Below are 55,722 nucleotides of genomic sequence, written 5' to 3' on the forward strand. Positions count from 1 at the left end.
TCTCGCCCTCGTCCCGCTGGCCGCGTACGCTATCGTTCGGATCGTCCCGATGAGTAGGGGACATGCGGTCGGTATCTTGCTGATAGCCATGGCACCGGGCGCTCCCTTCGGGCCGAAAATCGCGGAGATCTCCGAGAGCGACATCGCGTTTGCAAGCGGGCTCATGGCCGTGTTAGGAATACTCTCCGTCGTCTCGGTTCCGATAACGGCGGCGCTGCTCATCCCCGGCGACGCCGCAGCCGACCCCGTCGGGATCGCTCAGTTAGTTATCGCCGTCCAACTCGTTCCGCTGGTCGTCGGACTCGCCATCGACATCCGGTACGAATCCGTTTCCGGCCGCCTGTATCCACCGACTCAGCGACTTTCTGATTATTCGTTCGCCTTCTTGCTCGTCCTGTTAGTGGTCGTCTACATCGACGACATGCTCAGTCTCGTCGGCACCGGGACGCTATTGGCCTCGAGTCTCATCGTCGTCGTCGCACTCCTGGCCGGGTACGTCCTCGGCGGACCGACTCGCGGTACGCGTGAAGTGCTGGCGACGACGACCGCCGCCCGAAACGCGGCACTCGCGTTGTTCATCGCGACGACGAGCTTTTCGGACCCGAACGTCCTCACGATGGTTCTCGCCTTCTCCTTTATCGGCGTCCTCGTTCCCGTCTTGGTCGCTGGCGCGTGGCGACGCCGTCCTCGATAGTCGCTTTCGTCCCGAGCGCCCCATCCGGTACAGAATTCGATAGGGAGACAGACGATCGACGCAGACGGTCGTCACTGAGCGTCGAGAGACACCTGATCGCACGACGAGTGTGCGAACAGTGTACAAAACGTGTCGGTTGGCGCGATATTACGCGATGAGTTGCTCTTCGCCCTTCTCGACGATGACGCGACACGGCGGCGAGATCTTGTTGTAGGCGCGTCGGAGCGCGTCCTTGGCGAACTCGGCGTCGTCGACGTCACACCAGATCGTGAAGATACGTTCGCCGGCGTCGATTCGCGCTGCGGTGCCAACGATCTTCCCGAAGGACTGGCGCATCCCGTCGGAAACACGGTCTGCACCCGCACCCGTCGCCTGCTTGTTTTCACGGATGACGTGGTGGGGGAACTTTCGGAGAATCATCTTGTAGTTGTGCTCTCCGGCGTTTTTCAGCATGTGGCGGTTAGCCGAAAGACGCGAGGCCTCGAGGCTGCCGTGGCGAATCTGGACTTCTTCCTCGGTGACGAGGCTGATCTGGACCGGATATTCTTCGGGGTCGGCACGGACGTCGCCCATCTTGTGCTGTGCGATCTTCGAACCAGGGATCCCAGTAATGTACTCCCGGCGGGTGTACGCCGGCTTACTGATTTCCCGATACATTGAGGCGGGTTTGTCGGACATGGTTGTGATTACTTACGAAAACGCAGGCCTACCGTGCGGATAAAGGCTTCGAACCACGCTCTGGGTGTGTCGGGCGGTCTCGTACCGACGTTCTCCCCTCGAGTACGTGTTCGCTCGACCAGCTTGCGGACACCACTCACAGCAAACGGCGTTCTGGCGGCGCGTTTAAGGCCTTTCCGGAGGTACCATGGGGCATGATGAAGAGCTTCCGGATCGGCTCTCTGTTCGGGATCCCGATCAGGTTGGATCTGACGTTCTTACTGGTGTTGCCGCTGTTCGCCTACCTCATCGGCGCTCAGATCGACCCAGTCGTGGAGCTTCTCAACTTGAGTATGGGTGCCGGTATCGACAGCGACGCCTTGACCGCCGAGTGGTGGCTGCCGTACGTCGTCGGTCTCGCTGCGGCGATCGGCCTGTTCGTCGGCGTCGTCTTACACGAACTCGGTCACTCGCTGACGGCCCAACGGTACGGTTTTCCGATCGACTCGATTACGCTCTGGCTGTTCGGTGGCATCGCCGCGCTCTCGGAGATGCCAGAAGACTGGCGAAAGGAGTTCACGATCGCCATCGCCGGACCGATCGTCTCCGTGCTCGTCGGCATCGGTTCCTACGCGCTCTTTATCCTCACGCCGGAAACGTTCGACAGCACGCGCTTCGTGCTCGGCTATCTGGCCGTGTTGAACGTCGCGTTAGCGATTTTCAACATGATCCCGGCGTTTCCGATGGACGGCGGTCGCATCCTCCGGGCGTTACTCGCCCGCAGCCAACCCTACGCGAAAGCGACCCAGCAGGCGGCGTCCATCGGGAAGATGTTCGCGATCTTCATGGGGCTGTTCGGACTGCTCCAGTTCAACATCATCCTCATCGGCGTCGCCTTCTTCGTCTACATCGCCGCCTCGAGTGAAGCCCAGCAGGTGACGATGAAGGCTGCGTTCCAGGACGTGACCGTCGGCGACATCATGACGCCGGTTCGCGACCTGCACACGGTCGAACCCCAGACGTCGGTAGCGACGTTGATCCAGCGAATGTTCACCGAACGCCACACGGGCTACCCGGTCATCGACACGAACGGGTTCGACTCCGGCCGCCTCGTGGGCCTCGTTACGCTGTCGGACGCCCGCGAGATCAAACCGGTCGAACGGGACGCCTACACGGTCGAGGAAGTGATGACGAGCGACCTCAAGACGATTTCTCCCGACTCCGACGCGATGACGGCGATCGACCAGATGCGCGAGGACAACATCGGCCGTCTACTCGTCGTCGAAAACGGCGACCTCGTCGGTCTCATCTCGAGGTCTGACGTGATGACGGCCTTCGATATCGTCCAGAAGAGCGGCTCGGTCAACCCGGCCGGGCAGCCGTGGACGGCAGACTGACTCGTCGCCCCTCGCTCTCCTCGGCCGCTGTTTCCGTTGAGTACCCACTCTCGTCGATCCCCGCCCCGTTTCTCGCCGGTTCACTCGAGTGGATCGGTGGACGAATGACGGTCAACGAGTGGACGAGAAGCCGAGCGAATCGGTAGGCGGGTCGGTGAATGCGAGCGGTTCCCAACGTTCGTCCCCGCATTCGGGCGGGAGTACCGCTTTCAACATTCTTAACCGCGGCCGGGGCTGATACTGCGCCGATGCCACCGGCAATCGAGACCGCCGATCTCGTGAAGGAATACGGCGATCTGCGGGCTCTACAGGAACTGTCGTTGACCGTCGAGGAGGGGGAATTCTTCGGGCTGCTCGGACCGAACGGTGCCGGGAAGACGACGTTCATCAACACGCTGGTCGGGTTGGTTCGAAAGACCGGCGGCGAGGCCCACGTCTTCGGCTACGACGTCGAAACCGAGTACCAACAGGCTCGAGACGCGATCGGCGTGGCTCCCCAGGAGTTCAACGTCGATCGATTCTTCCCCATTAAGGAGGTGCTCCAGCACAAGGCTGGCTACCACGGAATTCCCGAAGAGGAGGCCGCCGAGCGAGCCGACGAGGTGCTCAAACGCGTGGGGATCTACGACAAGCGAAACGAGCGCTTCGACTGGCTCTCGGGCGGAATGAAACGCCGTCTGCTGCTCGCTCGCGCGCTCGTCACCGATCCCGATCTCCTGATCCTGGACGAACCGACGGCCGGCGTCGACGTCCAGTTGCGCCACGACCTCTGGGACCTCGTCACCGAACTCAACGAGGAAGGGACGACCATCCTGTTGACGACTCACTACATCGAGGAAGCCGAACGCCTCTGTGACCGCGTCGCGATCATGAACGAGGGCCGGAAGGTAACCGTCGCGACGCCCGACGACCTGAAAACTCGCGGAACGGATACGATCTCGGTCCGTCTCGAGTCGCCAGTCACCTCGGCCGCGGCGGCCGATATAGAGTCCGAACTCGAGGCGTACGCCCACGGCGTCGAGCCCTCTCCGGCCGGTGACGGGCTCGACGTTCGCGTCGACGACGGCGGTTCGAGCGCGCCGCGGCTCTTGAACGATCTCGAGGCGCGAGGATACGAAATCGCTGATCTCGAGATCTCGCGAACGTCGCTCGAGGAGATTTTCGTCGACCTGACGCGAAGCGAGGATCGGACCGTCACGCGCTCGTCGGCGTCGGACGCCGAAGACGCCGTAGACGATGCGGACCACGAAAACGACGAAAGCGAAGCGATGGAAGCGGACACAGGAGATGAAACCGCAGAACCGAGCGAGCCGGAGCAAGGGGGTGTCGTCTGATGTTCTCGGTTGGCTTTCGCGCGCTCTTCAAGCGAGAGCTGTTGCGGTTCATCCGTCGCCCGAAGAACACGTTCATGCCGCCGGCGATCACGAACGTACTCTACTTCGCCGTCTTCGGGCTCATTCTGGGTGGGCGAATCGAGGAACCGGTCGATGGAATCGGCTACATCCTCTTTCTCGTCCCCGGCCTCGTCGTGTTAGGAACGATCTCGAACTCGTTTGAGAACGCCTCGTTCTCCATCTTCCACGGTCGCTGGAACGAGTACATCCACGAGACGCTCACGTCGCCGCTTTCCTACGCCGAGATGGTCGTCGCCTACGTCGGTGCGAGCGCCGTTCGCGGCCTGATCGTCGGTGTCATCGTCGCCGTCATCGGCCGGGTGTTCGTCCCCATCTCGATCGAACACGGACTCTTTCTCGTGGTCACGATGGTCGTCATCGCCGCCCTCTTCGCCGGCTTCGGAATCATCGGCGGCCTCGTGGCCCGCGACTTCGACGATCTAACGGTGATGAACCAGTTCATCTTGCGCCCGCTCGTGTTCTTCGGGGCCGTCTTCTACTCCCTCGAGATGTTCGAGCAGGCCTGGCAGGTGTACCTCTCGCTGTTGAATCCGATGGTGTACATGGTCGATAGCGTTCGATACGGACTGATCGGGCACTCGGACATGCACTCCGTCGCGCCGGCCGCCTACGCGGAGTTCGCACCGTACGCGTCGCTCGCCGTGTTGAGCACCCTCACCGCCGTCGTCATCGCGCTCGACGTCTACCTGTTCAAAATTGGATACGGGTTGACGGACTGACGAACCGACGGAATAACGGACCGGCGAGTTCGGGCCGCTGCCGGCGTCCGCGTTATCGCTCGTACTCGGCTACCTGCACCACTTGCTTCCCGATATTCTCACCCTCGAACAGGCCGAGGAATGCGTCCGGGGCGTTCTCGAAGCCCTCGACGACGTTCTCACGGTAGCGGACGTCGTCGTTCTGGATGAACGTCGAGAGTCGCTGCAGGGCCTCGCCCCAGCGGGGTTGATAGTCGCTGACGAGCAGTCCTTCGACCGTCGCGCGACTCTCGATGAGTTTGGCGAGTTTTCGCGGGCCGGTCGGCACCGACGTCTCGTTGTAGAGGGCGATCTGTCCGCAGACGGCGACGCGGGCGTCGACGTTCAGCCGGGGCCAGACGGCGTCCGTGATCGGGCCGCCGACGTTGTCGAAGTAGACGTCGACGCCGTCCGGACAGGCCGCGTCGACCGCACCGGAGAGGTCGTCGGTCTCCTTGTAGTTGATCGCCGCGTCGAAACCGAGGTCCTCCGTGAGCCAGTCTACTTTCGCCTCGCTGCCGGCCGTCCCGACGACGCGTGCGCCCGAGAGTTTGGCGAGTTGGCCGACGACGGAGCCGACGGCACCCGCCGCGGCGGAGACGACGACAGTGTCGCCGGGGATCGGATCGCAGACGTCGTTGAGCCCCCAGTAGGCCGTGACGCCGGGCATGCCGAGGACGCCGAGCGCCGTCGAGATCGGTCCGTGGTCCGGATTCACCGACTGGAGCTCGTCCGCGCTCGCGACGGCGTGTTCGGCCCACAGGAGATCTCCGGTGACGATATCGCCCTCGTCGTACTCGGCGGCGTTGGACTCGAGGACTTCGCCGACGACGCTCGCCTTCATGGGGTCGCCGACGTCCCACGGTTCGGCGTAGGACTCCGCATCCCGCATCCGGCCGCGCATGTAGGGGTCGACGGACTGGTACAGCGTCCGCACGAGCACTTCGTTCGCGTCTGGTTCGGGTCGGTCTACGGTGACGAGTTCGAAGTTTTCGTGCGTCGGCTCTCCGACGGGACGACTCGCGAGCTGCCACTGTCTGGTTTCTGCCATATGCCAGTGAAAGGATGGGCTAGTAAGTGACTATTTGGGTCCCGGAACCAGTTAGCGACGGTAATTTTCGACCGTCGACGTAGGCGACTCGAGCGATCCTGCTCCCTCCCAATCGTCTGGACGGTCCGACGTCCAGGCGCGCTTCGTGGGCTCGAACCGGTCGGACGGGTCGACGCTCCATCGCGTCTCGTGGATAGCGCAAATTCGGACCGAACAGAAACCGTTTTGCTGGGGATCCGTCACTAGCTGTGTATGGACGCGGATCACGACGTTCTCGAGGAGTTGCTCGCTGGAAATGAGCGCCACGTCACGGGACTTCCCGAGGAGTACTTCGGCACGGTACAAACCGGGCAAGAGCCGGACGTCGTCACGATTTGTTGTTCCGACTCGCGGGTTCCACAGGAACGGATGTGGGGGACGGACGGGCCGGGAACGGTCTTCACCCCGAGCAACATCGGCAATCAGGTCTGGGACGACGACGCCGGTGAGCGGATCGTCGACGGTGGCCTCCTGTACCCGATCCACCACACCGGCACCGACGCCGTCGCGGTCGTCGGTCACACTGGCTGCGGGGCGGTCACCGCAGCCTACAACGCTGCGACGGGTGGTGACCTTCCCGGCCCGGCGGGCGTCTCCAAGTGGGTCGAGCTACTCGTTCCGGTCGTCGAGGAGGCCCTCGAGAGCGGCTTGATCGACACTGATGCGGACGAGAGTCAGATCATCAATCAACTCGTCGAGTACAACGTCGAGTATCAGACGCAGTTCTTACGAGCCGCGGACGACGACGTCGTTCCCGCCGACCTCGACATCTACGGCTTCGTCTACGACTTTCAGGGCGTCTACGGCGACGAGCACGGTCGCGCGTATCTCGTCACCGTCAACGGCGAAACCGACCCCGACGTGATCGTCGACGACGTCCCCGACTCCTACGACGCGACGGTTCGGAGTTTGCTTCACTAACGACCATCACTCAGCGAGTCGGTGACACAGCGCTTCGATGCTGACGGTGCCCACGCGAGCGCAACCGGTCGAGGCGTTCGAGGTATGAACCCGGTAGGTTTTTGCGCTTCGCAGTAAACTGTTGACGTATGCGGAAGTTCCTCGAGTCCGATCCGGGATTTTACTACGCCATCGGATTCTTCATCATCGCGATCTTCGTCGTCGCGTTAGCCGTGCTCGTGGTGATCTCGCCGGGCTCTCTCGGTGCCGTCGAACTCGTCGGGTTCGTTGGTGGATTCGTCCTCTTCATGCTCGTGTACTTCGTCGCGATTTCGGTGCACCGACTCGAGGGCCGTAACGAGACGTAGCACTGGCGTAGCGAATTCTCGAGGCAGAGGGTGTCAACAGCGCCGTTGTGGGCGATACTGGTCGAGTCCGGAGGGTTTATCACTGTTGCCCGCTTTTGTTCAAAAGCAATGGCGAAAGGAACCGTTGATTTCTTCAACGACACTGGCGGCTACGGATTCATCGAAACTGAGGACGCGGACGACGACGTGTTCTTCCACATGGAAGACATCGGCGGCCCGGACCTTGAGGAAGGACAGGAGCTCGAGTTCGACATCGAGCAGGCCCCAAAAGGCCCACGCGCGACGAACGTCGAGCGCCTGTAAGGCGAATTCGCGGAGGTATCGGCACTTCAGAACTGTATTTTACACCCCTGAGCGACAGCGCCGTCGCTCGCGATACGATCGCCCGGTTCCCGGCTCGATGAACGTTTAGTACCATCAGCGCGTACGTCCCGGTATGACCGACGCAACTGCAGATTCCGAGGACCGAGCGGGTGCCGAGGCGTTGCTTCGACGCGGCGACGAAATCGACTACGCAGCCGTCGACGCAGCGGACGGCCTCGAGAAGGGCGTCTTGATCGCCGACGAACACGGTGCACCGAACTTCGCGATCCGCCGATTCGTCCTCGAGGCGGGCGCGGCGGTACCCGAGCACACGAACGAGGTCGAACACGAGCAGTACGTTCTCGAGGGCGAGTACACGGTGGGCGTCGGGGACGAGGAGCACACCGTCGAAGCGGGCGACTCGCTCTTGATTCCCGCCGGAACGGTCCACTGGTATCGCAACGAGGGCGACGAGCCGGGTGCGTTCCTCTGTGCCGTTCCCAACGGTGACGACGAGATCGAGTTGCTCGAGTAACGACCGAGCAGCGAGTTGGGACGCTGCCTGCAGGTAGGTCGTTTCGCGTGGGGCACCCCTTCGAGGAGGACAACGTTATTTCCCGGGCCAGTGACGAACGAGACGACGTGAACGTCCTCGTCATCTTGGGCCACCCTCGAAACGAGAGTTTTGGCGGTGCGCTGGCCGACGCGTACCGTGAGGGCTGCGTGCAGGCGGGCGTCGACGTTCGCTCGCTCGCCGTCGCCGACCTCGAGTTCGACCCCGACGTCCACGCCGGGTGTCCGAGCGACCAGCCACTCGAGGACGATCTGCTGGCGGCCCAGCGGGACATCGAGTGGGCGGATCATCTCGTCTTCGTCTATCCGAACTGGTGGGGGACGATGCCCGCGCGCCTCAAGGGCTTTTTCGACCGCGTCTTCGAACCCGGTTTCGCGTTCGCGGAGTACGACGAGGGCGAGGGCGCGGGCCACGTGGAACTACTGGACGACAAAACCGCCGAACTGATTGTCACGATGGACATGCCGCCGTGGGTCTATCGCTGGATCTACCGCCAGCCCGGGACGAACGCGCTCAAGCGCGCGACCCTCGGCTACGCGGGCATCGAGACGACGCGGGTGACCGAGATCGGTCCGATCGAGGACTCTTCGCTCGAGGAGCGCAACGAGTGGCTCGCGGACGTCGAGGAGCTGGGTCGTTCGCTGGCGACGGGTCCGAAATCGAGGGCCACTCGAGCGAAGCAGAAACTGACGGCGTGGATGGGTGCGCTCCGTCTGCAGTTCTATCCGATGGCGTGGCTCGCCTACACGATCGGGGCGCTGGCCGCAGCGGACTTGAGCGCGGTCTTCAGTTCGGCCGCCTACTGGCTCGGATTGGGATTCTTGTTCTTCCTCGAGGCGGCGACCGTGTTCACGAACGAGTATTTCGACTACGAGACGGATCGCGAGAATACGTTCGCCGGACCGTTTACGGGTGGTTCGCAGGTTCTGGTCGACGGCCAGCTATCGTTCGAGGAACTCCGGCGGGCAATTGGGGCGACACTCGTTCTCAGTGCGCTATTTGGGGTGGGAACGCTCTTCGCAGCAGCGGGGTCGCCGATCGCCCTCTCGAGTGCGATGGTCGTCCTCGCAGCGTTGGCACTTGGCTACACGGCACCGCCGCTGAAGCTGTCGTATCGAACCCTGGGGGAGGCGACGGTCGCCTGGACGCACAGTATCGGCGTGTTGGTGATCGGTTTTCTCGCCGTTGGCGGATCGTGGCACGTTCCGGAGCCGTGGCTGCTCGGTGTCCCCTTCTTGCTCTCCGTCCTGCCGTCAATCACGCTGGCCGGCGTTCCCGACTACGCGGCCGATCGAGCCGTCGGAAAGCAGACGATCGCCGTTCGCTTCGGACTCGCGGGCGCTGGGGCTTTCGCGATGGGAACGGCGCTGCTGGCTGCGCTGGTCGGACTCGTCTGGTACGGACGCAGTGTGGCTTCTCACGCGTACGGGCCAGTGATTTCACTGAGTCTCGGCCACGCTCTCGTGCTCTGTTGGCTGATCCACCGTCGATTGGACGCCACGGCTGGCTCCCAACGCATCGACGGTCTCATGCTCGCTTCCTTGAGCTATATCGGCTGGTTTGCCGTCGTCCCCGTGATTACTCTCGTGTAGCGACCCCTTCTATCCGCACTCTTCGTGCCTTTTCGCGCCATCGGACGCAGCATCGTCGTTCTCCTCACACTCATTTAGGTGGTCCTAAAACGATGTGCTTTTAAACTATTAGGCTAGCCTAATCCTATGCACACGACAGTGACACGGCGCGCCGTTCTCGCAACTGGTATCGCAACGACAGGGTTGCTCGCCGGCTGTGTAAGCGGGACGGAAGACGGTGACGACGGCACCGATGGAGAGCCAACATCGGTAACGATGGAACCGGTCGGTTCCGTCGAGTTCGATTCGGCTCCCGACACCTGGCTCGCCTACGAGAGCGACTACGCCGACATGGGCGTCGCACTCGGCGTCGGCGAGGGGTTGCAAGCGGTCGGCGAGGGATATCGATATCATCCACACTACTACGAGGAACTGGACATTCCACACGTCGACGAGCCGACGGAGCTGTGGGCCGACGGGGTCGACACGGAACTGTTCTACGAACTCGACGTCGACGTCCACCTCGTCGATCCCAACTGGCTCGAGCACAACGCCGCCTTCGGACTCGACGCCGAGGACGTCGACGAACTCGAGGAGAACGTCGCGCCCTTCGTCGGGAACACGATCTTCCGACAGACCGACGAGTGGCACGATTACGAGTACTACACGCTCTACGAAGCCTTCGAGAAGATCGCGCAAGTGTTCGGTCGCGAAGATCGATACGAGGCGTTCGCCGACGTTCGCGAGGACCTGCTCGGGGAAATCGAGTCGTCGCTCCCACCGGAGGAAGACCAACTCGACGGCGTGCTCGTCTGGGCCGAGAACGATCCCGACGAGTTCACGGCGATGCGAATCAGCGACGAGGGGGCGGCCAATCAGCATTTCCGCGATCTCGACATCGGCGACGCCTTCGAAGGGACGGACGTTGACGGCCGAAGCACGGGTGATTCGGCCACGATCAACTTCGAGACGATGCTCGAGATCGATCCGGAGGCGATTTTCATCTCCGAACGCGAACAGGAGAGTCGCGAAGAGTTCGAGGAGGGGTTCGTCTCCTCACTCCGCGATCATCCGATTGGGAGCGACCTGAGGGCCGTTCAGGAAGACCGCGTCTTCCGAGGTGGCCCGATCTACCAGGGGCCGATATACAACCTGTTCGTGACCGAGCGCACGGCGCTCGAGTGTTATCCGGATCACTTCGAGGGCGAACTGTTCGATCGCGATCGGGTCTCGGAAATCGTCCGGAACGGTGCGTAAGATGGGAGAGGACGGCTCGACGGTCGTCGACGATCGATCTGACTCCGGGGCGTCGGCCGGAATTAGCGGTATCGCCCCATCGATACGACGCGGCCACTTCGAGCGGATCGACTCGAGTCTGCTCGCGCTCGCGCTCGCGAGCACGGGCATCGTGCTCGCTTCGCTGTTCGTACAGGTCAGCTACGGAACGTACACGATGTCGATCACCGACGCTTGGTTCGCACTGTTAGACGCCGACATCTGGCACGACCCGCGGATGCTCCTCTCGTTCGTGCTCGGAGAGGAACTGATGCGAACCGTTCTGTTCGTCTCCGAAAGTTATCAGGTCCCGGAGCTAGCGACGAACACCAACATCGTCTGGAACATGCGGTTCCCGCGGGTTCTCGTCGCGATTTTCGTCGGAATGAACCTCGCTATCTCGGGTGCGATCTTTCAGGCGGTCACCCGGAACGAACTCGCGAGTCCGTACATCCTCGGCGTCTCCTCGGGTGCCGGACTGGCGATATTGTTGACCCTCGTCGTCTTCTCGAGTGCGAACACGCTGCTCCCGATCACGGCCGCGGCCGGCGGGACGGGTGCGTTCGTGATCGTCTACGCGATCGCCTGGAAAGGCGGGACGAGTCCGATTCGACTCGTTCTCGCGGGCGTCATCGTGGCCACCGTCTGTACCTCCTTGCAGACCGCACTCTACCTCTTCGCCGAGGATATTTCGACCGTCCAGTCGGCCGTCGCGTGGACGACGGGCTCGCTCACAGGTGCCGACTGGGGCGACGTCCGTCTCGTCTTCCCCTGGACCGTACTCGCGATCTGTCTCGCTCTCGCCGGCTCGAGACAGCTCAACGTCCTCTTACTCGGCGAGCAGACTGCCGGCGCGCTCGGAATGTCGGTCGAACGGGTTCGGTTCGCCCTCTCGGCAGTGGCGATTCTCGCCGCCGCAGCCTCCATCGCCGTCGCCGGAATCGTCGGGTTCGTCGGGCTCATCGTCCCCCACGTCGTCCGGACGATCGTCGGGAGCGACTACAAGCGGTTGATGATCGGCTGTCTCTTCGTCGGCCCGGCACTGCTCGTCTCGGCTGACGTCGGCGCTCGACTCGGTATGCAGGTCCTCTTCGACAGCCCGAATCAGCTTCCGGTCGGCATTCTGACCGGCCTGATCGGCGGCCCGTACTTCCTCTATCTCATGCGCAAACGCGAGCAACTCGGTGAACTATGAGCAACGACTCACCTACACCCACGACAAAATCGAGGCCAGACAGTGAATCAACTGAAACGTCGTCCTCGCCGCTCCCCAACCAGCACGAGAGTGACCCGACCGACTCGAGTCGCCTCGTCGGTGACGCACTCGCGATCGGCTATCCGACGACTGACGAACCGGTCGTCGAGGTCGACCGACTCGATCTCCCTGCGGGAGAGGTGACGGCGCTCGTCGGTCCGAACGGCAGCGGCAAGTCGACGCTGTTGAAGTCCCTCGCCCGCCAGCACGCACCCGACGCCGGCAGCATCTTTTTCGACGGCGAGGACATCGATACGTTTGGCTCGAAAGCGTTCGCCAGGCGCGTCGGCTTGCTCTCACAGGAACACGACTCGCCGGGCAGCATGTCCGTCGAGGAGTTGATCTACTACGGCCGGTACCCCCATCGCGGGTTTTTCGAGACCGTCGATGCCGACGACGAAGCGGCCGTCGAACGATCGATCGATCTCGCAGGTATCGAGCACCTCAGAAACGACGATGTCGGCAACCTGAGCGGCGGGCAGAAACAACTCGTCTGGATCGCGATGGTCCTCGCACAGGAGACGGATATCCTCCTCCTCGACGAGCCGACGACGTACCTCGACTTGCACCACCAACTTCGAGTGATGGACGTGGTCGAGACGCTCAACGACGAACGCGACGTGACGGTCGGTATCGTCCTTCACGACATCTCCCAGGCGGCACGCTACGCGGACAACCTCGTCGCGCTCAAAGACGGCTCCGTCTTCGATTGGGGGCCGCCGAGTGAAGTCGTCACCGACGAACTGCTCGAGGACGTCTTCGGCGTCGTCGCAACCGTCGGATACGACGAAGACGGCCCGACGATCAGACCCCACCATCCGGTCGAGGAGTAATCGTCTGCGGTGTCTGAACTGAGTCCGAATCGCTCAAGTACGCGACGCTACTACCTGCTGTCGTGTCGAAGCAGGTCCAGGATGTCGAGACGATCTTCTGTCACGAGGTCGGCAACGACTACCTGATCGTCGTCCAGCGTGACGGAAAGCGATTGTTCCGAGCGAAACTCGGACTCTCGGAAACCTCGGCCGGTCCCCGTCCGGCGAAGTTCCGGCTCAAAGACGGCTCGAGCGAAGAGCCTCGCCAACCCGACGAGTTCGTCGAACTCGCCCGCCGAGCGAAGCGAATCCGAATTTCAGAGCAGACGTCGTCCTCGGGCCGCCAGGACCTCACCGAGATGTTCGGCGGCTACCAACTCGAGGACAAAGTCAAGGCCGTCCGGACCTGCCGTTACTGTGCGTCTGCGGGGCGATACTCGCCGATCACGACGGAGACGGCGATCAAAGATGACAACGACTGGATCTGTACGGACTGCGCTCGCCAGGAACTCGAGCGCCAACTCAGCTACTCCGGCGGCGGCGAGGTCACCGGTGCCGCGAAAGACCGACTCGAGGACCTCATGCTCGAGGTTCAGGAGTTAGATCGGATCATCAACCTGCTGAAGGGGCAACTCGATCCAGATCTAACGAAGTTCGATACCATCTCGGCGACGACCGAGGAGGTCGACCCCGTCCGCGTCGACTCGCTCGATTTGCACCCGGGCTTACAGGGACTGCTCGAGGATCGATTCGAGACGCTATTACCGGTTCAGAGTCTCGCGGTTGAGAACGGACTGTTCGATGGTGACGACCAGATGGTCGTCTCGGCGACCGCAACCGGGAAGACCCTCGTCGGCGAGATGACCGGCCTCAACCGCGTTCTCAACGGAAAAGGGAAGATGCTCTTTCTCGTACCCCTCGTCGCGCTGGCCAATCAGAAACACGAGGATTTCGAGGACGAGTACGGCCACCTCGTCGACGTCTCCATCCGCGTTGGCGCGAGTCGAATTTCGGACAACGGGAACCAGTTCGATCCGAACGCCGACGTCATCGTCGGCACCTACGAGGGGATCGATCACGCCCTGCGAACGGGCAAGGACATGGGCGACATCGGCACCGTCGTCATCGACGAGGTTCACACCCTCAAAGAAGAAGAGCGCGGTCACCGACTCGACGGCCTCATCTCGCGGCTCAAATATACGTGTGAGCAACGAGTGAAGCGCCGAGACGATTACGGCGGCGCACAGTGGGTCTACCTCTCCGCAACTGTCGGCAACCCCGAACAGTTAGCGAGTGCCCTCGAGTCGACGCTCATCGAGTTCGAGGAACGACCCGTCCCCATCGAACGCCACGTCACGTTCGCCGACGGGCAGGAGAAGGTCCGCATCGAGAACAAACTCGTCAAACGCGAGTTCGATACGGAGTCCTCGAAGGGGTATCGCGGGCAGACGATCATCTTCACGAACTCCCGCAGACGGTGTCACGAAATCTCGCGGAAACTAGATTACTCCGCCGCGCCCTACCACGCCGGATTGGACTACAAGCGTCGAAAGACGGTCGAACGCCAGTTCGGCGACCAGGACCTCGCGGCCGTCGTGACGACCGCTGCACTTGCCGCGGGTGTCGACTTCCCGGCCTCGCAGGTCGTCTTCGACTCGCTCGCGATGGGTATCGAGTGGCTCTCCGTCCAGGAGTTCCACCAGATGCTCGGGCGCGCGGGCCGTCCCGACTACCACGACGAGGGGAAAGTGTACGTCCTCGTCGAACCCGACACCGCCTACCACAACTCGATGGAGATGTCGGAAGACGAAGTCGCGTTCAAACTGCTGAAAGGCGACATGGAGTCGGTGATGACCCACTACGACGAGGGCGCGGCCGTCGAGGAGACGCTCGCGAACATCACCGTCGGTGGGAAGGCCGCGAAGGGACTCAACGACCGCATGCTCGGCGACGTCCCGACGAAACACGCTATCGGTAAACTCCTCCAGTACGAGTTCATCGACGGCTTCGAGCCCACGCCACTCGGTCGGGTCATCACCGAACACTTCTTAGAGCCCGGCGAAGCGTTCTCGCTCGTCGACGGCATACGAAAGGACGCTCACCCCTACGAACTGATCGCGGAGATCGAACTTCGCGAGACGGAACTCTAAGCGAGGACTCGAGCGGCCCGCGAAAAATTGTGGAACGCGATACTTATGGGACGAACGCGACGCCCAGCAGTGCCAACAAGATGACGGCGCCCGCGCCGACGACGCCGCCGAGGGCGACGATGACGAGCACGAGCGGCGTCACCGCGATGGGGAGCCCGAACACCGCACTGGTCAGGAACAAGACGAGCAACCCGACCACCGCGTTGACGATGAAGGGGGCGATTGCACGGACGATCGTTGCCGCGCCGAGAACGCCTATGAGAACGAGGATCAACAAGATGATCTCGAGGCCAGTCATGGGACCTGTTAATTCCACCTCGATCGGTAAAACCGTTCGGTCCGGAACGAAACCCTTTATGCAATGCGGCGGAAAGGTGGAGGTACGGGATCGTGGGTTAGCTTGGTATACTTCGGGCCTTGGGTGCCCGTGACCCCGGTTCAAATCCGGGCGATCCCATACGGTATATAAGTAAAGCAGATTATTTCGCCGCTTTACTTCATTCGTTCTCACACCGACCAGCGACTGCTTTCTCGAGGCGGTCTGCGTGACGGTCGTCCCTGGCCGTCGACCGGCAGTGACTTGACGTGTCGCCATCGTGGATCGTCCGTCACGAACCAGTTCGGTCGCATCTTCGCACTTCGAAAACGCCACGTGCCACTCCTTCAATCGTATTTGAACACCGAGTCTGATCCACAGCAAAGTTTAATACAGCCAAGAAGGGGCTGGGATTATGGGGATTCACGAAAAAGCTACAAGACTATGGAACGACGAATCATGGCGATATCCCCTTATTGTAGGCGGTATTTCGGTTCCAATATTGATTTCACTCCAAACGATGACCGATGGAAGTTTCACTTCATTACTTCCTCTCCTGGCGGGGTTTCTCGTGGGTTTTTGGCCTTCAAAAAACAACGTATCCAGCAAACGTGTTGGATGGCGAGCGGGACTGGTAAGTGGATTTGCGCTCGTATATCAAGGTGCGATATTCTCCACATTGATCCCATATGACGCTCAGCCATTATTTGCTTCTATTTTCACCCTTGTGGCATTAGTATTCGTTGTCGCTCTCGCTGTCGTTGTTTATGGTGTCATCGGCGCGATCGGCGGAATGATCGGAGATTGGCTATTTGAAAATACGAAATTACGTCCCGGGAGTTTGTCCGCGTAGAGTTATCAAGCTGAGGCACTATATTGATTAGGGAATCACTGGAAGGTATCGACTATCTCGGACATTGACGTGCTGTCGTATCCCACAGTGGGCTCATGGATACCGTCCGAGGTTTGCCGTGGCCGTCCGAAAGCTAAACAAGAGCCCTCAGGGCAAGAACGAGAATCGATTCAACCAAGAGCGAACTGGAGCGGACTCGTCCGGTCATCCTCGAGGTGATCTAAACGGGTCAAGTCACTACCACACGCCCATAGTTGATTTCATCGTCCACTGGCGGCTCGGACTCTGGCTCAGGACTTGGAGATGATCGAACGAGTTTGCCATCGCCATCCTCGGTTCCACGACGGGCAATGAACACCTCTGCATTCGGGACAAAATATGTCAAGCTATCGAATGAAAACTTTGAAACTGGCCATCTTCATAAGCACCCTCCGTTACTCTGCAGTTATGACAGCATCTCACAGACGTGGAACAACGCTCCTCAAGCGGTGGCTGATCAACGGCATCGCGATCACGATTCCGCTCGTGATCACGATCCTGGTGTTAGTCGTCGTCCTCAACTTCGTCCTGAACATCTTGTCTCCGGTCGTCCAGGGAATCGTCTATGTCCTTCCGAACGACCCACCGACGGTCGTCGTCGAACTCGTGACACTGCTATCCCTGATTGGGTTCTTTTTACTGGTCGGGATCGTCGCCGAGTACACCCCCGGCAGATACATCTCACAGCGCTTAGACGCGACGATGGAAACGATTCCGGGCGTGAGTACGGTCTACGAGAGCGTCCGTCGAGCGAGTAACATGCTAATCGACGACGATACGGAGCAGTTCCAAGACGTGAAAGTTGTCGAGTTCCCGCACAAAGACGCCTACATGCTCGGTTTTCTCACCGCGGGTACTCCGCCTGCGATCGAAAATCGCGTCGACAATAGTACGTTAGTCACGATCATGGTTCCGCTCGGCCCGAATCCGACGACGAACGGCTTCGTCATGCACATGCCTGCTGAGCACGTCTACGACGTCGATATCACTGTCGAAGAAGCAATTCGATCGATCGCAACGCTCGGCGTCGACTCGAGCGACCTCGGGAACGAAATGCGACCCGAGTAGGTGGAGACCTGAATATAATCCGTACTGTCCGCCTCAGCCAATACGAATCGGGCATACATACATATGGGTGCTGTCCCGATTGGAACTGTGGCAATGGTGACTGGAGTGAAACAGGGGACAGGAACACGGCGTGTGTGCCCCAGCACTCTGCTGGTGGCGATCGGTGAACGAACGGTTCGGATATCCGATTCGTTCTCCGGTAGCATTCGACGATCAGTTTCGCTCTGCTTTACCACCATTTATACCCGGTGGCGCACCTAGGAGTGTCTAATGGCGCAAGCGGGAAATTCGGAACTCGTCGACGCATTCGAGCAGTTCTTCCGCAACTACTACGACAACCAGATCAAGCAACTTGCCCAGCGATATCCGAACGAACAGCGCTCGCTTCACGTCGACTGGCAGGACCTCTATCGGTACGACCCCGACCTCGCGGATGACTTTCTCAATCAGCCCGAACAGCTCCAGCGCTACGCCGAAGAGGCGCTTCGACTGTACGACCTCCCCATCGACGTGAGTCTCGGGCAGGCACACGTCCGAGTGAAGAACCTTCCCGACACCGAAACCCCGGAAATCCGTGACATTCGCGCGCGGGATATGAACTCGCTCGTACAGGTTCACGGTATCGTCCGAAAGGCGACGGACGTCCGTCCGAAGATCGAAGAAGCCGCTTTCGAGTGTCAACTCTGTGGCACGCTCTCGAGAATCCCCCAATCCAGCGGTGACTTTCAGGAACCCCACGAGTGTCAGGGCTGTGAACGACAGGGCCCCTTCCGCGTCAACTTCGATCAATCGGAGTTCATCGACTCGCAGAAGCTCCGGATGCAGGAGAGTCCGGAGGGACTGCGCGGCGGCGAGACGCCACAGTCACTCGACGTTCACATCGAAGACGACATCACCGGCGAAGTCACGCCCGGTGATCACGTCTCCGCCACCGGCGTCCTCAGACTCGAGCAACAGGGCAACGAGCAGGAGAAATCGCCCGTCTTCGACTTCTACATGGAAGGCATGTCCGTCGACATCGACGAAGAACAGTTCGAGGACATGGACATCACCGACGAGGACAAAGAAGAGATCGTCCGCCTCTCCTCGAGTGAGGGTATCTACGAGAAGATGATCGCCTCCATCGCACCCTCCATCTACGGCTACGATCAGGAGAAACTCGCGATGATTCTCCAGTTGTTCTCGGGCGTCACGAAGCAGTTGCCAGACGGCTCGCGGATTCGTGGTGACCTGCACATGCTCCTCATCGGGGATCCAGGTACCGGTAAGTGCGTTCGCGGAGATACGAAAGTCGCCCTCGCAGACGGTCGCAACGTTTCGATACGTGAGATCGTCGAGTCGAATCTCGAGGACCCGAAACCAATCGACGACGGCTGGTACGACGAGATCGATCTCGAGGTACCGTCGCTACAGAGCGATGGATCGATCGCGCCCCAGCGGGCGACCAAAGTTTGGAAACGAGAAGCTCCCGAGCAGATGTATCGGATACAGACCTCGAGTGGACGAGAACTCGAGGTGACGCCGTCTCATCCGCTGTTCGTACAGCGTGATGGGCAGTTCGAACCGGTTGTTGCGAGTGACCTCACTGAAGGACAATTCATCGCCACACCGCGAGCCCTCCCCACAGAAGGCGAGAACGTGCTCGACGTTGATTTCCGCCAATCGCAATCGAGAAATGCAGTTCAATTGGACCTGCCAACGGAATGGACTCCGTCGTTGGCTCGATTGATTGGATATATCATCGCAGAAGGGTACGTCGAACAGCGGGACGACAATACTGGATTTGTTTCGATTACGAATAACGACAGAGAGGTATTGGACGACGCTGCCAATGCACTCGAGGAACTGGGCCTCAACACGACAGAACGCAGTCCTTGCGAGTCAAAGGAGGCACGCGAACTACGTTGTTCGGCGGGAGAGTTCGTCAGCTTTCTCGAGACGCTCGAGCCGTGTATTCTCCAGTCATCCAAAAAGCAACGCGTCCCAGATGCTATCTTCACGGCTTCTGAGTCGGCGAAATCCGGATTCCTCACGGCCTTCATCGAAGGGGAAAGTCATGTTTCGGAGTCTCAGCGAGAGATTACTGTCGCTTCAATGAGTCGTGAGTTGCTCGAGAACGTTCGAACGTTACTGCTCTCAGTTGGAATTCGCTCACAGCTTTACGAACGACGGAACGACAGTTATCGACTCAGAATAAGCGGGAACGAATTTTCAAAATACGTCTCTCAAATTGGGTTTGTGACCCAGCGAAAGCGAGAAACTGTGTCACAGCACGCAAATACAGCCCGAAATACGAATCTCGATATCGTCCCGAATCTGGGTTCGGAACTCCGGCAAATTCGGGAATCACTATCGCTTACGCAAGCTGACTGTCGGCTTCCTCGATCGACGTACCAGAACTACGAACGCGGATCGAAAAACCCGAGTCGAGAGAGTCTCCGAAAGGTCATCTCGGCATTCAAAGACGCACTACCAGCGAAAGCTGACCAAAGCGAAGCGGACAATGTCGTAGCTGACGGTGGGTCCATAGAAACGAGCATTGCGGCTCTCGAGCCATTCGCTGAAGGAGATGTCTGCTGGGAATGCATCGAGTCGATCGACAGAATTGAACCAGATTACGACTGGGTATACGATCTCGAGGTTGAGGAAACCCACAACTATGTCTCGAACGGGGTTATCTCGCATAACTCCCAGATGCTGGGCTACATCCAGAATATCGCGCCTCGAGCGGTCTACACCTCGGGGAAGGGCTCTTCGTCTGCAGGGCTGACCGCGGCTGCCGTACGCGACGACTTCGGTGACGGCCAGCAGTGGACGCTCGAGGCTGGGGCGCTCGTCCTCGCCGATCAGGGAATCGCGGCGGTCGACGAGCTCGATAAAATGCGAAGTGAGGACAGGAGTGCCATGCACGAGGCCCTAGAGCAACAGAAGATCTCGGTCTCCAAGGCCGGAATCAACGCGACGCTCAAGTCTCGGTGCTCACTACTTGGCGCGGCGAACCCAAAGTACGGGCGATTCGACCACTACGAGCCGATCAGCGAGCAGATCGACCTCGAGCCGGCGCTCATCTCGCGATTCGACCTGATCTTCACGGTCACGGACCAGCCAGACGAAGAGAAAGATCGGAACCTCGCCGAACACATCATCACCACCAACTACGCGGGTGAGTTAACCACCCAGCGCGAGCAGATGACGTCGATGGACGTCTCGAGCGAGGAAATCGAGGAGATGACGGAGCAAGTCGACCCCGAAATCGACTCGGAACTCCTGCGAAAGTACATCGCGTACTCCAAGCAAAACTGTCACCCCCGCATGACAGAAGCCGCCCGAGAGGCGATTCGAGACTTCTACGTCGATCTCCGTTCACAGGGAACAGACGAGGACGCTGCCGTTCCGGTGACGGCACGAAAACTCGAGGCTCTCGTCCGATTGTCGGAGGCCAGTGCCCGCGTTCGACTTTCGGATACGGTCGAGGAGACGGACGCGACTCGCGTCATCGAGATCGTTCGCTCGTGTCTTCAGGACATCGGTGTCGATCCCGAAACCGGCGAGTTCGACGCGGACATCGTCGAGGCCGGAACCTCGAAATCGCAGCGCGATCGGATCAAGAATCTCAAACAACTCATTAGCGACATCGAAGAGGAGTACGACGACGGTGCACCGGTTGATATCGTCTTAGAGCGCGCCGAGGAGGTTGGAATGGACCACTCGAAGGCAGAACACGAAATCGAGAAACTCAAACAGAAAGGCGAGGTCTACGAACCGAGTACGAACACTCTCCGGACGACCTAACGGTGGCGGTGCTCGGACTCGAACGTGGGTTTCATACGCAGAAAATCATCGAGTACTCGAGCGCGCGTTACAAGTCGTCGATGAGCGTGACTGTCGACCGGATCGTTGCCGGTGCAACGTCGGCAACGTCGGCTGCCTGAGCTTGCGTGACGGTCGGCCACTCGTCGCGTTCACCGGCAGCTTTGTACAGACAGGCTGCGGCGACACCGCTTGGATTTCGCCCGCTCATGACTTCCGCCTCGAGCAATGCGGAGGCGTGTACGTTGGCTCGCTGTTCGACGGCACTCTCGAGGTCGAGTTTCGATGCGTACCGAGGCAAATACTGAGTCGGCTCGATCGGACCGGTTGGAAGTCCCAGTTCACGATTCAACGCGTCGTAGGCGACCTGCAGTTCGTCGCTGTCGGCGCGGGAAACGGCCGTGACTTCGTCGACCGTTCGTGCGAGTGAGCACGTTCGACAGATCGCGTACATCGATGCAGCGGCGAACCCCTCGAGAGAGCGTCCCTGAAAGAGTCCCTCCGATTGGGCTGATTTGAAGAGCGTACAGGCCTGTTCTTTCGCACTCTTGGGAAGCGAAAGCGACGCGGTGATGCGACGAATTTCGCTAAACCCGTAGACCTGGTTGCGTTTCGCTTTCGTCGAAATTCGGGCGCGATTGTGCTCTCGACGAAGGCGGGCGATCTGTCGTCGCTTTCGGCCGGTGAGTCGAGCCCGGTAGCTGGCATTCGATCCAGTCCCGAATCCGATTTCGGTCGATAGCCCACGGTCGTGTCTCGAGCGCGTCAGGGGTGCTCCGGTTCGTCGTCGGTCGGTTTCTTCGTCGTCGAACGATCGCCACTCCGGCCCTCGGTCGATCGTATCCTCCGCGGATACGAGTCCGCAATCTTCACAAACCGTTTCTGTTCCGTTGGTTCGTAATCTACCGTCACACTCGGGGCAGACGGCAGTTGAATCGGCAATCTGCATTATTGTGTCGTACGTGATGAATTACTAACTTGTTAGTATTTAAAATATTGGAAATTGAAGGGAATACTACTTGATGGATGCGGGTTCGATCGCAAACGAGTCTTCCTTTCGCTGGTCGAACGACGTTGGTGGACGATTCGACTAACAGTGTGGACTCCAGAACTGAATCGTGCTCGAGGATTGTGCCGCCTGATCGCTTACGCGTCGTCGCTCAACGTCTCGAGCACGCCGTCGAAATCACCGGGAACCGGTTCGGGATCGCCGCCTGCAGCGGCTGCGGCGTCCGGATCTTTGAGCAGGTGACCGGTGGTGAGACAGGCGACGCGTTCGTCGGCGTCGACGATACCCGCGTTTCGAAGTTTTCGGAGTCCGGCGACGGAGGCGGCGGAGGCTGGCTCGACACCGATGCCCTCGCCGGCGAGGTCACGTTGAGCGGCCGTTATTTCTTCGTCGGAAACCGAGACCGCCGTCCCGTCGGTCTCGCGAATACCCGGGAGCGCCTTCGGTGCGTTGACCGGGTTTCCAATCCGGATCGCCGTTGCGCGCGTTTCGACGTCGTCCCACCGTCGGACTTCGTCTGCACCATTTTCGATCGCTTCGACCATCGGCGCTGCGCCGTCGGCTTGGACGCCGGTCAGCTTCGGCACGTCTGCTTCCGCGAGTTCGCCCGCCTGGACGAGTTCGCGGAAGGCCTTGTACAGCGCGGACGTGTTCCCGGCGTTGCCGACCGGCAGGACGATTCGATCCGGAACGGCCTCGTAATCCGCGAGGAACCCCTCGAGAATCTCGAGTCCGATCGTTTTCTGGCCCTCGAGTCGGAACGGATTCAACGAGTTCAGGAGGTACGCCTCGCCTCGGCTGGCCAGTTCTTGCACGAAGTCGAGGCAGGTGTCGAAATTGTCGTCGACCTCGAGAATGCGAGCGCCGTGCAGGCTGGCCTGGGCGATCTTCCCCGCGGCGACCTTGCCGGCGGGGAGGAGGACGAGCGTTTCCATTCCCCCGCGGGAACCGTACGCTGCGAGTGCGGCGCTCGTGTTGCCCGTCGACGCGCAGGCGAGGCGACCGACGCCGAGTTCCTTCGCGACGCGAACGCCGACTGTCATGCCGCGGTCTTTGAACGACCCCGTCGGGTTCATCCCTTCGTGTTTGATTCGCAGCGTCTCGACGCCGATATCGTCCTCGAGACGCGGTACTTCGTACAGCGGCGTGTCGCCTTCCTGAATCGAAACTCCCTCGTCGAATGGGAGCGCGTCGGCGTAGCGCCAGACGCCACGTCCTTCAAAGTCGTCGAACGTCGGCAACTCGTCGTAGCGTACCTCGAGCAGGCCGTCGCACTCGTCGCAAGTGTATCGGATGTCGTCGAACGGGGCGAACGTCTCGCCACACTCGATACACTCGAGCCAGACGCCGTCGTCGGCGTTGGCAGGCACTGCCGGTTGATCAGCGGAGAGGCTGAGACTCATTATCGCTCGAGAGGGGGGCGAGGGGGAAAAAGGACGTGGGTTCGTGGGGCGTTCGGGGCAAACGCGTTCGTCGTGAACTCTCGCGTTTGGACGATTGGTCCGCTACTTTCGGGTCGATACAGTAAGTCGAGATCGCTCACGCTACGACGAGGATAAGGAGTGCCGCCGGCACGATCATCATCAATAGCGTGGCGAGCAGTGCTTTGAACCACATGATCTCGACTGCGAGGTCCCGATCCGTTGGTATAATATTCCGTCACTGTCTCAGGCATCGAAAATAACTCACTGCAAGAAACTTGGAATTTACTCGAGTAGGGCCCGCCTTGTGCCTCGAGAGAGTCGTCCAGCCAAAATCTGGACCAAAACGGTCGCTCGTTTCGCTCGTGTGTCGACTACTCGAGTAGCCAACTCAACAACGCCTTCTGTGCGTGCAGTCGATTCTACAACCCACCTTTTTCCACTCGGGTTCACTTCGCTCACGGCGTCGCCGTTCGCTGTCGCGATTCTCACTCACCTCGTTCGTCCCGAATCGCGCCTCGCTCACCCGTCGCGCAAAAACCTGGACTAAAAAGCCACCCGCTCGTTTCACTCGCGGTCGGTACTACTCGAGCAGCCAACTCAACAACGCCTTCTGTGCGTGCAGTCGGTTTTCAGCCTGATCGAACACGACCGAGTGCTCGCTCTCGACGACATTGTCGGTGATCTCCTCGCCGCGGTGGGCGGGTAGACAGTGCATAACGGAGGCTTCCGGTGCGTGCTCGAGCAAACTCGAACAGACCTGGAAGCCCTCGAAGGCGTCCATTCGGACGTCACGTTCGTCCTCCTGGCCCATGCTGATCCAGACGTCGGTGTAGATGACATCGACGCCCGAGACGGCGTCAACGGGATCGCTCGTGACCGTCGGGTCGCCGCCGAGTTCGCGCGCTCGCTCGAGGACGGCGTCGTCGACGCCGTAGCCCTCGGGGGTGGCGACCGTCAGATCGATGCCGGCGAGCGCACAGCCGAGGACGAACGACTGGGCGACGTTGTTGCCGTCGCCGACCCACGCCGCCGAGACGCCCTCGAAGCCGCCTTCTTGCTCGCGGATCGTCAACAGATCGGCGAGCGTCTGGCAGGGGTGGGCGTCGTCGGTCAGGCCGTTGACGACCGGCACCGAGGCGTACTCCGCGAACACTTCGATGTTCTCGTGTTTGAAGACGCGAGCCATCACGGCGTCGACGTACCGCGAGAGCGTTCGCGAGGTGTCTTTGAGCGGTTCGCCTCGCCCGAGTTGGATGTCGTCCTCGCCGAGGAAGACGGCGTGGCCGCCGAGTTGGGTCATCCCCGTCTCGAAGGAGACGCGAGTTCGCGTACTCGGCTTCTGGAAGATCATGCCCAGGGTCTGGCCAGCGAGATCCGCGTGGTCTTCGCCGCGTTCCTGAGCGCGCTTGTACGTCGCCGCGCGTTCGAGGACCGTCTCGAGTTCGGCTTGCGAGAGGTCGGTGATCTCGAGGAAGTGACGGACGTCAGTGGTTGTGGCCATCACTCCTCACCTCCGCGAAGCGTTGTCGAAACCCCTTCTAAGACCGCAACGGAGCGGTCGAATTCCGCGAGCGAGAGTCGTTCGTCCGGCGCGTGATCGAGGTCCGAGTTGCCGGGGCCGTAGGTAACCATCGGACAGTCCCACTCGCCGGCATAGAGGTTCATGTCGCTGGTCCCGGTCTTGCGCAGGAGTCGGGGGTCACCGACCTCGTTGCGGATCGCAACGCGGAACGCGCGAGCGACCTCGGTCCGTGGACTTTCCATGACCGGTGGGATCGGTTCGGCCCAGGAGACGGTCCCGATCTCGAGGCCGGCTTCGGCTGTCTCGCGGACGGATTCGGCGTCCAGTGACGGCGGAATCCGCAACTGAACGTCGAGGGTCGCCTCGACTGAAAGCCCGTCCTCGCTGATCCCGCCGTCGATATCGACGGGTTTGGCGGTGACGCGTTCGAAGACGGCCGTGTACTCGTCGTTCTCGAAGGCCGCTTCGACGCCGTTCCACCAGTTCGTCGCGTGTTGGATCGCGTTCGGCTCCGGCCGTGACGTGTGGCCGGATTCGCTGGTCGCGACGTAGGTGCCTGCGAGAAAGCCACGATAGCCGAGCGTAATCCCAGTGGTTCCGCTGGGTTCGCCGTTGACGACGGCATCGGGCTCCGATCGCTCGTCGACCAGGTGCCGTGCGCCGCGCGAACTGGTCTCCTCGCCGACGACGCCGACGAAGGAGACGCCGGTTCGAACGGCTGCTGCGGCCATCGCGGCCAACGGGCCGGTGGCGTCGACGCTGCCACGACCCCAGAGGACGTCTTCGCCGAGTTCGTCGGCAACGTCTTGCTCGAGGTCGTTCTCGTCCGCTGGCTCGACTTCGACCGGAATTTCGCCGGGCACGGTATCGACGTGTGAGGTCAACAGCACGGAATCGTCTGCCGGTGCCCGTACGTTGCCGACCTCGTCCAGCCACGCCTCGCGGCCGTAGCTCTCGAAGAATTCGACGAGGACCTCGGCCGCGTCGGTTTCTGCATCCGATGGTGAGGGTGTCGATACGAGGTCGATCAGAAGTTGGCGGGCGTCTGCGGCCGAAACGTCGGTCTGATCGGTCATGCTCGCGTTCATGATTCCTCGTCGGAGCCGATAACCGCCGTCAGCGCGGTGACGAGTTGGTCCGCCTCCGCCTCGTCGATCACGAGTGGCGGCAGCAGCCGCAATACGGTTCGACCCGCGGGCAAGGCAAGCACCTGGTGGTTCATCGCCAGATCACGCGCTGCGCGGTTTGCCCCGCGTTTCAACTCGAGGCCGATAAGCAGGCCCTCACCACGGACCTCACGCACGTCGTCACCGAGTGCGGCCTCGAGTTCGGTCGTGAGATAGTCGCCCATCTCGGCGGCGTGGGCGGGCCACTCCTCCTCGACGAGCGTCGAGATGGTTGCATGGACTGCGGCGGTAACGACGGGCCCGCCGCTGAACGTGGCGTTGTGGGATGCTGCGCCGTTTGCGATCCAGTCTTGGACCGCAACCGCGCCGATTGGCAGCCCGTTACCGAGCCCTTTCGCGGTCGTGAGGATGTCGGGTGTGACACCCGCGTTCTGACAGGCCCACATCTGTCCCGTCCGGCCCATGCCGGTCTGGACCTCGTCGAAGACGAGCGCTGCACCGACTTCCTCGGTACAGTCACGAGCCGTCTCGAGGTAGCCCGCCGGCGGGACGTTGATCCCCCCTTCGCCCTGAATCGGCTCCAAGATCACCGCAGCGGTCTCGTCGTCCACAGCCTCCGCGAGTTCCTCGCTGTCGCCGTAAGGGACGAACTCGATGTCGCCGACGAGCGGTTCGTATGGCTCTTTGTACTTGTCTTTCCACGTCGCCGCCAGCGACCCCATCGTCCGTCCGTGGAACGAGCGAGTCGCGGCGATGATCTTCGAGTTGCCGGTCGCCGAGCGGGCGAACTTCAGTGCTGCCTCGTTGGATTCGGTCCCGGAGTTACAGAACCACGCCTGCTCGAGGCCGTCGGGTGTCGAGGCCACGAACGCGGCGTAGGCGTCCGCCCGTGACTGGACTGGGAACGAGGAGTCGACGAACGTTAGGTCTTCGACCTGTGTCGTGACGGCGTCGACGACCGCTGGATGGGAGTGGCCAAGCGGCGTACACGCGAAACTCGCGCCAGCATCGAGGTACTCCGTTCCGTCCGCGGTGTACAGCGAGACGCCCTCACCGCGTTCGATTCCGATCGGCTTGCTTCCGGAAATGAAATCGTCGTCGCTCATTTTGCAGTCTCCGTTTCCATTTCGTCTGCGAGTACGTCTGGCTCGAGCGTCGTGCCCTCGCCTGCGAGCGCGCTCGTAATCGGTGCGTCCGCGTTGGCGGTCGCGACGATCACCGAGGACGCGCCGCCCTCGAGTGCCTCTTCGGCGGCCATGACCTTCTTGGTCATGAAGCCTTCTGCAGCCGATTTGACCTGCTCGAATTCGTCGGGGGTTGCAGCCGAATCGATCTTGGTCGACTCGTCGTCGGGGTCCTCGTAGATCCCGGATACGTCGGTGAGGACGACCAGATCGGCCTCGAGCGCGCCAGCAATCGCTGCGGCCGCGCGGTCGGCGTCGGCGTTGACCGCCGTGTAGCTCCCGTCTTTCTCCTTTCCGAGTACGGGAACGGAGACAACGGGCGTGTAACCGCCCGCGAGGACGGTCTCGAGCAAGTCTGCGTTGACCGACTCGATCTTCCCCGAGTGGTCGCCGCGTTTGATCTTCTTCTTGCCGTCTTCTTTCACGCGGACGGCCGACTTGCGTTTCCCCTCGAGGAGTTTCCCATCGGTACCCGAGAGGCCGACGGCGTCGACGCCCTCGTTTTGGAGGCTCTCGACCAGATCGGTGTTGAGCTTGCCGGGCATGACCATCTTGAACACGTCCATCGTGTCCGCGTCGGTAAAGCGCCCGACAACGCCGCCGGGGGTCTCGACGTAGGTTGGCTCCTGCCCGAGGTCCTCGAGCGTCTCGTCGACGGCGGTCGACCCGCCGTGGGTCAACACCACGTCCTCGCCGTCGGCGACGAGGCTCGCGACGTCCGCCAGTGCGCCTTCGGGATCGACGGCGCGTGCGCCGCCGATCTTGATTACTGTCGTCATCTCAGGGGGCCCCCACTGGATGGAGTCCTGCGAACTCGAGTCCGGCCGTCTCCTCGAGTCCGAGTGCGATGTTGGCCGCGTGGACGGCCTGTCCCGCGGAGCCTTTCATCATGTTGTCGATGGCCGAAAAGACGACGATCCGTTTGTTCGAGGGGTCGAGTTCGAAGCCGACCTCGGCGAGGTTCGTCCCGGCGACCGATTTGGGTTCGGGGTAGCGATAGACGCCGGAGCCGCCGGCGGCCATCCGGACGAACGGCTCGTCCTCGTAACAGCCGCGATAGGCTTGCCAGAGGTCGCCTTTCGAGACTGGTCCAGTCGGGAAGACGTGGCTCGTCGCGCTCGCGCCGCGGATCATGTCCACGGCGTGGCAGGTAAAGGAGACGCTCGTGCCGAGGAACTGCTCGATCTCGGCCTCGTGGCGGTGTCCCGTCGGTGCGTACGGACGGATGACACCCGAGCGTTCGGGGTGACTCGAGGCCTCGCCGCCGCCTGCGCCACCTTCCGAGGAGCCGACTTTCACGTCGACGACGACCTGTTCTCCCCCCTCCAAAATGCCGTGCTCGAACAGCGGATAGAGGCCCAAAATCGTCGCCGTGGCGTTACAGCCGCCGCCGGCGATCAGTTCTGCGCCCGCGAGGTTCTCGCGGTTGATCTCAGGTAAGGCGTACTCCGCTTTCTCTAAGTATTCCGGCGCGTCGTGGCCGTCGTACCACTCGTCGTACTGCGCTTCCGTCTCGAGGCGGAAGTCGGCCGAGAGGTCGACGACGGTGTCGGCGATCTCGAAGAACTCGTCGATCTGTCCCATGGAGACGCCGTGGGGCGTCGCGGCGAACAGGACGTCGACGGACTCGAGATCGTCTGGTTCCGTAAAGCGAAGGTCCGCCCCGCGCAGCGGCGGGTGGACCGAGCCAACGCTCTTGCCCGCTTTCGATCGGCTGGTGACTTCGGCGATTTCGATGGTCGGGTGCCCCGCGAGCAGGCGAAGCAGTTCGCCGCCCGTAAAGCCCGACCCACCGATGATGCTCGCGGTGACCGTCTCGGCTGCCTCGGCGTCGGTCTCGGCTTCGATCGCCATCAGACGCTCACCTCGAGTTCGTCAGCCTCGGCGGCCGCTTTCTCCTCGAGCCAGTCGACGACGGTGCCGGCGATATCGGTCTCGACGGCGCCATCGAGCGCTTTGAACTCGACGGTGTGGTTGACTTCGTGGACGGTGTATCGCTGGCCAGACTCCGTCTGGCTACCCTCCGAGGGTTCCTCGGAGACCTCTTCAGTCTCCATCAGATCGATCCCGAGCAGACCGCCGCCGACGGCGTCACTCGCCTTCTGGACGAGTTCTCGAGCCTCGTCGTCGACCTCGAAGACGTCCGTCTCCGCACCTTTCGCAGCGTTGGTGATCCAGTGATCCGAGGAGCGAACCATCGCGGCGATGGGCTCGCCGTCGGTCGCGACGACGCGGATGTCCCGACCCGGTTTCTCGACGAACTCCTGGACGTAGAACACCTTGTGCTCGTAGTGGCCGAGCGTCGCCTTGTGCTCGAGGATGGCCTCGGCGGCGTCGGGCGAGTCGATTTTGGCCATCAATCGGCCCCAGGACCCGACGACGGGTTTGAGGACGCAGGGGTAGCCAAACTCCTCGATAGCCTCCATCGCGCTCTCTTTGGTGAACGCGACTTTCGTCTCCGGCGTCGGAACGCCGGCTTGCTCGAGTGCGAGGCTGTTCTTCACCTTGTCCGCGCAGATGTCCGCCGTCTCGTGGCTGTTGACGACGGGAATGTCGTAGGCCTCGAAGAACTGCGTGGCGTAGAGGCTCCGGCTCGTGGCGAGACAGCGATCGACGACGATGTCGAGGTCAGCGAACGAGTCGGGTGCCTCGCTGATGTCGAAGTCGTGTTTGCGGACGTCGATCTTTTCGATCTCGTGATCGCGCTCGCGAAGCTCGTTGAGCAGGAGCTTCTCGTCTTTTCGAATACGGGAGTAGAGTATTCCTACCTTCATGCGAACCACCCGTGATCAGGGCGTGCAGGGAGTACTGTGGTTGTGGCCGTCTGCAAGGTCACTCACCCCAGTCCTCTTCGAGCTCGGGGGCTCGCTCGAGGACTGGCGGCTCGGTGTCGACGACTTCCAGTTCGGCTCCGCACGTGGTACAGTCAACGATCTCTCCAACTTCCAGATCGTCGTGCAGGGACACTTCTGCCCCACACTCGACGCATTCGGTCATTGTACCTGCAACTGAGAGCCCAGGTCCCTTAAAGCCTTCGAACTTAACAGCAAAGTTATACTATCTGTACCGGTCGCTACCGGGCCGAGAAAAGCGCCTCACCGCGAATTCAATTTGACATATCATGTAGTAGGTAGCTTGTCCCCGGGCGGGGACGGCCGCGGTAACTCCGACAAGAACGACCGGCTACTCCCCTCAGACATAGCCGCTCACCTCGTCGCGAAGGTCGGTGTGTGCCTCCTCGAGTGCGTCACTCGTCTCCTCGAGTGTCACTTCCGCAGCCTCGAGCGCCTCTCGGGCTGACTCGAGTTGAGCCGCCACGGAAGCGGGAGCAGGCCCACCCTGTGAGTCGCGACTCGCGACGCTTTCGGCCGGATCGAGGGCGGCTTCGACGGCTGCGGGGTCGACGACCGACTCGAGTGGCTCACCGAGGACGTCCTCGGCGGCGGTCTCGAGGGCGTCGTAGTCGGCCCCGTTTTCGGCGGCGATGGCGACCAGTTCGTGCGCCGTCCGGAACGGCAGTCCGTTCGCCGCGAGCACGTCGGCGACGCCGGTCGCCGTCGAGAAGCCCTCGCCGGCTTCGGCGGCCAGCGTCTCCTCGTTCCACTCGGCCGTTGCAACCGCCCCCGCGGCGACCTCGCCGGCGTCCGTCACGGCGTCGACGGTCTCCCAAGCGTGGGTCGTCGCCCGCTGAAGGTCGCGGTTGTACGCGCGGGGAAGTCCCTTGAGCGTCGTTGTCAACCCCTGGACCGACCCCGCCGCGTCTCCCGCGACCGCACGAACCAACTCGAGCGTGTCCGGGTTCTTCTTCTGGGGCATGATCGACGACGTCGAGGAGTAGTCGTCCGATAGCTCTACGAAGCCGCGATTCGCGAAGACGATCACGTCTTCCGCGAGTCCTGACAGCGTCGTCGCGTGCGTCGACAGCGCCTGCGTCGTCTCGAGCAAGAAATCTCGACTCGAGGAGGCGTCCATCGAATTTTCGACGACCCCCGCGAATCCGAGCAGTTCGGCGGTACGCTCGCGGTCGATGTCGAACGTGGTTCCCGCGAACGCGGCCCCGCCGAGGGGCGACTCGTTGATTCTGCCGTAGGCCTCGAGCAGGCGCGCCGTGTCGCGACGGACCGCACCCTCGTAGGAGAGCGCCCAGTGTGCGACGGTGATCGGCTGGGCGGGCTGAAGGTGCGTGTAACCGGGCATGATCGTCTCCGCGTTCGCCTCGGCGACCTCGACCAGCGCCTCGCGCAGGGCAAGCGTCGTCTCGATGGCGTCGAGAACGTCCTCGCGCAGGCGGTAGCGAATGCACGCGGCGACCTCGTCGTTTCTCGAGCGCGCGGTGTGCATCTTTCCGCCGTCGTCACCGATGCGTTCGATCACGGCCGTCTCGATGGCTTCGTGTACGTCCTCGCCGTCGGGAAGCGAGTCGTGGCCGTCGACTTCGATCGCATCCAGCGCCGTGAGGATTTCGCCGGCGACGTCGTCGTCGACGATTCCTTGTTCGGCGAGCATGACGACGTGGGCGCGATCGACCGCGAGATCGGCCTCGAAGATCCGTTCATCCGCTGCGAGCGAGGAGAGGAACCCTCGAGCGGGGCCGCCGCTGAAGCGGTCTCGTCGGACGACCGACTCGTCTTCCTCGGCTCCGTCGGGAGTGCTCTCCTCTGGCATGGTTATTCGTCCTCGTCGGTTCCGCTCCCGTCTGTCGCGAGTTCGACTTCCTCGTCCGCGTCGTCGTCGATCACCGAGTTCGCGAGACGGCGCTGGAAGCCGTGGTACTTCGCGACGCCCGTGGCGTCTTCCTGGTCGATCTTGCCGACCGTCTCCGTGTCGAAGGAGGCGTGTTCAGCCGAGTACGCCGCGTACTCACTGTCGCGTCCAACCGCACGAGCCTGACCGCCCTCGAAGCGAATCGTGACGGTCCCGGTCACGCGCTGTTGGGTCTCGTCGATGAAGCCCTCGAGTGCGCTCACGAGGGGTGCGTCGACCAGTCCTTCGTAGCCCTTCTTCGACCAGCGCTGGTCGATGAGCTGTTTGAACTCGCGTTCTTCCTGGGTAAGGACGAGCCCCTCGAGGGCCTCGTGGGCGTTGAGCAGCGTCGTCGCGGCCGGGTGCTCGTAGTTTTCGCGGACCTTCAGTCCGAGCATGCGGTCTTCCATCGAATCGGTACGGCCGACGCCGTAGGCACCGGCGACCTCGTTCAGGTGCTGAACGAGCTCGACCGGCTCGTACTCGACGCCGTCGATGGCGACGGGGTAGCCCTCCTCGAAGGCGATTTCGATCTCTTGGGTCTCGCCGGTAGGGGCCTGCGTCCAGTTGTAGATCTCCTCGCCCGGAACGTAGCTCGGATCCTCGAGTTCGGAGCCCTCGACCGAGCGACTCCAGATGTTGGTGTCGACCGACCACTTGCCGCCGTCGCCGCCCTCGACGGGCAGGTCCTTCTCCTCGGCGTACTCGTTTTCCCACTCGCGCGTGAGTCCGAGTTCGCGGACGGGCGCGATAACCTCGAGGTCGGAGTCGCGCCAGACGGCTTCGAAGCGGAGCTGGTCGTTTCCTTTGCCCGTACAGCCGTGGGCGATACCGGTACAGCCCTGTTCTTCTGCGACCTCGAGAATCGCGTTCGCGATTACGGGGCGGGCGAGCGCCGTTCCGAGCGGGTAGCCCTGGTACGTCGCGTTCGCGCGGACGCTGTCGAGACACAGCTGTGCAAATTCGTCTTTCGCGTCGACGACGTAGTGTTCGAGGCCGAGCGCTTCGGCGGTTTCTTCTGCTTCGTCGAATTCGGACGCCGGCTGGCCCACGTCGACCGTGACGCCGATGACGTCGTCGTATCCATATTCTTCCTCGAGCAGCGGGACACAGACAGTCGTGTCCAGTCCGCCCGAGAACGCAAGTGCCACGCGTGTCATATCGTGTTCGAGGGAAACGTCAGGAGGGACTTAAGCACATTGGTTTCCAATCCGAAAAATAGCGCGAGAGATGCTGCTAACCAAGAATTCGGGGTTTCCTGATCGTGTCGAACGGTGAAATGAACCGGTCTCGGGAGGTAAAGTAGTAGTCGGGCTCAACGGCCCGGCCGCCGCCGTCGTGGTCGCCGCGGCGAGACGGTCCCGTCGGTACCGAAAAGGGTGAGCGCGGTACCGACGGTGGGACGCATACCCGAGTCTATGCGAGCGATCGATATTAAAACCTGCTACATGGCGATCTAACACGTTTCCGTGGTGAGAGCGATTGTGATCAGGGTTGTAGTCAGCGGTGTGATCGGCGAGTTCGGACAAACACAGTGATCAGCGAGTTTGGGTCAGCCCGGTCGCCGTACTCGTTTCCCCTCGAGGAGTGGTGAGCGTTCCTCCAAAATAGCGGGCGTGGGTCGGTTACAGCGGTTCGTCTCCGTCTTCGTCGTCCGGGATCGCCAGCACGTTTTCCCGGCCGATGCGGAAGACTTCGATCTCGTCGTCTTCCCGGAGGCTGCCGACGACCTGACTCGTCTTCGCCTCGGTCCACTCGAGTTCGGCGACGACTTCCTGCTGTTTGATCCGTCCACCGCGGTTTTCGAGTAACTGCAGCACGCGTTCTTCGTTGCTGAGGAGTTCGGGCGGTGGGCCGCCGCCGTCGTCCGGAGTGGCCGCCCCACCTGCCGGCGGTGGCGAGACGCTGCCGGTGTCGGTGACGGAACTCGAGTCGTTGCCGTGTCTGAGCCACCAGCCGACCGCACCACCGGTCGCGAGCAAGCCGAGTGCGGCGACGACGGCGAGCCAGCGCGTCGGCAACTCGTCATCGTCGTCCGTTGTCGTGCCCTCCTCGCCGTCATCTTCGATGAAGACGACTCGCGGCTCGTCGTCGCCGAACTCGGTCTCCTCGCCATCCCATTCAACCGAGTCGGTTTCGGAACTGTCCGGTGACGGCTGTGCGTCGTCGAGGACGTAGTCGTCAGGGGCATTGATCTGTAACGACGTATCGTCCACGAGTGTCAGCCCCGAGAGTTCGGAGCCGGCTTCGATCTCGTCGACCATGACGGTCGCAAAGGAATCCCACTCGAAGGTGAACTTGACGTGCCCGATGTGTACCGGTGCCGAATTATCTTCGACCGAGACGTTTTCGTTCGAGATGACCTCTTCTTCGAGGTCGTCACCGTTTCGCGTATCGTTCCAATCGGAAATCTCCGCGTCGGTGTACGATTCCGGGTTGGACTCAATCTCTTCGCGAAGCTCTTCGAACGCCTCCTCGGAGTTGTTCTCGTCCTCGAGGTGATAGCGGTAGTCGACTTCGAACGTCGCCGTCTCGTCTTTCGTGAGGTGGACGTTGATGTGCACCTCGTCGGCGTCCTCGAGTTCCTGACGTTCTTCTGACTCTTGGATCGCTGCGCCAGTGTCTGCAACAGCACCAGCAGACGCGCCCAACACCAACGCAACTGCACCACCGACAACCACGAGCACCCAGAACAGGGCCCAAAGCCCCTTCGCTTCCATTACCATGTCTTGTTGTATCCGTCTAAATAGGTCTTTCCGACCGGCCTAACGATGAACTTTTGAAACGTTCGTCCGTATCGACGATCATGAACGATACCCGCGGCGAACTCGAGGTCGAAACGCTACTCAAAATCGTCCTGGCCTTGGTGGCCGTCTTGCTCGCACTCCAGATTATCGGGACAGTTGTCAGCTGGATCGCAAATCTGCTGACGCCGCTGTTGCTCCTGGCCATCGGATTGGTCATCGTCCTGTGGCTCTACGATAGCATCTAAGTCGGCCGAAGCGTCACACTGATAGGTCGATTTCCCCTACGGAACCTGTCGTGTACAGCGTCAACGTCCCGGTCCCCGGCCGCGTCCGTACGCTCGCCAACGGGCTCTACCCCGATCTCGTCAGCTTCGAGCACGTCCGCGAGGAACATTCGTGTCTCCTCAAACGCCTCGGCGAGGCCGACCACGTCGCCCAACTCCAACACCGAGCGCATCGCGCACTCGAGGGGACTCCCGCCGTCGAAGCGCGGATTACGGGGATCGAGTACTTTGCGGAGCCGCCACTGGGCTCCGCACCCGTCGTCTACTTCGCCGTCGAGAGCCCCGGCCTCGAGTCGATTCATGCCAACCTGGCGGAGACGTTCGACCCCGTCGACGACCTCGAGGGCGACGATTACGTCCCCCACGTCACGCTCGCGCGCGGCGGCGACCTCGAGACGGCGAAGCGACTCGCCGGGCGAGAGATCGAGCCGATCCGGTGGACGGTCAGCGAACTCGAGTTCTGGGACGGAACTGAAAAGCTGTCCGTGAGTCGGGTCACACTCGAGTAACACTTGGGTGTTGTCTTCACGTCCTGTACGACTCCAGTTTGTCACATCCGTGTACGCGTACGACACCATCACAGAGTATCACATCCGTGCAGTTGCTGGATTTTCAAACCCGCTCTTGTGCCGCAATTCGGCCAGCCGGTCCGCTTCTCGGACTGTCCTCGCGGTCGGCCGTTTGTACACGGGTGATGCAAATACTGCTGTTATCTCCGGGAACGACCGTCGTCGCGTTGATCGGATAGCTATCGGCATGTGCCACCTCAGACGGCGAAATTGGTGGACACAGGGCGTCAGTGGCCTGGGAAGATCCGGCCGTTGCACTGTGGGTTAAGGAATCCGGGTGCCTCGGCTCCAGTGTGGTTTCAGTGCTACTCGTCGCAGCGGTCGTCGGGATCGCCCTCGGAGTGTTTCTCCAGAAGGGGCGATTCTGTTTCGTCAACGCCTTCCGGGATTTCTTCGCGTACAAGGACTCCCGGGTCACGAAAGGCGTGCTCGCAGCGACGCTTCTGACGATGGTCTTCTGGGGTATTGCCTACCAGTTCGGGTACTATCAAGAGTTCTGGACACCCGAGTGGGGACTGACCGGCTTCATCGGCGGCTTCATCTTCGGGATCGGCATGACGTACGCCGGTGGCTGTGCGAGCGGGACGCTCTATCGGGCCGGTGAAGGCTACCTGCAGTTCTGGCTCACGCTGTTGTTCATGGGCGTTGGCTACGTCGCCTTTGCACTCGCCTTCCCGACGCTCGATAGCACGTACTTCGAGACGTTCACGTTCGGCGAGGGCGTGAGCCTGTTTACCGTTTCAGAGATTCCCGCGAGCGTTCTCGCTCTCTCGATTGCGATTGGCGGACTGCTCATCTACGTGACTCTCGTTGGTCGCTCAGCGACGACTGCCGATCTCAGCGAACGGTCCGACACGGCCCAGCTCAATCTTACTGCCTTCCTCGCACCGGTCGCGGGGCTTCGGCAGTTCGTCCGCGGGACGGAAACGTACTTCCGCGGACTCGTCGGTGCGTGGCGCGATCCACTCGCCTCGAGTAAGCAGCCGTGGGACCCCCGAACGGCCGCGCTGGGAATCACTGCTGCGGCAGTTCTCTGGTTCACGCAGGCGTCTATCGTGGGTGTAACCGGACCAGAGGCTCGCTGGTCGGGCTATCTCCTCTCGCAGGTCGGTGTCGATGTCGAATCGTACGAGTACTGGGGTTCTGTCCTCTTTCAGGGCGAGGGCGTCGACGTGACCGTCGATATGGTGATGATCGCGTTCGTCATCGTCGGTGCGTTCCTCGCCGCCGCCTGGAGCGGTGACTTTTCGGTTCGCGTGCCAAAGCGCCGCCGTCTCCCGAACGCCGTTTTCGGTGGCCTCCTCATGGGCGCAGGCTCCCGACTTGCACCCGGCTGTAACATCGGTAACATCTACTCCGGAATTGCCAGCCTGTCTGTCCACTCGTTTATCGCCGCACTCGGCATCATCGCCGGTGTTTACGTGATGACTCACTGGATCTACCGAGAAGTCGGCTGCGCACTCTGAATCGTTCGACAACCACTTCCGACATACTAACACAACGTTAACGACAATGCCATCAATTGACGACGTCACTGACACACCGGACGAATTGAGCGACGACCAAGCCGAGGACCTGCTCGAGGACGCGGATCTCGTCCAAGATATGATGGGCGAAGTCTGTCCGTACCCACAGGTTGAGGCCAAGAAGGGACTGCAACAGATCGACTCGGGCGACTTGCTCGTCCAGGAAACCGATCACGTCCCGTGTACCGAAAACGTGCCGCGAGCGGTCGGAGACGATGCGGACGCAACCGTCTGGAGAAGCGGCGATGCAACGTACCGAATCTACCTCCGAAAACGATAATGGTCGACGAATTCACCCCCGAGACGGTTCGTGAACGCATCGAGTGCGAGAGCGAGTTCGATCTCATCGACATCCGCGGTCGCGAGGATTACACTGACGGGCATCTCCCCGGTGCCGAACACGCGACCATCGAGGACCTCGAGGAGACGGTCGTCGATCGGGACTGGGCTGATGACGTGGTCGTCTACTGCTATATCGGCCAGACATCGGTCCAGGCGGCACGACTGATCGAGGAGTACGGAGATGCCGAACAGGTCGCGAGTATGGAAGGGGGTTACGACGCCTGGGAACCGATCCACTCGTCGGCCAACGAGTGAACGATCTGGGATAGTCGCTGCTACGGCGCGGGCGTCTCGCCGTCGTAGGCGTCGTGATCGCCGTAGAAGTTGAGCATCGCGAACTTGAGTTTCTCGGGCGCGATGTCGAGAAGTTCCTCGCGTTCTTCGTGTGGAAAGGTGCCGTTGACGCTGTACTTCCCGAGATCCGACTTTGCTGAGCGCGAGTAGCGGCGATCGAGCAGTGCTCGGACGCCGACGTCTTCCGGCGAGCGGATGACTCGACCCAGTGCCTGCCTTGTCTTGCGAACCGTTGGGATCTCGACGGCGTAGCGCCAGCCCGTTTCGGTCCCCTCGAACGCCGCGTCGTAGGCCTCCTGGACGGCCTCCGCGCGGTCGTCCAGATGCGGGTAGGGAACGCCGACGACGAGCACCGTATTGGCGTCGTCGCCGTCGAAGCTCACGCCCTCCGCGAGGGTCCCCCAGAGCGACGTACACAGGACGGCTCCCTCGTCCGCGACGAACTGTTGTCTCACTTCCTCGACGGAGGTTCCTGGTTCGTCGAGATAGACCGGCCGGTCCGAGCGTCGCTCGAGTCGTTCCGCGTAGCGATTCGCCTCGCCGTAGTTGGGGAAGAACGCGAGCGTGTTGCCGGGGGTCATCCGTGTCGCGTCGTGAATCGTCTCTGCGACCGCCTCCTGAACGTCGGGATCGTCCCGATCGGAGGAGAACAGCGGCGGCGTCTCGACGGCGTACGTTCGTCGTTTGTCCTCGGGGAACTGCAAGCCGTACGCCATCGTCACCGCATCCTCGAGGCCGAGGACGTTCTCGGTGACGTCGAAGGGCTGGAGCGTCGCGCTCATCAGGACGGTCGAGTAGACGTCGTCGAAGAGGCGTCCGGTTACCTGTCGGGGCAGACACGAGTAGAGTTCTGCCTGACCGTAGACTTCGTCCGTTCCGGCGTCTCGAGTCACGGAGACAACCGGGTAGAGCCCCTCCTTCGAACCCTCGTTCATCCACGCGCTGACGAACGCGGCGGCCTGCAGGGTCTGACACTCCGTTCGGGTGGCCGTCTCGCCCTCGCGGTAGGCCTCCTCGTACTCCTCGTCGAGTTCCTGACCGAGTCTCATCGCCGCCTCGAGGTCGTCTTCGATGCCCTGGCCGGCGTAGCGCTGGAGGAACTCGAGGGTCAACTCGTCGCGTCGGCCCTCGTTCGCGACGGGGACGTCCTCCCAGTTCTCGCCGATTCGCTCGCGCTCACCGAAGCCGAAGGAGTCTTCGTACGTTTCGACGAGCGCGCGGTGAAACGCCGTGAGGACGTTCGCGGCGTCGTCCGAACGGGGGTCGTCCGCGTCGGCGAGTTCGTCCAGTGCGGAGTCGATGGTTCGCTCCGAGCAGGTTCGGGTGGCGTGCTCGCGGGCCGCGTCTTCGACGTTGTGAGCCTCGTCGAAGACGGCGATCACGTCCTCGGGGTCGCGACCGAGCCACCGGAAGAACTGCTCGCGAATCGTCGAATCGAGGAGGTGGTGGTAGTTACAGACGACGAGATCGACGCCCTCGATCCCCTCTTTCAGAAGCTCGTACCCACAGAAGTGCTGACTTTCCGCGTACTCGTAGATCTCGTCGGGCGTCCGCACGTCGTCGAAGAGCCACGCGAAGAAGTCGTCCGTGTCTTCGGTCAGATTGTTTCGGTAGTACTCACAGACGTTCTGGTCCTCGAGGTCGTCGAGTCGCTCCTCGAGATCCTCGAGTTCGTCCATGACGGCGCTACGGGCGTCGGCAGCCCCGCCGTCGCCGTCTTGGCTCTCGGCCAAGAGCTCTTGTTGGCGGCGCTCGAGTTGGCGTTTGTCGCGTTCGGTGTCGACGACGCTGCGCGTGTTGTCCCGAAGCGCCTGGCACTCCTCGTAGCCGACGTCGATGTGACACATCGACGACTTCCCTTTGAAGACGATCGCGCGAATATCCTCTTCGCGCGTGATCGCCCGCGCCTCGGCGACGAACTGGCGCATCTGCTGGTGGACGTTCGTCGTGATGACGACCGTCTTGTCCTGCTCGCGAGCCACCTCGAGGGCGGGTGCGAGCGACGAGAGGGTTTTGCCGGTCCCGCAGGCCCCTTCGAAGAGCACGTCCTGTCCGCGAGTGATCGCGTTGTGGATGCGATTCATCGCTTCCCGCTGGTTCTCGTAGGGCTCCTCGTAGGGGAAAAAGCGCATGTACCCGGCTGTCTCGGACACGCTAGTCGAGTTGTTCCCGATACGATAAAAGGATTCGTCTCGGTGTCGGTCTCCGATGTGCGCCCGTTGTTCACACCACTCACGTCCGCGCCGTCGGTCATCATCGGCTGGCGTACGCGCGCTACAGGGCCAAAGGGATCGAGGGCTTCGCCTCGAGTATGGCCATCCCCGGGTACGATTCGAGCAGCGTCGCCGAGTACACACTCGAGCGCGCGGGTGCGACCGTCGCCGTCGTCGCCGGCGTCGTCCCCGACGCGTTCGACCTCGAGAAAAGCGGTCGCGACCCGCCGGTCGACGGACTCGCAGCTCCCGTCGACCTCGTCAACGTCGAGGAACTGAAGGCGGTCGAAGCGATCAGCATCGAACTCGTCTACGATCCCTCCAGACTCCCGCCGGGTGCGAGCCCGACCGACGTGTCGGTCGCCGTCGAGACGGCTGAGGGTTGGACGCCCCTCGAGTCGACCGTCGACCTCGAGTCGACGACGGTGACGGCGACGCTGAACGACCACCCTCCCGGCTCGACGGTGGTCGCGGGATACGACGACAGCGACGACAGCGACGTTCCGTCTGCGTAACGCCCTCGGTGAGCAACACGTCGTTCTGGCGCTGGCTCCCAGCGCGTCGCGACCGATGGCGAAAGGACCGTTAGCGCGGAGTCAGTAGCCACCGGCATGATCGCGATTTTTTCGGATACGCACAGTACCAGCGGGCACGAACTCACGGGCGACGCACTGAACGCGGCCCGCGAAGCAGACGCCGTCGTCCACGCGGGTGATTTCACGAGCGAAGCCGCACTCGAGGCCTTTCAATCGGAGTGTGACCACCTGTTTCCGGTCCACGGAAACGCGGACGACCCGTCCGTCAAAGACCGACTTCCGACGGCTCGCGTCGTCGAGGCGGACGGAATCCGAATCGCCCTTACGCACCGTCGAGAGGGCGGCCAGACGGGACTGGCGATGTTCGGCCGCTCGCGCGACGCCGACGTGGTCGTCTCCGGTCACACGCACCGACCGACGGTGATCGAGACCGACGATGTCTTGCTATTGAACCCCGGCAGTCACGCTGACCCGCGCGGGAATCGACCCGGGTTCGCCGTGCTCGAGCCTCGAGGGACCGACGACGCGGACGATTCCGCGACGCAAATCGAGGGAGAGATTCGAACGCCGGAGGGCACACCACTCGCGTCGATCGACTACTCGAACGAGTGACGAGGACCGTCTTCGGTCGTCGGAACACGTGATCAGTAGTCGAAGCACGTGATCTGGTCGCTTCTCGAAAATAGCCTTCTCGAGGCTCAGTCGGGACGAGAGTCCGTTTTCGATTCGCCCTCGAGATAGATCGTGGCGTCAACGGGGTCCGGCCGAGTTGTGAGGCGGTTCGTAAGGGGCTCTTGGAGGGTGTTTGGAGGGTGTCCGGAAGGTGTTTGGGAGGGTGTTTGGAGGGTGTCCGGAAGGTGTTTGGGAGGGTGTTTGGAGGGTGTCCGGAAGGTGTTTGGGAGGGTGTTTGGAGGGTGTCCGGAAGTGTTTGGAGGGCGTCCGGAGGGTGGTTGGTGTGAAGGTGGTGGATTGGTGCGATAGCGGGAACCTCGAGACTGCGATATCCCATACCCGGCGTGACCCGCTGGAATCGGCGTAGCTGACGTGCTGAGGCATCCATGGAGGGGGACTCCAACGGGTTGATGGCCCCGACCGGCGGGGTGGAATCACCGGATCGGGACAGATCGCACTTCGCTGGCGATCCCGATATAGGCGGCGTAAGGTGAAAACGTCGTTTTAGCTACGGTACGTCCGACGAACAGGATACTCCGTCGACACGAGTCAACCGTCTTCCGATTACGAGTTATAGTTCCGGACACCGCCGCTTCGGTCGAAACGGTTTTGCATACTGACACGGTATCGATCGATTATGCTGGGTTTCCTCCCCGACGACCCCGTTATCCTCGCGATCGTAGTGATCTTGCTGTCGCTCGTGTTCTTCTCGTATCTCCTCTTGCGAAAGACGATCCTCGAGTTCCGCGAAGGAATGCAGTAGACGACTGTCTTCTCCTCTTCCAATCGGTTTAAATCGCTGTTCAGAGTCCGTTCTACGCCGTATTGAGGGCCGATTCGACTCCCTCGAGCGCCCGCTCGATATCGCCGTCGGACAGGTCCCGGTGCGTACAGAACCGTACCGTCGTCGGGCCGAACGGCGAGGCTCCCACGCCGTGGTCGCGACAGCGCTCGAGGAGCGCATCCGGCTCGAGGCCGGTCTCGGCCACGTCGACGAGCACGATGTTGGTCTCCGGTTCCTGCACGTCGAAGCCGTCGAACTCGGCCAGCCCCGCGGCTAACACGCGCGCGTGATCGTGATCGTTCTCGAGGTCGGCTCTGTTCTCGAGCGCTTCCAAGCCGGGCGCGGCGATGATCCCGGCCTGGCGCATGCCGCCGCCGAGGAGCTTGCGCGTTCGTCGGGCCTGCGCGACGAACTCCTCGCTACCGGCCAGCATCGAGCCGACGGGTGCGCCCAGTCCCTTCGAGAGACAGCACATCACCGAGTCGACGGGGGCGGTGAGTTCGGCGGCGGAAACGTCGAGGGCCGCGGCGGCGTTGAACAGACGCGCGCCGTCGACGTGCACGGGCACGTCGCGTTCGTGGGCCGCGTCGGCCGCCGCTGCGATCCGTTCGGGTTCGATGGCGAGTCCGCCTCGAGCGTTGTGCGTGTTCTCGAGCCAGAGCAGCCCCGTTCCCGGGCGGTGGAGGTCTTCTTCGACGTACTCCTCCGCCACCTGTTCGGGGGTGGGGACGCCGCGGTCGGCCTCGAGCATCCGAACCTGGAGGGCGGCGTGTTGGGCGAGGCCGCCGAGTTCGTACGTGACGACGTGGCTCTCCGTGTCCGCGAGGAGTTCTTGGCCTCGTTCGGTGTGGACACGTGCCGCGATCTGATTGCCCATCGTCCCCGAGGGGACGTAGAGGGCGGCTTCCATCCCGACTAATTCGGCGGCGCGAGCCTCGAGTTCGTTCACCGTCGGGTCCTCTTCGTAGACGTCGTCGCCGACCTCGGCCGCTCGAGCGGCCTCGCGCATCGCCTCATCGGGTTTCGTCACGGTATCGGAGCGAAGATCGATCATGCCTCGAGATCCGAACTCGGTGGTGAAATAGGCGACGACCGTCTTCCACGATTCGACGTCGAGTTCGAGCGACGACTCCTCGGCGTAGAATCGCCGACGGCCGCCGCGAACACATCGAAACACCAACCTTTTCCTGGGGGATCGCCCAGGTTCGAACGTATGGCCGATCGAACCGATCCCGGGGTCCGCCTCGTCTCTGCGCTTCGCCTCGCAGCGGTCGTCTTGCTCGCGGTGGGATTTAGCGGCTGGCTGTTCGACGACGGCGGTGAAGTGTCCCTCGAGTCGCCGTTCACCCTCGCGTTCGGCGCGGGCGTCGCGTGCGCGTTCGCGTCGATCTACCTCGGGATCTTTCTGGCGAATCGGGAGTAATTCTCGCGAGTAGTTTCGATTCGAAAGCGGTATCCCAGCGCCGAGAGACGTGTGTCGCATGGACGCACGCATCCGCGAACACGCCGAAATCATCGCGAATCACTCCGTCGATTTGCAGGAGGGAGACAACGTTATCGTCGACGCACACCCCGTCGCCGAGGACCTGGTCGTCGCGCTCCACGAAGTGATCGGCGACGCCGGCGCGAACCCGCTCACCACGAGCCAGCGAACGGGCGCCCGCCAGCGACGCGCGTTCCTCCGCGCCGGTGACGACGAGTACGAGACGCCGGAACACGAACTCGCCTTGATCCAGAACACCGACGTCTACATCGCGATTCGGGCGGGCGACAACGCGACCCAGACCGCCGACGTCGACCCCGAGACGCAGGCGGCCTACCAGCAGTCCCATCGCCCGATTCTCGAGGAGCGACTCTCGACGCGGTGGTGTCTCACACAGTATCCGGCCCCGGCGAACGCCCAACTCGCCGAGATGAGCACGGAGGGCTACGAGAACTTCGTCTGGGACGCCGTCAACAAGGACTGGGACGAACAGCGCGCCCATCAGGCCAACATGGTCGAGATTATGGACCCCGCCGAAGAGATTCGAATCAAGAGCGGCGAGACGACCGACGTGACGATGTCCATCGACGGCAATCCGACGCTCAACGACCACGGCGAGCACAACCTTCCCGGCGGCGAAGTCTTCACCGCTCCCGTCCCCGACAGCGTCGAGGGCGAGGTGCTGTTCGACATGCCGCTGTACCACCAGGGCCGGGAGATCACGGACGTGTACCTCGAGTTCGATGGCGGCGAAGTCGTCGACCACGCGGCGGCGAAAAACGAGGACGTCCTCACCGAGGTCCTGAACACGGACGACGGTGCCCGCCGACTCGGCGAACTCGGCATCGGCATGAATCGAGATATCGACCAGTTCACCTACAACATGCTCTTCGACGAGAAGATGGGCGATACGGTCCACATGGCCGTCGGCCGCGCCTACGATGACACCGTCGCCGAGGGCAACGAGCAGAACGATTCCGCCGTCCACGTCGACATGATCGTCGACATGAGCGACGACTCGTTCATCGAGGTCGACGGCGAGGTCGTCCAGCGCAACGGGACGTTCCGGTTCGAGGACGGCTTCGAGGACTAATTACCGCGAGCGACCAACGGGAGCGAGCGGTTTTTTCATCGAAGTTTTTGCGTGAGCGGTTGCCGAAGGCGACCCGAACGGAAAAAGTTCGGAATGACTCGTTCATCGAAGTCGACGGCGAGGTCGTCCAGCGCAACGGGACGTTCCGGTTCGAGGACGGCTTCGAGCAGTAGTACTCGAGAGTCATTTCGTTCGTTGTAACGCGTTCTCGTGTCTGTAATCGTCTCGAGGAGCGCGAGTGCCACGTTCGTCGACCGGATTTATGCCGCGCGAGCGAGTATCGACGGGTGATGACAGTCCTCGTCGCGTACGACGGTTCGGAACCGGCACAGAAGGCAGTGAAGCAAGCGTTCGACGAGCATGGAGACGAGGAACTCGTCTTGTTGCGCGTCGTCGAACTCGCCGACGGGTACACGGAGGCGAGCATCAAGGCGGTGCAGGACGTGCTCGGGGATCGACGGGAGTCGGCCGCGGAAGAACTCCGCGCGGATCTCCCGGACCTCGTCGACACCGAGTCGGTCGACTTTCGGACGGAAGTCGCCACCGGCAACCCGGCTCGAGAGATCGTCTCCGCCGCCGAGGAGTACGACGTCGACCAGATCGTAATCGGAAGCCACGGCCGGTCGGGCGTTTCTCGAGTCCTGCTGGGGAGCGTCGCCGAGTCGGTCGTTCGCCGCTCGCCGGTCTCCGTGACCGTCGTTCGATAGGCCCGAGCGCAGGGAGGTCGAGTTCACCGCTCTTCGTCCTCGCTCTCGCTCTCGTCCTCGGAGTACTCGAGTTCGACGCTCTCGTCGGAGAGGACGACCCATCAGAGCCACCACCCGAGCAGGTACAGGAGAATCGCGACGCCGGCGAACGCCACCATCGGCTCGTACGGCGGTGTCGTCATCGTCGCGAGCGGTTACGCCTTCTCCAAGACGATCACGACGTCGCCTCGCTGCCCGTCTCGTTGGTACTCACACCGGTACGTTTCCATCTCGGCAGTCGCTCGGAACGCGAGCGACTCGGTCTCTCCGACCGTCTCGTTTCCGTCGCTCGAGTAGTCCGAGACGACTTCCTCGTCGGCGTCCCAGAAGGCGATGTTGTGGTGGACGCCGTCCATGTTCTCCCAGACGAGTTCGTACTCACTCCCCTCGCGGAGCACGAGCGTCGGATTCTCGACGCGGTCGATAGCCGTCGGCTCGACGCCGACCCAGCCTCCGACGTAGCCGTCGAATCGGATCGTTTCGACGCCCGCCCAGGCCTCGGGGTCGGTCTCGCCCTCGAGTTCTTCGGCTGCGTCGACGACCGGCTCCGGGTCGTCGTCGGCGTCGTCTTCACCCAGACAGCCAGCGACGGACGCAGTCGTACATAGCCCCGCGAGCCCTCCGAGTACCGCTCGTCGGCCCGTGTGCTGCGGTGTCACTACCGAACGTACACCAGCGAACGGGATAAGTCGCCGTTCACGCGCCAAAAACAGTCGACTCGAGCGGAACGTCACTCTGCGACGAGCGCCGCGACCATCTCGGAGACCGTCGCGAGTTCGTCGTCGTTGATGCCGTGGCCCATCCCTTCGTAGAGGCGCTTAGTCACGTCGGCGTTCATCGCCTCGAGCACGTCTGCCGTCTCGTAGACCCGTCGTTCGGGAATGTGGGGATCGACGTCGCTACAGCCCAGGAAGACGGGCGTTTCCTCGAGGTCGGCGTCGTCGCTCGCGTACTCCTCCGGGTCGATTTTCTCGCCGATGAGCCCGCCGCTGAGGGCGGCGAGGCCACCGTATCGTCGCGGGTTTCGGGCGACGAACTCGCTGGCGAGACACGCACCCTGCGAGAAGCCGATCAGCATGATACGCTCGTGTGGAATGCCGGCGTCGGTCGCTTCATCGATCGCAGCTGCGATGGCTTGCAGTCCCGAGGACCGACCCGGCTCGTTCTGCTCGACGGGCGCGAGAAACGAGTTCGGATACCACGTCTGGCGGGCCGCCTGCGGGGCGAGAACGGCGACGCCCTCCTCGTGAACTTCGTTCGCGAGTTGGACCATTCCGCGTGCGCTCGCGCCGCGCCCGTGCGTCAGGACCAGCGCTGCCTCGGCGTCCTCGAGTGGCGTCCCGTCGGTGACCAGTGGCTGGTTCTGGTGTGGCCCGTCCTCGCGGCCCTCCTGCGGTCCGTCGCCGCCGGAACTGTCCCCCATCACTCGACCCCACCGGTACCGGCGCTGGCCTCAGGGAGGTCGTACTCGACGACCTCGAGGCCGAGCGTCTCGATGGCTCCCCGGAGGTGCTCGTCTTTCGCGTAGTCGGCACCATCGTCTTCGCGGAGTTCCTGTGCCTTCGCGAGCACCTCGCCGCGTCGGTCGTCGGGAATCTCGTACTTGTCCGTCGAGAGTTCGATGACGAGGCCGTTGTTGTCGTGCGTGTAGATCGAGTGGAAGATCCCCCGGTCGAAGACGTTGTAGCGGTAACCCGCGTCCTCGAGGGCGTCCATCGTCTCCTCGTACTCGTCGGGTTCGATGCGGAAACAGAGGTGATGGACGGCCCCGACACCGCCGCGTTGGCCCTTCGCGGACGGTCGGTCGTCGCTCACGAAGAACGTGAGAATCCGACCGTCGCCCGTGTCGAAGAACAGGTGGGTCTGGGACGGATCGTCGAGGTTGGGCTGGCGGAGCACGAGTGGCATCCCGAGGAGGTCCTGGTAGAACTCGACGGTTTCCGCTTCGTTGCTTCCCCAGATGGTGATGTGGTCGGTTCCGGCCGCGTGAACGGGGCTGTCTGGTAGTTCGGGCGTGACTGGTGTCTGTGAGTCGTTTGACATGGGGTCGGTATAGGTGGTGTAGTTAGTTCGGGTGGTATCGCTACTCTGCGAGTACCTCGCCGAAGACGCGCTCGGCGTCGGCGGGCACGTCGAAATCGTGGAAGTGATCGCCACGGACTGCCGAGAGGATGTTGAGTGCCGCGGCAGCGCCGTCGCCGACGGCGATGGCGGCCTGCCACTCCTCCGGTCGGACCATCGCGCCGGTCGCGTAGACGCCCGAGACGCTCGTCTCCATGTCGACGTCCACGTCGACAACGTCGTCGTTGGTGAACGAACAGCCGAGATTGTCCGCGACATCGCGGTTGGCTCCCGTCGCAAGGATGACGTAGTCGGCGTCGTACTCCCCGTCTTCGGTCTCGACCGTGAAGCCATCGCCATCGTCGTTCACGGCAGTGACCGGCTCTCCCTGCCGTCGGTCGACACCGAAGTCGTCGACTTGCTGGCGCGCCGTCTCCATGAACTCGCTGCCGCCGACGGAGCCGATGCCGAGGTAGTTGAACAGGTGGGCCTTGTGCATCCACGTCTCGTCCGCGTCGAACACCGTCGTCTCGAGGCCGTTTTTCGCCGTAAAGAGTGCGGCGCTCAATCCGGCGGGACCGCCGCCGACGACGATCACTGATTCATCGAACTCGGTACCGTTCTCGGAGGAATCGTTGCTCATCTGTAGTTACACATTGTTACCGCACGCACATGAACCCACTAGAGACACCAGACCAACCCCGTTACACGAGTGTTAGTGGGCCACCGGCGTGGTACGGCGAACGTCGGTTCACTCGAGGGTGGATTCTCTTCGATTGATTGGTTGTATATACGGAATAGACGCCTTCTACTCCCGATTTAGTCCCTGCGTTCGCAGGCTCAATCAATTCACGTGACTGCGCGCTATCGTCCACTCCACAGGAGAGACCTAACGCCGTCAGGTCTACACACGGAGGCAGCCGCCGTCCACTAGCACCGTTCGGCCCAGTGACAGGCCACTCGAGGGCCAATCTACGCACACCATGCCAACGGAGACATCCATGAACACCAGCCTCGAGGTAGAGTACTGGGTTATCGACGACGACGGTGACCTGGTGCCACCCGGCTCACTGCTCGACGTATCTCCACAGCTCGATCCCGAGTTCGTCGAGCCGATGCTCGAGATCAAAACAACCCCGTGTCAGTCGATGGCCGAACTTCGCGCGGAGTTTCGCAACCTCATCAGCACCGTCGTCGATGCAGCGCACGACCAGCAAAAGCGTCTCGTCCCCCTTTCGACGCCGCTACACGCCGGTCCCGAATCCATTCCCTACCGCGACAAACGAGGGAGCAACCTTCAGCGGCAGATCGTCGGCCCGACGTTCGAGGACGCCCGCGTCTGTGCGGGCACGCACGTTCACTTCGAACGCTCGAGCGTCGTCGACCAGTTGAACACGCTGACGGCGATCGACCCCGCGTTCGTGCTCGTGAACAGTTCCTCTCACTACCGCGGCGAACACCTCCTCGAGTGCGCCCGTCCCTACCTCTACCGACGCTCGTGTTACGACCCGTGTCCCCAGCAGGGCCAACTGTGGCCGTACGTCGACAGCGTCGAGGAGTGGGAACAGCGCCTCGAGGACGCCTACGAGTGCTTTCGCGAACGCGCACTCGAGCGTGGCGTCGACCCGGCGGCGTTCGACGACGAGTTCGACCCGTTCGACGCCGTCTGGACGCCGGTTCGGCTCCGAAAAGCGATGCCAACTGTCGAGTGGCGCTCGCCCGACGCCGCCCTGCCGAGTCAGATTCTACGGCTCACCGAGACCGTTCGCTCGCTCGTCTCACACGCCGATGCCCACGGAACCGTCGTCGCCTCCGACGAGCACCAGTCGGCGAAGACCGACGACCGACTGTCCCTCCCCTCGTTCGACACCGTGGAATCGGTCACCGACGCGGCCATCCACGACGGACTCGAGGATCCCGCCGTCCGCTCGTATCTCGACGACCTCGGCTTCACCCCTTCCGCGCACGACCCGCTCGCGAATCGGCTGCCGGCGTCTCGACTCACCGAACGACAGGCGAAACAACTCCGACTCGAGGCCGCGGGCCAACTCGAAGCCGACCTCGAGCGGACGCCCGCTCGGGTATAGGTCTCCGTGTTGTCGACTCAGTTTGGCAAGCGATCCGCTCGTTCGAGCACCGCGAGGCCGATAACCGTCACGCCGAGGAAGAGGGCGGCGATTCGGAACACGGTGTCGTAGGCGTAGCCGTGTTCGACGAAGACGCCCAACACGACCGAGCCGAGCGCCTGCGTGAGCATCCACACGGAGCTGAATACGGCGTAGGCGCTGCCTCTCGAGGAGTCCGGTAGCGTATCGAGGAGGAACGTGTCCGTGGCCGGAAAGAGCGCGTGGATCACAAAGCCGACGACGCTCGAAATGAGGACCAATCCGAGGAAGCTCTCGACGACCGTCAACACGAGGACGCTGAGCGCGAAGGCCCCGACGATCCCGAGCAGATACGGCACCCGCGGCAGTTTGTCGGCTAGATCTCCCCCGAAGTAGAAGGCGGGAATGCCGGCAGCGAAGACGATCGAGAGCATCAGTCCCGACGCCTGCGAGGAGAGTCCTTTCGATTGCATGTACAGTTCGTAGAAGTTGAACACACCCTGCCAGATGAACGACGCCGCGCCGACGATCGCCAACGCGGTGACGATGAGTCGCCACTCCGAAAGCGCACCGGCCACGAAGTTTCGATCGTCGACCCCCGCTCTCGGGAGTTCGGTTCTGACCGCGGCGAGTCCGGTGTACACCGTCACGAGTGCCGTCCCGAAGGCGATCGCCCACAGCGAGAGTCGCCAGTCGACGACGAGCGTGAGCGTCACGAGCGGGGCCGCGATCACGGCGGCGATCTGGCTCGCCGCGCCGTGGATGCCGATGACCCGGCCCACGCGTCCGGGGTACAACTCGCTCAAGAACGGGTTCGCGGAGACGAAGTAGACGCCGGAGGCGATCCCCATCAAAAACGCCCCGACCATCAGGTGGTGGATCGTCGTCGCCGTCGCGGCGAACGCCGCCGCGGCCGTCAGAATCGCACCGGAGCCGATCACCACGGTGTGGCGAGGGAGCTTCGTCAGGAGCCACCCCGTCGGGAGTCGCGGCGACGCGCTCCCGATCCACGTCAGCGTCACGAGGAGCCCGGCAGTCGCCTCACCGATCGCAAACTCGGCGATGATGACGTCAAGCAGCGGCGCGAAGATAATTCTCGCGAGGTTGAGCAAAAAGACGAGACCACACAGCGAGGCGAAGAGTCGGGCGCGGCTCACGAGCGCTCTTTCCAGTACACGCTCTCAAACGTTCCGAAATTCGACCACTCCTTGTGGCGGAGTGAAACCGACGCTCAGCGCGCTCGAGTCTCTCGAGTGTCGGACGGAGGACCCTTTAGTCGAACGTGAGTAACAGTGAGGACGAGTGACCGACCGCGGTCGTAGCGGAGTCGCGGTGGTCAGAACTGTGTTCGTCGTTGCACAGATGATCGCGGAAGCAGCCAGCACGTGTGGCCACAGCCAGTGTCTGCCGTGGGATTCGGGGGTCGAAACGACCTGTCCGCATGCTATTTATTCACATCACCTCGATCAATACGTGTGCACGTCCAACAATAAGCTTTCCCCCTCCGGCAAACAGACTCTTTATTCGCAAAAAGTGAGTGGAATGGGCGTAACACTCCGCGAATATATTCTGAAACTCACTTTTTGAAGGTTCGTGTTGATGGGTTTTACTCGAGTCTTCCCTTTCAATGTCGTCGCTCGCGAATTACCCGCGACAGGAAGGAGTACGATGAGATTTGAACGATGCCGTTGGCTCATTCAAATCTCCTCTCAACCCCACATCAGCAGGGCCCTAACGCGGTAGCGCGTCTTTCGTATCGCGTGTCCAGGATAAAATGGATTTCTCGCGCGCTCTGCACCGTTTCAGTGACACGCCGGTGGTGATCACTGCGGAACCGAACAGGTGACGGGCCCACCGACTGTTCTCTATTACTTCGAAAATACATCACAATTTCTATATGTATATGTGGTAATTCTTAGAAGATGAACAAACGAACTGCGAGCATCAGTCTCGGTGTAGCGATGGTGATTTGCATCGTGCTCGTCTTCTCCGTTGTCTATCCGTTGTCTACGTCGGAGCCACACGCGTTACAGCCGGCTGATGAACGGTTTTCGAGCGATATGCCCGATGAATTCAGTGTCGAGGCGGAAATCGACCACGATGGAGACCAACAATTGGGAGTAGAAGCTACCGTGATCGACGACGACGCACGACAGCAGGTCGTTGACGAAACGGACACCCGAACCGAGCGGTATCAATCTGCTCCCGATGACGACGTGTATCTTCGATCAGAACTGAGTGGGTGGACTGACGAGCAGGTAGATACTCGACTCGAGGCGATCGAAAGCGACGATGAGCGAACACTTCTCGTTGAGGAACACGGCGACGAGTCCACAACGATCGTCGTCAGAGACGAATCGGATACTGATCTCAAAGACGAGATTTCGGGAGCAACGTCAGTAGTCACTGAGAGCTTGCATCCTTCTGATTACGAACACGTAGCGGAGACAGCCAATCGCTCTACATACGAACCACGGGACGGCTGGGTTGACGAAGCAGACGCATACCGTATCACGGATTCGTCGGGCGAAGTCACCGTCGATCCAGATTCCTATGCTGTTCAGGCTGCGAACGTCACCTGGGATGTGACGCCGTCTACCGAAACGTATGCTCACTACCTCGTGAGCCAACTGACCAGTGACTACCCACTGACACAGGACATTCGGTACGAAATGCGCTCGGACACTGCTGAAATTGAAACTCCCGACTGGGTAGCAGAGGTTCGGGACGAACACTAATCAACACGATCCTACCTTCGGTGACCGTACTCGTTTTTCTCGACGGCGATCGATTGTTCGACGGAAACTGATCCCCCTCGAGTGCTCAATGTCTTGGCACTCTCTCGGCGCTACTCGAGGGTGAGGCCGTCGCGCTCGAGGGCCTGGCGGGCAGTTGCACTCAGGTGGGCCACGTCGTCACAGGCGGTCATCACTGCTCGAGTCTTGCAGTCGTAGAAGCGGGCTGCACGTTCGATCGCGTCCATTCGGTGTGCATAGTCGCCGTCGGTTCAGATTCGCATACTCGGACTCACGAGCCCTCGAATCCTCGTTTTTTCGACTCACTCACTCGCGCCCGTAGTCTATAATCGGGGGCTCTTGTCACGCAACTCGAGTGGTCGGCGCGTTGCTCGAGTCGATCGGCGCACAATATGCACACAGTGTTTTCGGTCTTGTGTGCATATTCGGGAATCGGGATTTGTCGACGTGCAACCCCAGGGGAGATTACTGTAGAAATATCGGTAAAGACTCGTTTCTACTTTAATCAGATAGAATGATAAACGTTATACTCTATCCAATACCTCCCTACACCAACATATCATAAATTGAGATTGAATAGGTCCCACCCCTAAAATTCGGTTCTGTACCCTTCAATGGAGGATTAGGCTGACCTAGACAGGCGGAATATCGTGTTAATGTCGGTTATAGTGACCCTAGAAGCTTTTATATCTGGACGATATACCATAGGGTAGTAAGACAGGACAGCATTCCGCTACGAAAAGGTCGAATTGGTTCGAACCTGTTGGCCCAGGTTCGGACACTCCTTTGAGGCAGTAGTCGGTGAGTGGCTCCATGCGACAATACTCACCGGCGTACGTAAACTTTACTGCCGTAAAGTGAGGCGATTAGTCGCTAGTAAGAAAAGACATTGAGTCTAAAAACGCTAATAACCGACATTCGGAATCGGCACGAAAACCATGGTAGCCTCGAGGATCAGATTACGATTCTCACATTGCACTACTGGGTGCAAACCCGGCCAAGACCTGAAGGCCCCTTCCTAACAAAAAGGGAGATGAGTAATCTCCTTGAGGAACTAGGGATAGAACTGGACTGTAACTTAGATGTTGCAGTTGGGAACCTCGAGGAATTCGGTGCCCTAGGTGGGTTTCGACCAGAAGATAATCCCGACTGGTACACAATTCGCCAACGCGATGGTGAATTCGTAATGGGGGAAGAAGACTTCCCTAAAGCAGTCGATGAGGAGATAAAAAGAGCACTATGCCATATTAACTCCATGAGTGCTCGCATAGCGATCGCTGATGGAGGAGAAGGGGTAAAACTCAACGACGATGGAAAGACTCTACGGGAGGAAGTCGCAGAGGAAGTCGATGTAGATGCAGACGAACTAGCGTCTTACCTCCAAGATGGTGGTGCTAACGAACGACGAGGTAAACTCGATGAAGTCGTTGAGGCTGTAGAAGACAGTGATACCTTCGAAAGGCCGGATAGTTACGACAAAATCGAGTGGGTCCCAAGCGCAACTCGTCACCACCTTACCAAACAAGTGGTGGCGAGATACGGTCTCTGAGTTGGCCTATTTCCCTCTTGGGAAATATTTAGAGCCGAATTTTTTATTATTCTGACCTGTACAATCAATTCTCAGATACGATTCACAGGTGTAAGCTTGACCTGTGGTCCCAGAATAGCCACCGTTTCCTGTCCATTAGGTGGAGACCGGCGAAAGCAGGGCGGGGTCCATCGAATGCACTTTCCGGGTGTCTGGTGGGTCTAAATCCATCGAATTTTCGACACAGCGGTGCTGTGCGGGGCGGTGTATATTTTGATTTTGTGTCGTTAGACACATCCGCCAAGGGGGCGTTCGCGCGAACCCCCTGCCTCAAGGTATGAACGACGCCGTCTGCTCGCTTCGCTCGCCGCCGTCTAATTCAAATCCATCTCCGTTCGTGATTCACTTCTTACGTTCGCTCATCGCAGAATCACGGGCACGATGGGATTATGAACCACGGTCGCAGCAAGCTGCTCCCTGATTCAAATCCCCTCTCGGTTCGTGATTCACTCCTCGCGTTCGCTCGTCGCAGAATCACGGGCACGATGGGATTTGAACCCACGACCGTCGGATTAGAAGTCCGACGCTCTTTCCGGACTGAGCTACGTGCCCTCGAGTACGAATCCACGATCAATCGGTATAAGCAGTGTGGATTGAACCTGCAGGGGTGACTACGCGTATCTCACGGCCAGTGACTCGCGTCTGTGCTGACGCACACGGTCTCCGAACCGGGTCGATTGCTGTCTCTCAAGGGGGCGTCCGTGTGCGAAAAAGAAGTCAATAGCTGTGACCGCAGTTGCCGCGTTTAGAGTCCCTCGGGGTCGTCGTCTTCGTCTTCGTCGTCTTCGTCGTCGTCTTCGTCACCGTTCATACCATCGTCTTCTTCTGCGCCCATGCCGCCTTCGTCGTCTTCGTCATCGGCGTCTGCATCCGCGTCGGCATCGTCGTCTTCGTCGTCTTCTACGCCGTTGTCTTCGTCATCGTCGGCATCCGCATCTTCATCCTCGTCATCGTCGTCGTCCATTGGGTCATCGTCATCATCCATCTCGTCGTCATCATCATCCATCTCATCGTCGTCATCGTCTACGTCGTCGTCCATCGCGTCGTCGTCCATCCCGTCTTCATCGTCGGCATCGGGTTCGCCGTCGTCGGCCGGCTCGTCTTCTTCTTCTTCATCGTCGTCCATACAGCCAGCAACTGCCGCAATCATCCCGACGCCGAGGGCTTTCGTGAATCGACGTCGATCGAGGGTTGGTGCTTTCATAACGCGCGTCCGGAGCATCCAGCGATTGGCAAATAATGGGGACCGTCCGTTGAATTTGATACTCTCGAGTTTGGATGAATTATCGCAGTTAACTCGAGATAACCTCGCCGTTTCGAACTCACACGTTGTTTTGCGCTGTAGAATCTATCCGTTCTCGAGGGAGACCCTCTCCCATATTCGACTTGCAACTCACACCGTGTCCGTCCCGACGTGGCGATCACCAAACCACCCGTGAGCGCACTCGAGGGGTGGCTTTTCTCCGTGTTTGCTACTCGTACAACGGTTGTTCTCGGCGAGGAAGGTCGCGTCCGAAACGACGAACACAGCGCTTATGCACGTCTCGGCGGTAGATGCTCTCGATGCACGTCATCGGAACGGTGGGGCTCCCCGGCAGCGGGAAGGGCGAGGCAGCCACCGTCGCACGCG

The 55,722-nt window shown here is 61.3% G+C and carries 54 protein-coding genes, 2 tRNA genes and 1 pseudogene (2 of these 57 running past the window's edge); 32 read left to right on the plus strand and 25 right to left on the minus strand.

Annotation, left to right across the window (positions count from 1 at the left end; all coding sequences use genetic code 11):
• Nucleotides 1-694, plus strand: partial view of a bile acid:sodium symporter family protein gene (locus BB347_RS12415; protein WP_076583750.1) — the 3' portion only. Its footprint begins 152 nt before the window's first position; the window shows 694 of its 846 coding nt (coding positions 153-846); its start codon lies off the left edge, out of view; the stop codon is at nucleotides 692-694.
• 147 nt (nucleotides 695-841) lie between these two features.
• On the opposite strand, the gene BB347_RS12420 is transcribed toward BB347_RS12415, so the two are convergent.
• Complete coding sequence (locus BB347_RS12420; protein ID WP_076583751.1) at nucleotides 842-1,372, minus strand: 50S ribosomal protein L16; 531 nt, start codon at nucleotides 1,370-1,372, stop codon at nucleotides 842-844.
• A 194-nt stretch (nucleotides 1,373-1,566) separates the two neighbouring features.
• Here BB347_RS12420 and BB347_RS12425 point away from each other — a divergent pair, with 194 nt between their 5' ends.
• From BB347_RS12425 to BB347_RS12435, 3 genes are all read left to right on the plus strand, one after another.
• A complete protein-coding gene (locus BB347_RS12425) occupies nucleotides 1,567-2,748 on the plus strand; it encodes a CBS domain-containing protein (protein WP_076583753.1) in 1,182 nt (393 codons plus the stop codon).
• A gap of 248 nt (nucleotides 2,749-2,996) precedes the next feature.
• Nucleotides 2,997-4,082 (plus strand): ABC transporter ATP-binding protein, encoded by a 1,086-nt coding sequence (locus BB347_RS12430; protein ID WP_076583754.1) that lies wholly within the window; start codon nucleotides 2,997-2,999, stop codon nucleotides 4,080-4,082.
• The gene (locus BB347_RS12435; RefSeq protein ID WP_076583756.1) at nucleotides 4,082-4,882 is read left to right on the plus strand and encodes an ABC transporter permease; all 801 of its coding nucleotides are present in this window, start codon (nucleotides 4,082-4,084) and stop codon (nucleotides 4,880-4,882) included. Before BB347_RS12430 ends, BB347_RS12435 begins: the two co-directional genes overlap by 1 nt.
• A 52-nt stretch (nucleotides 4,883-4,934) precedes the next feature.
• On the opposite strand, the gene BB347_RS12440 is transcribed toward BB347_RS12435, so the two are convergent.
• The gene (locus tag BB347_RS12440) at nucleotides 4,935-5,951 is read right to left on the minus strand and encodes an NADP-dependent oxidoreductase (RefSeq protein WP_076583758.1); all 1,017 of its coding nucleotides are present in this window, start codon (nucleotides 5,949-5,951) and stop codon (nucleotides 4,935-4,937) included.
• A gap of 252 nt (nucleotides 5,952-6,203) precedes the next feature.
• On the opposite strand from BB347_RS12440, the gene BB347_RS12450 reads away from it, so the two are divergent.
• The 9 genes from BB347_RS12450 (at nucleotide 6,204) to BB347_RS12490 (ending at nucleotide 15,198) form a co-directional block, all read left to right on the plus strand.
• Complete coding sequence (locus BB347_RS12450) at nucleotides 6,204-6,911, plus strand: carbonic anhydrase (RefSeq protein ID WP_076583761.1); 708 nt, start codon at nucleotides 6,204-6,206, stop codon at nucleotides 6,909-6,911.
• Between the two features lie 128 nt (nucleotides 6,912-7,039).
• The gene (locus BB347_RS12455; protein WP_076583762.1) at nucleotides 7,040-7,258 is read left to right on the plus strand and encodes a hypothetical protein; all 219 of its coding nucleotides are present in this window, start codon (nucleotides 7,040-7,042) and stop codon (nucleotides 7,256-7,258) included.
• A 108-nt stretch (nucleotides 7,259-7,366) separates the two neighbouring features.
• Nucleotides 7,367-7,561 (plus strand): cold-shock protein, encoded by a 195-nt coding sequence (locus tag BB347_RS12460; RefSeq protein WP_005554588.1) that lies wholly within the window; start codon nucleotides 7,367-7,369, stop codon nucleotides 7,559-7,561.
• 133 nt (nucleotides 7,562-7,694) lie between these two features.
• Nucleotides 7,695-8,096 carry a cupin domain-containing protein gene (locus BB347_RS12465; protein ID WP_076583764.1) on the plus strand — a complete coding sequence of 134 codons (402 nt, stop codon included), beginning with the start codon at nucleotides 7,695-7,697 and terminating at the stop codon, nucleotides 8,094-8,096.
• Nucleotides 8,097-8,203: 107 nt separating this feature from the next.
• Nucleotides 8,204-9,727 carry an NAD(P)H-dependent oxidoreductase gene (locus BB347_RS12470; RefSeq protein WP_076583889.1) on the plus strand — a complete coding sequence of 508 codons (1,524 nt, stop codon included), beginning with the start codon at nucleotides 8,204-8,206 and terminating at the stop codon, nucleotides 9,725-9,727.
• A gap of 138 nt (nucleotides 9,728-9,865) precedes the next feature.
• Entirely contained in the window at nucleotides 9,866-10,963 is a 1,098-nt protein-coding gene (locus BB347_RS12475) for an ABC transporter substrate-binding protein (RefSeq protein WP_236995951.1), read from the plus strand.
• A 1-nt stretch (nucleotide 10,964) separates the two neighbouring features.
• Nucleotides 10,965-12,176: a FecCD family ABC transporter permease gene (locus tag BB347_RS12480; RefSeq protein WP_083687813.1), complete on the plus strand. Its 1,212-nt coding sequence runs from the start codon at nucleotides 10,965-10,967 to the stop codon at nucleotides 12,174-12,176.
• Nucleotides 12,173-13,069 carry an ABC transporter ATP-binding protein gene (locus BB347_RS12485; RefSeq protein ID WP_076583767.1) on the plus strand — a complete coding sequence of 299 codons (897 nt, stop codon included), beginning with the start codon at nucleotides 12,173-12,175 and terminating at the stop codon, nucleotides 13,067-13,069. Before BB347_RS12480 ends, BB347_RS12485 begins: the two co-directional genes overlap by 4 nt.
• A 62-nt stretch (nucleotides 13,070-13,131) precedes the next feature.
• Nucleotides 13,132-15,198 carry a DEAD/DEAH box helicase gene (locus BB347_RS12490; protein WP_076583768.1) on the plus strand — a complete coding sequence of 689 codons (2,067 nt, stop codon included), beginning with the start codon at nucleotides 13,132-13,134 and terminating at the stop codon, nucleotides 15,196-15,198.
• A 43-nt stretch (nucleotides 15,199-15,241) separates the two neighbouring features.
• On the opposite strand, the gene BB347_RS12495 is transcribed toward BB347_RS12490, so the two are convergent.
• Complete coding sequence (locus BB347_RS12495; RefSeq protein WP_076583770.1) at nucleotides 15,242-15,496, minus strand: hypothetical protein; 255 nt, start codon at nucleotides 15,494-15,496, stop codon at nucleotides 15,242-15,244.
• Between the two features lie 86 nt (nucleotides 15,497-15,582).
• On the opposite strand from BB347_RS12495, the gene BB347_RS12500 reads away from it, so the two are divergent.
• From BB347_RS12500 to BB347_RS12510, 4 genes are all read left to right on the plus strand, one after another.
• Nucleotides 15,583-15,655 (plus strand) — tRNA-Pro (locus BB347_RS12500).
• A 274-nt stretch (nucleotides 15,656-15,929) separates the two neighbouring features.
• Nucleotides 15,930-16,367 carry a DUF5518 domain-containing protein gene (locus BB347_RS19005; protein ID WP_139327055.1) on the plus strand — a complete coding sequence of 146 codons (438 nt, stop codon included), beginning with the start codon at nucleotides 15,930-15,932 and terminating at the stop codon, nucleotides 16,365-16,367.
• 447 nt (nucleotides 16,368-16,814) lie between these two features.
• The gene (locus tag BB347_RS12505; RefSeq protein WP_076583771.1) at nucleotides 16,815-17,474 is read left to right on the plus strand and encodes a DUF502 domain-containing protein; all 660 of its coding nucleotides are present in this window, start codon (nucleotides 16,815-16,817) and stop codon (nucleotides 17,472-17,474) included.
• Nucleotides 17,475-17,744: 270 nt separating this feature from the next.
• On the plus strand, nucleotides 17,745-21,266 hold the full coding sequence (locus BB347_RS12510; RefSeq protein ID WP_076583773.1) for an LAGLIDADG family homing endonuclease: 3,522 nt from the start codon (nucleotides 17,745-17,747) through the stop codon (nucleotides 21,264-21,266).
• A 67-nt stretch (nucleotides 21,267-21,333) separates the two neighbouring features.
• Here BB347_RS12510 and BB347_RS12515 read toward each other — a convergent pair whose 3' ends face one another.
• From BB347_RS12515 to BB347_RS12570, 12 genes are all read right to left on the minus strand, one after another.
• The gene (locus tag BB347_RS12515) at nucleotides 21,334-22,233 is read right to left on the minus strand and encodes a transcription initiation factor IIB (RefSeq protein WP_076583775.1); all 900 of its coding nucleotides are present in this window, start codon (nucleotides 22,231-22,233) and stop codon (nucleotides 21,334-21,336) included.
• A gap of 197 nt (nucleotides 22,234-22,430) precedes the next feature.
• Nucleotides 22,431-23,696, minus strand: a complete 1,266-nt coding sequence (thrC, locus tag BB347_RS12520) for a threonine synthase (RefSeq protein WP_076583777.1) — start codon at nucleotides 23,694-23,696, stop codon at nucleotides 22,431-22,433.
• 601 nt (nucleotides 23,697-24,297) lie between these two features.
• Nucleotides 24,298-25,218, minus strand: a complete 921-nt coding sequence (gene argF, locus BB347_RS12525) for an ornithine carbamoyltransferase (RefSeq protein WP_076583779.1) — start codon at nucleotides 25,216-25,218, stop codon at nucleotides 24,298-24,300.
• Complete coding sequence (locus tag BB347_RS12530) at nucleotides 25,218-26,327, minus strand: [LysW]-lysine hydrolase (protein ID WP_170872025.1); 1,110 nt, start codon at nucleotides 26,325-26,327, stop codon at nucleotides 25,218-25,220. The genes argF and BB347_RS12530 overlap by 1 nt, the downstream gene beginning before the upstream one ends.
• A complete protein-coding gene (locus BB347_RS12535) occupies nucleotides 26,324-27,472 on the minus strand; it encodes an aspartate aminotransferase family protein (RefSeq protein WP_076583781.1) in 1,149 nt (382 codons plus the stop codon). Before BB347_RS12535 ends, BB347_RS12530 begins: the two co-directional genes overlap by 4 nt.
• Nucleotides 27,469-28,329 (minus strand): acetylglutamate/acetylaminoadipate kinase, encoded by an 861-nt coding sequence (locus BB347_RS12540; RefSeq protein ID WP_076583783.1) that lies wholly within the window; start codon nucleotides 28,327-28,329, stop codon nucleotides 27,469-27,471. The genes BB347_RS12535 and BB347_RS12540 overlap by 4 nt, the downstream gene beginning before the upstream one ends.
• 1 nt (nucleotide 28,330) lies before the next feature.
• Nucleotides 28,331-29,404, minus strand: a complete 1,074-nt coding sequence (gene argC / locus BB347_RS12545) for an N-acetyl-gamma-glutamyl-phosphate reductase (protein ID WP_076583785.1) — start codon at nucleotides 29,402-29,404, stop codon at nucleotides 28,331-28,333.
• Nucleotides 29,404-30,324, minus strand: a complete 921-nt coding sequence (gene lysX, locus BB347_RS12550) for a lysine biosynthesis protein LysX (RefSeq protein WP_076583787.1) — start codon at nucleotides 30,322-30,324, stop codon at nucleotides 29,404-29,406. Before lysX ends, argC begins: the two co-directional genes overlap by 1 nt.
• Nucleotides 30,325-30,382: 58 nt before the next feature.
• Complete coding sequence (gene lysW / locus BB347_RS12555; RefSeq protein ID WP_005554620.1) at nucleotides 30,383-30,547, minus strand: lysine biosynthesis protein LysW; 165 nt, start codon at nucleotides 30,545-30,547, stop codon at nucleotides 30,383-30,385.
• Between the two features lie 195 nt (nucleotides 30,548-30,742).
• The gene (gene argH, locus BB347_RS12560) at nucleotides 30,743-32,215 is read right to left on the minus strand and encodes an argininosuccinate lyase (protein WP_076583789.1); all 1,473 of its coding nucleotides are present in this window, start codon (nucleotides 32,213-32,215) and stop codon (nucleotides 30,743-30,745) included.
• Between the two features lie 2 nt (nucleotides 32,216-32,217).
• On the minus strand, nucleotides 32,218-33,453 hold the full coding sequence (locus BB347_RS12565) for an argininosuccinate synthase (RefSeq protein ID WP_076583790.1): 1,236 nt from the start codon (nucleotides 33,451-33,453) through the stop codon (nucleotides 32,218-32,220).
• Between the two features lie 465 nt (nucleotides 33,454-33,918).
• A complete protein-coding gene (locus tag BB347_RS12570; protein WP_076583792.1) occupies nucleotides 33,919-35,013 on the minus strand; it encodes a helix-turn-helix transcriptional regulator in 1,095 nt (364 codons plus the stop codon).
• An 86-nt stretch (nucleotides 35,014-35,099) separates the two neighbouring features.
• Here BB347_RS12570 and BB347_RS12575 point away from each other — a divergent pair, with 86 nt between their 5' ends.
• From BB347_RS12575 to BB347_RS12595, 5 genes are all read left to right on the plus strand, one after another.
• Entirely contained in the window at nucleotides 35,100-35,285 is a 186-nt protein-coding gene (locus BB347_RS12575; RefSeq protein WP_076583793.1) for a DUF7554 family protein, read from the plus strand.
• A 50-nt stretch (nucleotides 35,286-35,335) separates the two neighbouring features.
• On the plus strand, nucleotides 35,336-35,833 hold the full coding sequence (locus BB347_RS12580; protein WP_076583795.1) for a 2'-5' RNA ligase family protein: 498 nt from the start codon (nucleotides 35,336-35,338) through the stop codon (nucleotides 35,831-35,833).
• A 353-nt stretch (nucleotides 35,834-36,186) separates the two neighbouring features.
• Nucleotides 36,187-37,359, plus strand: coding sequence for a YeeE/YedE family protein (locus BB347_RS12585; RefSeq protein WP_076583796.1), 1,173 nt, complete (start codon nucleotides 36,187-36,189; stop codon nucleotides 37,357-37,359).
• 46 nt (nucleotides 37,360-37,405) lie between these two features.
• Nucleotides 37,406-37,699 (plus strand): sulfurtransferase TusA family protein, encoded by a 294-nt coding sequence (locus tag BB347_RS12590; protein ID WP_076583798.1) that lies wholly within the window; start codon nucleotides 37,406-37,408, stop codon nucleotides 37,697-37,699.
• Nucleotides 37,699-38,016 carry a rhodanese-like domain-containing protein gene (locus BB347_RS12595; RefSeq protein WP_076583799.1) on the plus strand — a complete coding sequence of 106 codons (318 nt, stop codon included), beginning with the start codon at nucleotides 37,699-37,701 and terminating at the stop codon, nucleotides 38,014-38,016. The genes BB347_RS12590 and BB347_RS12595 overlap by 1 nt, the downstream gene beginning before the upstream one ends.
• Before the next feature lie 20 nt (nucleotides 38,017-38,036).
• Here BB347_RS12595 and BB347_RS12600 read toward each other — a convergent pair whose 3' ends face one another.
• Entirely contained in the window at nucleotides 38,037-40,208 is a 2,172-nt protein-coding gene (locus BB347_RS12600) for an ATP-dependent DNA helicase (protein WP_076583801.1), read from the minus strand.
• 158 nt (nucleotides 40,209-40,366) lie between these two features.
• Here BB347_RS12600 and BB347_RS12605 point away from each other — a divergent pair, with 158 nt between their 5' ends.
• The 3 genes from BB347_RS12605 to BB347_RS19815 all read left to right on the plus strand — a co-directional run bounded on the left by BB347_RS12605 (nucleotide 40,367) and on the right by BB347_RS19815 (nucleotide 42,239).
• Complete coding sequence (locus BB347_RS12605) at nucleotides 40,367-40,783, plus strand: hypothetical protein (protein WP_076583803.1); 417 nt, start codon at nucleotides 40,367-40,369, stop codon at nucleotides 40,781-40,783.
• Between the two features lie 96 nt (nucleotides 40,784-40,879).
• On the plus strand, nucleotides 40,880-41,416 hold the full coding sequence (locus BB347_RS12610; RefSeq protein WP_076583804.1) for a metallophosphoesterase: 537 nt from the start codon (nucleotides 40,880-40,882) through the stop codon (nucleotides 41,414-41,416).
• Between the two features lie 697 nt (nucleotides 41,417-42,113).
• Nucleotides 42,114-42,239, plus strand: coding sequence for a DUF7859 family protein (locus BB347_RS19815; protein ID WP_257787611.1), 126 nt, complete (start codon nucleotides 42,114-42,116; stop codon nucleotides 42,237-42,239).
• Nucleotides 42,240-42,291: 52 nt separating this feature from the next.
• On the opposite strand, the gene BB347_RS12615 is transcribed toward BB347_RS19815, so the two are convergent.
• Nucleotides 42,292-43,314: a threonine aldolase family protein gene (locus tag BB347_RS12615; RefSeq protein ID WP_076583894.1), complete on the minus strand. Its 1,023-nt coding sequence runs from the start codon at nucleotides 43,312-43,314 to the stop codon at nucleotides 42,292-42,294.
• A 159-nt stretch (nucleotides 43,315-43,473) separates the two neighbouring features.
• Between BB347_RS12615 and BB347_RS12620 the strand changes: the two genes are divergently transcribed.
• The 3 genes from BB347_RS12620 (at nucleotide 43,474) to BB347_RS12635 (ending at nucleotide 45,543) form a co-directional block, all read left to right on the plus strand.
• Nucleotides 43,474-43,683, plus strand: a complete 210-nt coding sequence (locus BB347_RS12620) for a hypothetical protein (protein WP_076583806.1) — start codon at nucleotides 43,474-43,476, stop codon at nucleotides 43,681-43,683.
• Between the two features lie 58 nt (nucleotides 43,684-43,741).
• The gene (locus BB347_RS12625; RefSeq protein WP_076583807.1) at nucleotides 43,742-44,836 is read left to right on the plus strand and encodes an aminopeptidase; all 1,095 of its coding nucleotides are present in this window, start codon (nucleotides 43,742-43,744) and stop codon (nucleotides 44,834-44,836) included.
• 290 nt (nucleotides 44,837-45,126) lie between these two features.
• Complete coding sequence (locus tag BB347_RS12635; RefSeq protein ID WP_076583810.1) at nucleotides 45,127-45,543, plus strand: universal stress protein; 417 nt, start codon at nucleotides 45,127-45,129, stop codon at nucleotides 45,541-45,543.
• 194 nt (nucleotides 45,544-45,737) lie between these two features.
• On the opposite strand, the gene BB347_RS12640 is transcribed toward BB347_RS12635, so the two are convergent.
• The 4 genes from BB347_RS12640 to BB347_RS12655 form a co-directional block, all read right to left on the minus strand.
• Nucleotides 45,738-46,241: a hypothetical protein gene (locus tag BB347_RS12640; RefSeq protein WP_076583812.1), complete on the minus strand. Its 504-nt coding sequence runs from the start codon at nucleotides 46,239-46,241 to the stop codon at nucleotides 45,738-45,740.
• Between the two features lie 71 nt (nucleotides 46,242-46,312).
• Nucleotides 46,313-47,005, minus strand: coding sequence for an alpha/beta hydrolase (locus BB347_RS12645; protein ID WP_076583813.1), 693 nt, complete (start codon nucleotides 47,003-47,005; stop codon nucleotides 46,313-46,315).
• Complete coding sequence (locus BB347_RS12650) at nucleotides 47,005-47,625, minus strand: VOC family protein (RefSeq protein WP_076583815.1); 621 nt, start codon at nucleotides 47,623-47,625, stop codon at nucleotides 47,005-47,007. The genes BB347_RS12645 and BB347_RS12650 overlap by 1 nt, the downstream gene beginning before the upstream one ends.
• 40 nt (nucleotides 47,626-47,665) lie before the next feature.
• The gene (locus tag BB347_RS12655) at nucleotides 47,666-48,286 is read right to left on the minus strand and encodes an NAD(P)/FAD-dependent oxidoreductase (RefSeq protein WP_076583816.1); all 621 of its coding nucleotides are present in this window, start codon (nucleotides 48,284-48,286) and stop codon (nucleotides 47,666-47,668) included.
• 358 nt (nucleotides 48,287-48,644) lie between these two features.
• Between BB347_RS12655 and BB347_RS12660 the strand changes: the two genes are divergently transcribed.
• Nucleotides 48,645-49,730: a glutamate-cysteine ligase family protein gene (locus tag BB347_RS12660; protein ID WP_076583895.1), complete on the plus strand. Its 1,086-nt coding sequence runs from the start codon at nucleotides 48,645-48,647 to the stop codon at nucleotides 49,728-49,730.
• 17 nt (nucleotides 49,731-49,747) lie between these two features.
• Here the strand turns inward: BB347_RS12660 and BB347_RS12665 are convergent, their stop codons facing one another.
• The gene (locus tag BB347_RS12665; protein ID WP_076583818.1) at nucleotides 49,748-50,905 is read right to left on the minus strand and encodes an MFS transporter; all 1,158 of its coding nucleotides are present in this window, start codon (nucleotides 50,903-50,905) and stop codon (nucleotides 49,748-49,750) included.
• Between the two features lie 765 nt (nucleotides 50,906-51,670).
• Between BB347_RS12665 and BB347_RS12670 the strand changes: the two genes are divergently transcribed.
• The gene (locus BB347_RS12670; protein WP_139327056.1) at nucleotides 51,671-52,486 is read left to right on the plus strand and encodes a hypothetical protein; all 816 of its coding nucleotides are present in this window, start codon (nucleotides 51,671-51,673) and stop codon (nucleotides 52,484-52,486) included.
• 110 nt (nucleotides 52,487-52,596) lie between these two features.
• On the opposite strand, the pseudogene BB347_RS19820 reads toward BB347_RS12670, so the two are convergent.
• Nucleotides 52,597-52,743, minus strand: a pseudogene (locus BB347_RS19820) (DUF7692 domain-containing protein); the annotation flags it as partial.
• A 794-nt stretch (nucleotides 52,744-53,537) separates the two neighbouring features.
• Between BB347_RS19820 and BB347_RS12680 the strand changes: the two are divergent.
• Nucleotides 53,538-54,053: a hypothetical protein gene (locus tag BB347_RS12680; RefSeq protein ID WP_077202639.1), complete on the plus strand. Its 516-nt coding sequence runs from the start codon at nucleotides 53,538-53,540 to the stop codon at nucleotides 54,051-54,053.
• A gap of 516 nt (nucleotides 54,054-54,569) precedes the next feature.
• Here BB347_RS12680 and BB347_RS12685 read toward each other — a convergent pair.
• Nucleotides 54,570-54,644: transfer RNA gene (locus BB347_RS12685), tRNA-Arg, on the minus strand.
• Between the two features lie 193 nt (nucleotides 54,645-54,837).
• Entirely contained in the window at nucleotides 54,838-55,296 is a 459-nt protein-coding gene (locus BB347_RS12690; RefSeq protein ID WP_076583896.1) for a hypothetical protein, read from the minus strand.
• Between the two features lie 359 nt (nucleotides 55,297-55,655).
• Between BB347_RS12690 and BB347_RS12695 the strand changes: the two genes are divergently transcribed.
• On the plus strand, nucleotides 55,656-55,722 hold the beginning of the coding sequence (locus BB347_RS12695; protein WP_076583898.1) for an AAA family ATPase. The gene runs 506 nt beyond the window's last position; only the first 67 of its 573 coding nucleotides appear in the window; it begins with the start codon at nucleotides 55,656-55,658; the stop codon falls past the right edge of the window.

The organism is Natronorubrum daqingense, assembly GCF_001971705.1.
GTDB lineage: Archaea > Halobacteriota > Halobacteria > Halobacteriales > Natrialbaceae > Natronorubrum > Natronorubrum daqingense.

What these genes read in the sequence shown, in the direction of transcription:
- BB347_RS12420 (WP_076583751.1), bottom strand. Translation starts at nt 1,372, where the DNA reads ATGTCCGACAAACCCGCCTCAATGTATCGGGAAATCAGTAAGCCGGCG.
- BB347_RS12425 (WP_076583753.1), top strand. Translation starts at nt 1,567, where the DNA reads ATGATGAAGAGCTTCCGGATCGGCTCTCTGTTCGGGATCCCGATCAGG.
- BB347_RS12430 (WP_076583754.1), top strand. Translation starts at nt 2,997, where the DNA reads ATGCCACCGGCAATCGAGACCGCCGATCTCGTGAAGGAATACGGCGAT.
- BB347_RS12435 (WP_076583756.1), top strand. Translation starts at nt 4,082, where the DNA reads ATGTTCTCGGTTGGCTTTCGCGCGCTCTTCAAGCGAGAGCTGTTGCGG.
- BB347_RS12440 (WP_076583758.1), bottom strand. Translation starts at nt 5,951, where the DNA reads ATGGCAGAAACCAGACAGTGGCAGCTCGCGAGTCGTCCCGTCGGAGAG.
- BB347_RS12450 (WP_076583761.1), top strand. Translation starts at nt 6,204, where the DNA reads ATGGACGCGGATCACGACGTTCTCGAGGAGTTGCTCGCTGGAAATGAG.
- BB347_RS12455 (WP_076583762.1), top strand. Translation starts at nt 7,040, where the DNA reads ATGCGGAAGTTCCTCGAGTCCGATCCGGGATTTTACTACGCCATCGGA.
- BB347_RS12460 (WP_005554588.1), top strand. Translation starts at nt 7,367, where the DNA reads ATGGCGAAAGGAACCGTTGATTTCTTCAACGACACTGGCGGCTACGGA.
- BB347_RS12465 (WP_076583764.1), top strand. Translation starts at nt 7,695, where the DNA reads ATGACCGACGCAACTGCAGATTCCGAGGACCGAGCGGGTGCCGAGGCG.
- BB347_RS12480 (WP_083687813.1), top strand. Translation starts at nt 10,965, where the DNA reads ATGGGAGAGGACGGCTCGACGGTCGTCGACGATCGATCTGACTCCGGG.
- BB347_RS12485 (WP_076583767.1), top strand. Translation starts at nt 12,173, where the DNA reads ATGAGCAACGACTCACCTACACCCACGACAAAATCGAGGCCAGACAGT.
- BB347_RS12495 (WP_076583770.1), bottom strand. Translation starts at nt 15,496, where the DNA reads ATGACTGGCCTCGAGATCATCTTGTTGATCCTCGTTCTCATAGGCGTT.
- BB347_RS19005 (WP_139327055.1), top strand. Translation starts at nt 15,930, where the DNA reads ATGGGGATTCACGAAAAAGCTACAAGACTATGGAACGACGAATCATGG.
- BB347_RS12505 (WP_076583771.1), top strand. Translation starts at nt 16,815, where the DNA reads ATGACAGCATCTCACAGACGTGGAACAACGCTCCTCAAGCGGTGGCTG.
- BB347_RS12510 (WP_076583773.1), top strand. Translation starts at nt 17,745, where the DNA reads ATGGCGCAAGCGGGAAATTCGGAACTCGTCGACGCATTCGAGCAGTTC.
- BB347_RS12515 (WP_076583775.1), bottom strand. Translation starts at nt 22,233, where the DNA reads ATGCAGATTGCCGATTCAACTGCCGTCTGCCCCGAGTGTGACGGTAGA.
- thrC (WP_076583777.1), bottom strand. Translation starts at nt 23,696, where the DNA reads ATGAGTCTCAGCCTCTCCGCTGATCAACCGGCAGTGCCTGCCAACGCC.
- argF (WP_076583779.1), bottom strand. Translation starts at nt 25,218, where the DNA reads ATGGCCACAACCACTGACGTCCGTCACTTCCTCGAGATCACCGACCTC.
- BB347_RS12530 (WP_170872025.1), bottom strand. Translation starts at nt 26,327, where the DNA reads ATGAACGCGAGCATGACCGATCAGACCGACGTTTCGGCCGCAGACGCC.
- BB347_RS12535 (WP_076583781.1), bottom strand. Translation starts at nt 27,472, where the DNA reads ATGAGCGACGACGATTTCATTTCCGGAAGCAAGCCGATCGGAATCGAA.
- BB347_RS12540 (WP_076583783.1), bottom strand. Translation starts at nt 28,329, where the DNA reads ATGACGACAGTAATCAAGATCGGCGGCGCACGCGCCGTCGATCCCGAA.
- argC (WP_076583785.1), bottom strand. Translation starts at nt 29,404, where the DNA reads ATGGCGATCGAAGCCGAGACCGACGCCGAGGCAGCCGAGACGGTCACC.
- lysX (WP_076583787.1), bottom strand. Translation starts at nt 30,324, where the DNA reads ATGAAGGTAGGAATACTCTACTCCCGTATTCGAAAAGACGAGAAGCTC.
- lysW (WP_005554620.1), bottom strand. Translation starts at nt 30,547, where the DNA reads ATGACCGAATGCGTCGAGTGTGGGGCAGAAGTGTCCCTGCACGACGAT.
- argH (WP_076583789.1), bottom strand. Translation starts at nt 32,215, where the DNA reads ATGCCAGAGGAGAGCACTCCCGACGGAGCCGAGGAAGACGAGTCGGTC.
- BB347_RS12565 (WP_076583790.1), bottom strand. Translation starts at nt 33,453, where the DNA reads ATGACACGCGTGGCACTTGCGTTCTCGGGCGGACTGGACACGACTGTC.
- BB347_RS12570 (WP_076583792.1), bottom strand. Translation starts at nt 35,013, where the DNA reads ATGGAAGCGAAGGGGCTTTGGGCCCTGTTCTGGGTGCTCGTGGTTGTC.
- BB347_RS12575 (WP_076583793.1), top strand. Translation starts at nt 35,100, where the DNA reads ATGAACGATACCCGCGGCGAACTCGAGGTCGAAACGCTACTCAAAATC.
- BB347_RS12590 (WP_076583798.1), top strand. Translation starts at nt 37,406, where the DNA reads ATGCCATCAATTGACGACGTCACTGACACACCGGACGAATTGAGCGAC.
- BB347_RS12595 (WP_076583799.1), top strand. Translation starts at nt 37,699, where the DNA reads ATGGTCGACGAATTCACCCCCGAGACGGTTCGTGAACGCATCGAGTGC.
- BB347_RS12605 (WP_076583803.1), top strand. Translation starts at nt 40,367, where the DNA reads ATGGCCATCCCCGGGTACGATTCGAGCAGCGTCGCCGAGTACACACTC.
- BB347_RS12610 (WP_076583804.1), top strand. Translation starts at nt 40,880, where the DNA reads ATGATCGCGATTTTTTCGGATACGCACAGTACCAGCGGGCACGAACTC.
- BB347_RS19815 (WP_257787611.1), top strand. Translation starts at nt 42,114, where the DNA reads ATGCTGGGTTTCCTCCCCGACGACCCCGTTATCCTCGCGATCGTAGTG.
- BB347_RS12615 (WP_076583894.1), bottom strand. Translation starts at nt 43,314, where the DNA reads ATGATCGATCTTCGCTCCGATACCGTGACGAAACCCGATGAGGCGATG.
- BB347_RS12620 (WP_076583806.1), top strand. Translation starts at nt 43,474, where the DNA reads ATGGCCGATCGAACCGATCCCGGGGTCCGCCTCGTCTCTGCGCTTCGC.
- BB347_RS12625 (WP_076583807.1), top strand. Translation starts at nt 43,742, where the DNA reads ATGGACGCACGCATCCGCGAACACGCCGAAATCATCGCGAATCACTCC.
- BB347_RS12635 (WP_076583810.1), top strand. Translation starts at nt 45,127, where the DNA reads ATGACAGTCCTCGTCGCGTACGACGGTTCGGAACCGGCACAGAAGGCA.
- BB347_RS12645 (WP_076583813.1), bottom strand. Translation starts at nt 47,005, where the DNA reads ATGGGGGACAGTTCCGGCGGCGACGGACCGCAGGAGGGCCGCGAGGAC.
- BB347_RS12650 (WP_076583815.1), bottom strand. Translation starts at nt 47,625, where the DNA reads ATGTCAAACGACTCACAGACACCAGTCACGCCCGAACTACCAGACAGC.
- BB347_RS12655 (WP_076583816.1), bottom strand. Translation starts at nt 48,286, where the DNA reads ATGAGCAACGATTCCTCCGAGAACGGTACCGAGTTCGATGAATCAGTG.
- BB347_RS12660 (WP_076583895.1), top strand. Translation starts at nt 48,645, where the DNA reads ATGAACACCAGCCTCGAGGTAGAGTACTGGGTTATCGACGACGACGGT.
- BB347_RS12670 (WP_139327056.1), top strand. Translation starts at nt 51,671, where the DNA reads ATGAACAAACGAACTGCGAGCATCAGTCTCGGTGTAGCGATGGTGATT.
- BB347_RS12680 (WP_077202639.1), top strand. Translation starts at nt 53,538, where the DNA reads ATGAGTAATCTCCTTGAGGAACTAGGGATAGAACTGGACTGTAACTTA.
- BB347_RS12690 (WP_076583896.1), bottom strand. Translation starts at nt 55,296, where the DNA reads ATGAAAGCACCAACCCTCGATCGACGTCGATTCACGAAAGCCCTCGGC.